This window comes from Kitasatospora sp. NPDC089797 (genome assembly GCF_040684795.1).
GTDB lineage: Bacteria > Actinomycetota > Actinomycetes > Streptomycetales > Streptomycetaceae > Kitasatospora.
On the sequence record NZ_JBFBGS010000003.1, the window covers coordinates 197,898 to 255,568 of the forward strand.

The 57,671-nt window shown below is 73.5% G+C and carries 47 protein-coding genes and 1 pseudogene (1 of these 48 only partly in view); 25 read left to right on the forward strand and 23 right to left on the reverse strand.

The annotated features are described in order from the left end of the window. Positions 1-593: 593 nt before the first annotated feature. Complete coding sequence (locus AB0O91_RS04230; RefSeq protein ID WP_363427637.1) at positions 594-1,469, forward strand: ECF subfamily RNA polymerase sigma factor, BldN family; 876 nt, start codon at positions 594-596, stop codon at positions 1,467-1,469. 267 nt (positions 1,470-1,736) lie between these two features. After that, on the forward strand, positions 1,737-3,038 hold the full coding sequence (locus tag AB0O91_RS04235) for a DUF5667 domain-containing protein (protein WP_363427639.1): 1,302 nt from the start codon (positions 1,737-1,739) through the stop codon (positions 3,036-3,038). Between the two features lie 106 nt (positions 3,039-3,144). Here AB0O91_RS04235 and AB0O91_RS04240 read toward each other — a convergent pair whose 3' ends face one another. The 7 genes from AB0O91_RS04240 to proC form a co-directional block, all read right to left on the reverse strand. Beyond that, positions 3,145-4,152 (reverse strand): lysophospholipid acyltransferase family protein, encoded by a 1,008-nt coding sequence (locus AB0O91_RS04240; RefSeq protein ID WP_363427641.1) that lies wholly within the window; start codon positions 4,150-4,152, stop codon positions 3,145-3,147. 7 nt (positions 4,153-4,159) lie between these two features. Further along, entirely contained in the window at positions 4,160-5,266 is a 1,107-nt protein-coding gene (locus tag AB0O91_RS04245; protein WP_363427771.1) for an NAD-dependent epimerase/dehydratase family protein, read from the reverse strand. A gap of 149 nt (positions 5,267-5,415) precedes the next feature. Further along, the gene (locus tag AB0O91_RS04250; protein WP_003948845.1) at positions 5,416-5,514 is read right to left on the reverse strand and encodes an AURKAIP1/COX24 domain-containing protein; all 99 of its coding nucleotides are present in this window, start codon (positions 5,512-5,514) and stop codon (positions 5,416-5,418) included. A 191-nt stretch (positions 5,515-5,705) separates the two neighbouring features. Beyond that, positions 5,706-5,915, reverse strand: coding sequence for a helix-turn-helix domain-containing protein (locus AB0O91_RS04255; protein ID WP_045699258.1), 210 nt, complete (start codon positions 5,913-5,915; stop codon positions 5,706-5,708). 225 nt (positions 5,916-6,140) lie between these two features. Then, complete coding sequence (locus tag AB0O91_RS04260; protein ID WP_363427643.1) at positions 6,141-7,337, reverse strand: acetoin utilization protein AcuC; 1,197 nt, start codon at positions 7,335-7,337, stop codon at positions 6,141-6,143. A gap of 50 nt (positions 7,338-7,387) precedes the next feature. After that, positions 7,388-8,584, reverse strand: coding sequence for an MFS transporter (locus tag AB0O91_RS04265; RefSeq protein ID WP_363427645.1), 1,197 nt, complete (start codon positions 8,582-8,584; stop codon positions 7,388-7,390). An 85-nt stretch (positions 8,585-8,669) separates the two neighbouring features. Next, complete coding sequence (gene proC / locus AB0O91_RS04270; protein WP_363427647.1) at positions 8,670-9,497, reverse strand: pyrroline-5-carboxylate reductase; 828 nt, start codon at positions 9,495-9,497, stop codon at positions 8,670-8,672. A 190-nt stretch (positions 9,498-9,687) separates the two neighbouring features. Here proC and AB0O91_RS04275 point away from each other — a divergent pair, with 190 nt between their 5' ends. Together AB0O91_RS04275 and AB0O91_RS04280 are read left to right on the forward strand one after the other, a co-directional pair. Beyond that, positions 9,688-10,137 (forward strand): hypothetical protein, encoded by a 450-nt coding sequence (locus tag AB0O91_RS04275; RefSeq protein ID WP_363427649.1) that lies wholly within the window; start codon positions 9,688-9,690, stop codon positions 10,135-10,137. Positions 10,138-10,253: 116 nt separating this feature from the next. Beyond that, the gene (locus tag AB0O91_RS04280) at positions 10,254-11,588 is read left to right on the forward strand and encodes a hypothetical protein (RefSeq protein WP_363427651.1); all 1,335 of its coding nucleotides are present in this window, start codon (positions 10,254-10,256) and stop codon (positions 11,586-11,588) included. A gap of 3 nt (positions 11,589-11,591) precedes the next feature. On the opposite strand, the gene AB0O91_RS04285 is transcribed toward AB0O91_RS04280, so the two are convergent. The 6 genes from AB0O91_RS04285 to AB0O91_RS04310 form a co-directional block, all read right to left on the reverse strand. Further along, positions 11,592-12,104 carry a hypothetical protein gene (locus tag AB0O91_RS04285; RefSeq protein WP_363427653.1) on the reverse strand — a complete coding sequence of 171 codons (513 nt, stop codon included), beginning with the start codon at positions 12,102-12,104 and terminating at the stop codon, positions 11,592-11,594. A 135-nt stretch (positions 12,105-12,239) separates the two neighbouring features. After that, positions 12,240-14,084 (reverse strand): dihydroxy-acid dehydratase, encoded by a 1,845-nt coding sequence (gene ilvD / locus AB0O91_RS04290; RefSeq protein ID WP_363427655.1) that lies wholly within the window; start codon positions 14,082-14,084, stop codon positions 12,240-12,242. A 167-nt stretch (positions 14,085-14,251) separates the two neighbouring features. Further along, positions 14,252-15,022, reverse strand: a complete 771-nt coding sequence (locus tag AB0O91_RS04295) for a methyltransferase domain-containing protein (RefSeq protein ID WP_363427657.1) — start codon at positions 15,020-15,022, stop codon at positions 14,252-14,254. Between the two features lie 46 nt (positions 15,023-15,068). Further along, positions 15,069-15,872, reverse strand: coding sequence for a sugar phosphate isomerase/epimerase (locus AB0O91_RS04300; protein ID WP_363427773.1), 804 nt, complete (start codon positions 15,870-15,872; stop codon positions 15,069-15,071). Between the two features lie 617 nt (positions 15,873-16,489). Next, complete coding sequence (locus AB0O91_RS04305) at positions 16,490-17,452, reverse strand: Ppx/GppA phosphatase family protein (RefSeq protein ID WP_363427659.1); 963 nt, start codon at positions 17,450-17,452, stop codon at positions 16,490-16,492. Positions 17,453-17,554: 102 nt separating this feature from the next. Continuing rightward, a complete protein-coding gene (locus AB0O91_RS04310; RefSeq protein WP_363427661.1) occupies positions 17,555-18,460 on the reverse strand; it encodes a glycerophosphodiester phosphodiesterase in 906 nt (301 codons plus the stop codon). A gap of 574 nt (positions 18,461-19,034) precedes the next feature. Between AB0O91_RS04310 and AB0O91_RS04315 the strand changes: the two genes are divergently transcribed. Further along, complete coding sequence (locus tag AB0O91_RS04315; RefSeq protein WP_363427775.1) at positions 19,035-19,910, forward strand: hypothetical protein; 876 nt, start codon at positions 19,035-19,037, stop codon at positions 19,908-19,910. A 61-nt stretch (positions 19,911-19,971) separates the two neighbouring features. Here the strand turns inward: AB0O91_RS04315 and AB0O91_RS04320 are convergent, their stop codons facing one another. Together AB0O91_RS04320 and AB0O91_RS04325 are read right to left on the reverse strand one after the other, a co-directional pair. Continuing rightward, positions 19,972-21,141 (reverse strand): NADH-quinone oxidoreductase subunit D, encoded by a 1,170-nt coding sequence (locus AB0O91_RS04320; RefSeq protein WP_363427663.1) that lies wholly within the window; start codon positions 21,139-21,141, stop codon positions 19,972-19,974. After that, positions 21,138-22,172, reverse strand: a complete 1,035-nt coding sequence (locus AB0O91_RS04325) for an SAM-dependent methyltransferase (protein WP_363427665.1) — start codon at positions 22,170-22,172, stop codon at positions 21,138-21,140. The genes AB0O91_RS04320 and AB0O91_RS04325 overlap by 4 nt, the downstream gene beginning before the upstream one ends. 129 nt (positions 22,173-22,301) lie before the next feature. On the opposite strand from AB0O91_RS04325, the gene AB0O91_RS04330 reads away from it, so the two are divergent. The 16 genes and pseudogenes from AB0O91_RS04330 to AB0O91_RS04405 all read left to right on the forward strand — a co-directional run bounded on the left by AB0O91_RS04330 (position 22,302) and on the right by AB0O91_RS04405 (position 41,759). Then, positions 22,302-23,525, forward strand: a complete 1,224-nt coding sequence (locus tag AB0O91_RS04330; RefSeq protein WP_363427667.1) for a sensor histidine kinase — start codon at positions 22,302-22,304, stop codon at positions 23,523-23,525. A 25-nt stretch (positions 23,526-23,550) separates the two neighbouring features. Beyond that, positions 23,551-24,240, forward strand: coding sequence for a response regulator transcription factor (locus tag AB0O91_RS04335; protein ID WP_363427669.1), 690 nt, complete (start codon positions 23,551-23,553; stop codon positions 24,238-24,240). Positions 24,241-24,354: 114 nt separating this feature from the next. Then, complete coding sequence (locus tag AB0O91_RS04340; protein ID WP_363427671.1) at positions 24,355-25,290, forward strand: DUF2520 domain-containing protein; 936 nt, start codon at positions 24,355-24,357, stop codon at positions 25,288-25,290. After that, positions 25,291-26,196, forward strand: a complete 906-nt coding sequence (gene panC, locus AB0O91_RS04345; RefSeq protein ID WP_363427673.1) for a pantoate--beta-alanine ligase — start codon at positions 25,291-25,293, stop codon at positions 26,194-26,196. Between the two features lie 91 nt (positions 26,197-26,287). Further along, entirely contained in the window at positions 26,288-26,737 is a 450-nt protein-coding gene (panD, locus tag AB0O91_RS04350; protein WP_363427675.1) for an aspartate 1-decarboxylase, read from the forward strand. 15 nt (positions 26,738-26,752) lie between these two features. Beyond that, positions 26,753-28,426 (forward strand): L-aspartate oxidase, encoded by a 1,674-nt coding sequence (locus tag AB0O91_RS04355; protein ID WP_363427677.1) that lies wholly within the window; start codon positions 26,753-26,755, stop codon positions 28,424-28,426. 4 nt (positions 28,427-28,430) lie between these two features. Beyond that, positions 28,431-29,402, forward strand: coding sequence for a carboxylating nicotinate-nucleotide diphosphorylase (gene nadC / locus AB0O91_RS04360; RefSeq protein ID WP_363427679.1), 972 nt, complete (start codon positions 28,431-28,433; stop codon positions 29,400-29,402). A gap of 47 nt (positions 29,403-29,449) precedes the next feature. Further along, positions 29,450-30,235 carry a type III pantothenate kinase gene (locus AB0O91_RS04365; RefSeq protein ID WP_363427681.1) on the forward strand — a complete coding sequence of 262 codons (786 nt, stop codon included), beginning with the start codon at positions 29,450-29,452 and terminating at the stop codon, positions 30,233-30,235. Between the two features lie 77 nt (positions 30,236-30,312). Continuing rightward, positions 30,313-31,062 (forward strand): hypothetical protein, encoded by a 750-nt coding sequence (locus AB0O91_RS04370; RefSeq protein ID WP_363427683.1) that lies wholly within the window; start codon positions 30,313-30,315, stop codon positions 31,060-31,062. 265 nt (positions 31,063-31,327) lie between these two features. Then, a pseudogene (lysX, locus tag AB0O91_RS04375) lies at positions 31,328-32,884 on the forward strand (bifunctional lysylphosphatidylglycerol synthetase/lysine--tRNA ligase LysX); the annotation flags it as partial. Positions 32,885-33,144: 260 nt separating this feature from the next. Next, complete coding sequence (locus AB0O91_RS04380) at positions 33,145-33,609, forward strand: BlaI/MecI/CopY family transcriptional regulator (RefSeq protein ID WP_363427685.1); 465 nt, start codon at positions 33,145-33,147, stop codon at positions 33,607-33,609. 9 nt (positions 33,610-33,618) lie between these two features. After that, positions 33,619-34,155 carry an amino-acid N-acetyltransferase gene (locus tag AB0O91_RS04385; RefSeq protein ID WP_363427687.1) on the forward strand — a complete coding sequence of 179 codons (537 nt, stop codon included), beginning with the start codon at positions 33,619-33,621 and terminating at the stop codon, positions 34,153-34,155. 91 nt (positions 34,156-34,246) lie between these two features. Further along, positions 34,247-34,597: an Lsr2 family protein gene (locus AB0O91_RS04390; protein WP_363427689.1), complete on the forward strand. Its 351-nt coding sequence runs from the start codon at positions 34,247-34,249 to the stop codon at positions 34,595-34,597. Positions 34,598-35,265: 668 nt separating this feature from the next. Then, positions 35,266-37,785 (forward strand): ATP-dependent Clp protease ATP-binding subunit, encoded by a 2,520-nt coding sequence (locus AB0O91_RS04395; RefSeq protein WP_363427691.1) that lies wholly within the window; start codon positions 35,266-35,268, stop codon positions 37,783-37,785. 276 nt (positions 37,786-38,061) lie between these two features. After that, entirely contained in the window at positions 38,062-40,413 is a 2,352-nt protein-coding gene (locus AB0O91_RS04400) for an immune inhibitor A domain-containing protein (protein ID WP_363427693.1), read from the forward strand. A 413-nt stretch (positions 40,414-40,826) separates the two neighbouring features. Then, the gene (locus AB0O91_RS04405) at positions 40,827-41,759 is read left to right on the forward strand and encodes a M23 family metallopeptidase (RefSeq protein ID WP_363427695.1); all 933 of its coding nucleotides are present in this window, start codon (positions 40,827-40,829) and stop codon (positions 41,757-41,759) included. 63 nt (positions 41,760-41,822) lie between these two features. Here AB0O91_RS04405 and AB0O91_RS04410 read toward each other — a convergent pair whose 3' ends face one another. Next, positions 41,823-42,455, reverse strand: coding sequence for a helix-turn-helix domain-containing protein (locus tag AB0O91_RS04410; RefSeq protein ID WP_363427697.1), 633 nt, complete (start codon positions 42,453-42,455; stop codon positions 41,823-41,825). 221 nt (positions 42,456-42,676) lie between these two features. Between AB0O91_RS04410 and AB0O91_RS04415 the strand changes: the two genes are divergently transcribed. Then, entirely contained in the window at positions 42,677-44,269 is a 1,593-nt protein-coding gene (locus AB0O91_RS04415; RefSeq protein ID WP_363427699.1) for an MDR family MFS transporter, read from the forward strand. Between the two features lie 99 nt (positions 44,270-44,368). Here AB0O91_RS04415 and AB0O91_RS04420 read toward each other — a convergent pair whose 3' ends face one another. Then, positions 44,369-45,286 (reverse strand): A/G-specific adenine glycosylase, encoded by a 918-nt coding sequence (locus AB0O91_RS04420; RefSeq protein ID WP_363427701.1) that lies wholly within the window; start codon positions 45,284-45,286, stop codon positions 44,369-44,371. A gap of 192 nt (positions 45,287-45,478) precedes the next feature. On the opposite strand from AB0O91_RS04420, the gene AB0O91_RS04425 reads away from it, so the two are divergent. Next, on the forward strand, positions 45,479-46,366 hold the full coding sequence (locus tag AB0O91_RS04425) for a hypothetical protein (RefSeq protein WP_363427703.1): 888 nt from the start codon (positions 45,479-45,481) through the stop codon (positions 46,364-46,366). Positions 46,367-46,572: 206 nt separating this feature from the next. Here the strand turns inward: AB0O91_RS04425 and disA are convergent, their stop codons facing one another. Both disA and radA read right to left on the reverse strand, forming a co-directional pair. Continuing rightward, the gene (gene disA, locus AB0O91_RS04430; protein WP_188306273.1) at positions 46,573-47,631 is read right to left on the reverse strand and encodes a DNA integrity scanning diadenylate cyclase DisA; all 1,059 of its coding nucleotides are present in this window, start codon (positions 47,629-47,631) and stop codon (positions 46,573-46,575) included. 202 nt (positions 47,632-47,833) lie between these two features. Then, positions 47,834-49,381 carry a DNA repair protein RadA gene (gene radA / locus AB0O91_RS04435; RefSeq protein ID WP_363427705.1) on the reverse strand — a complete coding sequence of 516 codons (1,548 nt, stop codon included), beginning with the start codon at positions 49,379-49,381 and terminating at the stop codon, positions 47,834-47,836. A 150-nt stretch (positions 49,382-49,531) separates the two neighbouring features. On the opposite strand from radA, the gene AB0O91_RS04440 reads away from it, so the two are divergent. After that, positions 49,532-51,466, forward strand: coding sequence for a sigma-70 family RNA polymerase sigma factor (locus AB0O91_RS04440; protein ID WP_363427707.1), 1,935 nt, complete (start codon positions 49,532-49,534; stop codon positions 51,464-51,466). A gap of 56 nt (positions 51,467-51,522) precedes the next feature. Here AB0O91_RS04440 and AB0O91_RS04445 read toward each other — a convergent pair whose 3' ends face one another. Together AB0O91_RS04445 and AB0O91_RS04450 are read right to left on the reverse strand one after the other, a co-directional pair. Beyond that, positions 51,523-52,857, reverse strand: a complete 1,335-nt coding sequence (locus tag AB0O91_RS04445; RefSeq protein WP_363427709.1) for a DUF1254 domain-containing protein — start codon at positions 52,855-52,857, stop codon at positions 51,523-51,525. Between the two features lie 79 nt (positions 52,858-52,936). Further along, positions 52,937-54,274 (reverse strand): DUF1254 domain-containing protein, encoded by a 1,338-nt coding sequence (locus AB0O91_RS04450; RefSeq protein WP_363427711.1) that lies wholly within the window; start codon positions 54,272-54,274, stop codon positions 52,937-52,939. 193 nt (positions 54,275-54,467) lie between these two features. On the opposite strand from AB0O91_RS04450, the gene AB0O91_RS04455 reads away from it, so the two are divergent. Beyond that, the gene (locus AB0O91_RS04455; protein WP_363427713.1) at positions 54,468-55,508 is read left to right on the forward strand and encodes an NAD-dependent epimerase/dehydratase family protein; all 1,041 of its coding nucleotides are present in this window, start codon (positions 54,468-54,470) and stop codon (positions 55,506-55,508) included. Positions 55,509-55,584: 76 nt separating this feature from the next. On the opposite strand, the gene AB0O91_RS04460 is transcribed toward AB0O91_RS04455, so the two are convergent. Beyond that, a complete protein-coding gene (locus tag AB0O91_RS04460; protein WP_363427715.1) occupies positions 55,585-56,634 on the reverse strand; it encodes a family 2 encapsulin nanocompartment cargo protein polyprenyl transferase in 1,050 nt (349 codons plus the stop codon). A 322-nt stretch (positions 56,635-56,956) separates the two neighbouring features. Further along, positions 56,957-57,671, reverse strand: partial view of a family 2B encapsulin nanocompartment shell protein gene (locus AB0O91_RS04465; protein WP_363427717.1) — the 3' portion only. Its footprint extends 707 nt past the window's final position; only the last 715 of its 1,422 coding nucleotides appear in the window; its start codon lies off the right edge, out of view; it ends in the stop codon at positions 56,957-56,959.

The following is a 57,671-nucleotide window of genomic DNA, read 5'->3' on the forward strand; positions in this document are numbered from 1 at the left end:
CCGGAGGGCTGCACGCCGGCCGACTTGGCCGAGGTCTGCGGAACGCCGTTGACGTACAGGGTGAGCTGCTGCGACGGCGCCGGCACGGCTGACGGACCGGCCGGTCCGCGCCGCGCCGTGTCCGAGGAACCGTTTCCGCCCCTCCCCCGCACGGGTGAGGAAGCGTCAATCAGGGCTCTGACCTGGCCCCTCGTACGAGCGAACTCCCCGCTCCGACACGGCAGTCCGGGCCGCTGATCGAACCTGTCACCCGGTGACTGGTTCTGATCGTTCGCCAGGCCGGGAAAGTCAGGGGTTGCGGAGCCCCAAGGCTGGGAAACCGCCCGCATCACCGCCGAATTGGTCACCCTGGGCGCCCGAACGGTCACGATGAGCCGGATGAACGGCGACATCTCCGGTCAGTGTCAGCCGAATATGCGCAACAAATGGATCCCAAACGACCACTTCGACCACACGGTGTAGCTGTCATTGCACAAAGCGTTATTCTCTCCTGGATGCACGTCACCCATGCATCCCGCTCGAACGGGTGTCATGGGGAGTGCTCTCCGCGCAGGCGGAGGTGATCCGTCCACAGTTCTGCCTCTGGGAGTCCCGTGTACCCACCCGTCCGGAACGACGCGCCTGCACCCTCCCGCCCGTCGTCCGCGCCCCTGCGCCCCCGCACCGGCCTGCGCGGCCGCCCGGCCGAGCGGCAGATCTCCACCGGCCTGGAACTGCTGCGCACCCTGCTCCGCAGCCAGCTCGTCGGTCCGCCCCAACTCGTGCCCGCCGGCGTGCCGTTCGGCCAGCCGCACGGCCCCGGTACGGCGCTGCGCACCACCGCCGCCGGCTCGGCCGGCACCGGTTCGCGCGGCCGCACCGGCACCACCGGCGTGGGCCGCGGCCGCAGCCGCACCGCGCCGAGTCCCGGCTACGAGACCGAGCACAACCCGATCATGGAGCTGGTCGAGCGGGCCCAGGCCGGCGAGAGCGAGGCCTTCGGTCGCCTGTACGACCACTACGCGGACACCGTGTACCGCTACATCTACTACCGGGTCGGCAGCCGGGCCACCGCCGAGGACCTCACCAGCGAGACCTTCCTGCGCGCCCTGCGCCGGATCGGCACCTTCACCTGGCAGGGCCGGGACTTCGGCGCCTGGCTGGTCACCATCGCCCGCAACCTGGTCGCCGACCACTTCAAGTCCAGCCGGTTCCGGCTGGAGGTCACCACCGGCGAGATGCTCGACTCCAACGAGTGCGAGCGCAGCCCGGAGGAGTCGGTGCTGGAGTCGCTCTCCAACGCCGCCCTGCTGGACGCGGTGCGCCGGCTCAACCCCCAGCAGCAGGAGTGCGTCACGCTGCGCTTCCTGCAGGGGCTCTCGGTGGCCGAGACGGCGCGGATCATGGGCAAGAACGAGGGGGCGATCAAGACCCTGCAGTACCGCGCGGTCCGCACCCTGGCCCGGCTCCTCCCGCCCGACGCGCGGTGAGGCGGCGGTGACCGAGGGGGCGATAGCCCGGTGGCCCGGCGCTCCGTCACCACGCCCAGCCGGACGACACGTCCGGGTGAACGGTCGGTCCGATGATCAGCCGTGCGTAACCGACCGCCCGCACCGCTCGTTGGCCAGCGTGCAAGCCTCCACCAGGCGTACGGTCAAGCCGAATTGTGACCCGTCACCCGATGGAGTGGCTTTGGCCCGCCGGGGCAACCGTCCGGCAGGCCGGGGTGTCGACAACGACGAAGGGAGGTGTGGCCCGTGACGGCAAACGTGCTGGAGCACCGACGGGCGAAGGCCTTCGCCGAGGCGCTGGAGGCCCACCAGGCGGAGCAACGCCGCGCGGCCACCGCCGATTCGGCCAACACCGCGGCCGGCGAAGCCGGTTCGGTCGCGATGGCCGAACTGGTCGGTCTGGCCGACGCACTGGGGGGCCTGCCCGGGCCGGCTCTGGACCAGGAGGTCCGGACGGTCCAACGAGCCCAGCTGATGGCCGCGTTCGAGCAGGCCTTCGCCGGCGGACCGGGCGCCGTGGTGCCCCGCCAGCGGCGGCACCGGGCGATCCGGACGGCGCCGCGCGGCCGGTGGAGCCGCCGGTTCGCGATCGGCGGACTGGTCGCCGGCCTCGCCGTGGGCAGCCTGGCCGGCGCCGCCGCCGCCAGCTCCAACGCCCTTCCCGGGGACACGCTGTACGGCATGAAGCGTGGCCTCGAAGGGCTCCGGCTGGACCTCGCGGACAGCGACTCGGAGCGCGGCGAACTGCTGCTCGGCAACGCGGCCACCCGGCTCGGCGAGGCCAACGCCCTGGTCGGGCAACCGGGTTCGGCCACCGGGCTCAGCCCGGACACGGTCGCCCGGGTCCGCCGGGCGCTGGACGACATGCACGCCGACGCCCTCAGGGGCCGCGACCTGCTGCGCTCGGTCTACCGCAGCAACGGCTCGCTGGACCCGATGCGGGCACTGGCCGGATTCGCACACGACGAGGACGGTCGCTGGAGCGAGCTGCAGGGCCGGCTCCCGGTCCAACTCACCGACCAGGCCCACCTGGTGGACCAGCTCTTCGACGACATAAGCGAGGACGTCGCGCCCCTGCGCCTGGCCCAGCCCCCCGCCAAGAGCGGTGGACCGGCCGGCACCGGAGCGGGCGACGGCTCGTCCTCATCGGCCGGCGGCTCCCCGGCCGACCCCGGGGCGAACGGCTCCGCACCCGGCTCCGCGCAGCCCCAGGGCGGCCCGGGCGACGCCGGCCGTCCCGGCAGCACCGACCGCGCCCCGGCCGACCCCGGCGCCGGCAGCACCGTCGGCGGCGGCGTCAAGGGCGGCGGTCTGCCGAGCGCCCTGCCCACCAGCGCCCCGGACGCGGTCAACGGCCTGGTCGGCAACCTCACCAACGGGCTCACCGGCGCCGGCCGCCCCTCGCCGAGCGCCGACGCCGTCCCGCCGCAGGTGCCGCAGCCGCCGTCCGGCGCGCCCAGCACGCCGAGCGGCGCCCAGCAGGGCGTGGAGGTGCCCCCGCTGATCCCGGGCCTGCTGCCCGGGCTGCGGATCCTCGGCGGCAGCTGAGCGACGCGGTGAGGAGGGCCCCGGCGGAGCGCGGCTCCGCCGGGGCCCTCCTCACGGCCTCAGCGGACCTCTGTCACGAGCTCGGAGGAAGGCCTTCCGCACGGCCTCAGAAGAACACCGACCGCCGCTGCACCAGCAGCTGGTACAGGCTGTGCTGGATGGTCTCGCGGACCTCGTCGGCCAGGTCGAACACCAGCATCGGGTCGTCCGCCGCCTCCGGCGGGTAGCCGTCGGTGGCGATCGGCTCGCCGAAGCGGATCGTCCACTTGGTCGGCAGCGGCAGCATCCCGAGCGGCCCCAGCCACGGGAAGGTCGGCGTGATCGGCACGTACGGCAGACCGAGCAGCCGGGCCAGCGTCTTGACGTTGCCGATCATCGGGTAGGTCTCCTCCGCCCCGACGATCGAGCACGGCACGATCGGCACCCCCGCCCGCAGCGCCGACGAGACGAAGCCGCCGCGGCCGAAGCGCTGGAGCTTGTAGCGCTCGGCGAAGGGCTTGCCGATGCCCTTGAAGCCCTCCGGCCAGACCCCGACCACCTCGCCCCGCTCCAGCAGCGCCTGGGCGTCCTCGTTGCAGGCCAGGGTGTGGCCGGCCTTGCGGGCCAGCTCGTTGACGCCCGGCAGCACGAAGACCAGGTCGGCGGCGAGCATCCGCAGGTGTCGGCGGGCCGGGTGGTGGTCGTGGATGACCACCTGGGTCATCAGGGCGTCCAGCGGGAGGGTGCCGGAGTGGTTGGCGACGACCAGCGCGCCGCCCTCCGCCGGGATGTGCTCGATCCCCTGGACGTCGATCCGGAAGTACTTCTCGGCCAGCGGGCGCAGCAGCGAGAGCAGCACCTCCTCGGTGAGCTCCCGGTCGAAGCCGAACTCGTCGACCTCGTAGTCGCCGGTGATCCGGCGGCGCAGGAAGGCCAGCCGCTCGGTGGCCCGGCTCTCCCAGCCCTTGCCGAACAGCCGGGTGGCCGCCGGGCCGAGCTGTCCGGACAGCGCCCCGCCGACGGCGCCGGCCAGCCGGTCGGCCAGGTCGGGCGCCTCGGGCGAGGTGTAGCTGGGCGCGGACTCGATCGGGATGACCTTGGCCTCGCCCGGCGTGTTCTCGGCGGCGGCACTCATCGCGGGTTCAGCTCCTCGGGCGGTGGGGGCGGTTCGGGACGGCGGTCCGCGCGGCGGCGGAGTCCTCCGGGCCGAGCAGGGCGGACAGCCGGTCGGTGACGGCGGCCAGCCGGTCGGGCGGCAGCAGGCCGGGGCCCAGGGCGGCGGCGAAGTCGGCGAAGGCCTCCGGGGTGGTGAACGCCGGGCGGTAGCCGAAGGTCTCCCGCAGCCGCGTGGTGTCCACCACCCGGCCGTGGGTGAGCAGCCGCAGCTGCTCCGGCGAGACGTCCACCAGCCGGGTCTGCCGGGCCAGCGCGGCCATCCAGCTGACCGCGGGCAGCAGCAGCGGCAGGGTCGGACGGCCGAGCCGGCGGGCGCACTGGGAGAGCAGCAGCACGCCCTCGCCCGCCACGTTGAGGGTGCCGGTGTTGACGGTGCCCGGCACGGGCTCCTCGGCGGCCCGGCAGAGCACCGCGACCGCGTCGTCCTCGTGCACGAACTGCAGCCGGGGGTCGTAGCCGAGCACGGTCGGCAGCACCGGCAGGGCGAAGTACTCGCTGAGCGGGGTGTCCGCGCCCGGGCCGACGATGTTGGCGAAGCGCAGCACCGTCACCGCGACGTCCGGGCGGCGCCGGGCGAAGCCGCGCACGTAGCCCTCGACCTCGGCCGCGTCCTTGGCGAAGCCGCCGCCGGGCGGGTCCTTCGGCTGGATCCGCTCGCTGAAGACCGCCGGGTCGCGGGGCGCGGAGCCGTAGACGCCTGTGGTGGACTTCACGACCAGCCGGCGCACCCCGGGCGCCTTCTGGCAGGCGCCCAGCAGCTGCATGGTGCCGATGACGTTGGACTCCTTCACCGCGGAGCGGTTGGTGGAGCCCAGCCCGGTGGCGCTGACGCTCAGGTGCACCACGGTGTCCACCCGGTGCTCGGCGATCACCCGGGAGACCGCGGGCCGGCGCAGGTCGAGCTGGTGGAAGGTGTACGGCGCGGCGGGGCCGTCCGGCTCCTCGACCGGCCGCCGCGGCGGCTGCACGTCCACGCCGACGACCCGGTCCACTCCCGGCCGGAGCCGCATCTCGGCGGCGAAGCGGGCCCCCAGATGACGGGCCACGCCGGTGACGAGCACGACCACGCCCACGGTGCTGCACCCCATTCCCTCGACCGAGCGGCCTGCGTGCACCGTACCGCGCCGCCCCACCGGGCCGTGAAACGACACCGCCCGCCCAGGCCACGGGGGCCTGGGCGGGCGGCGGAAGCGCTGGGCGCGCTGGGCGCGGCCGGGGGCGCTTACTTCTTGTTGCGACGCTGAACGCGGGTCCGCTTCAGAAGCTTGCGGTGCTTCTTCTTGGCCATACGCTTGCGACGCTTCTTGATGACAGAGCCCACGGAACAACCCTCGCTCACTGAGACTCTCGTCCGTGAGAGACGGAGTCCATACGACTGACGTGAGGGCCTAGCCTACCGTCCACGACGCGAAGGCCGTAATCGCGCTCCCCGCAACCGGGGAACACCCGGGAAATCCGGGGCGAACGGGGGCGGATCCACGGCTGCGGACCCGCCCCCGCCCGACCCTTCGGCTACGCGCTCTCGAGCCGCACGTAGGACTCCTTGAGGTACTCGTGCACCGCCTGCTGGGGCACCCGGAAGGACCGTCCGACCCGGATGGCCGGCAGCTCTCCGCTGTGCACCAACCGGTACACGGTCATCTTGGACACCCGCATGACCGCGGCAACCTCGGCCACGGTCAGGAAGACGACTTCCTGCAGGGGACGCTCGACGGAACTCATGACCATCACCCGACCCTTACCCGTGTGCAAGGCACCGGCTTCCCCTCCGGTGACTCCACCGGCACACGTGTATCCCCAGAGTAGTTATGGGTGGTACCAGTGGGAAGAGGGGAGGCGCAGTCCTCGTACGGTGAGAGATAGGACCGTTGCAGTACGTAGTCGGTCGGCGGATCGCACCGGTGGGCGTACGCACGGCCCCTGCGGGGAAAGGCCGGGGCGGTGCATTCAGGCCAGTAGGCCGTGGTGGGGGAACACCGCGCGGCGGCTGGCGAGGATGGCCTGATCGAGTCGGTCGGCCGGATCGTAACCCGAGTCGAAGTCGCGCCACGACGGGCGGGCGCCGTCGGTCATCCGCAGCGGGGCCGGGCCGCGGGTGCGGCGGTGGACCTCGGCGCGCCAGGACTCGGGGGTCTCGGTGGCCGGGTCGACGGGCCGGCCGGCGGCGGTGGCGACCAGGTGGGTCCAGGCCCGCGGGACGACGTCCACCACGGCGTAGCCGCCCCCGCCGGTGGCCACCCAGCGGCCGTCGGTGAGCCGGTGGGCCAGCCCGTGCAGTTCCTCGGCGATCAGCCGCTGGGCGTCCACGGTGACGGCGAGGTGGGCGAGCGGGTCCTCCAGGTGGGTGTCCGCGCCGTGCTGGGTCACCAGGACCTGCGGCCGGAAGGCGGCGAGCAGCTCCGGCACCAGGGCGTGGAAGGCGCGCAGCCAGCCGGCGTCGCCGGTGCCGGCCGGCAGCGGCAGGTTGGCGGCGCTCCCGGGGGCGTCCGGGCCGCCGGTCTCGGTGGACCAGCCGGTCTGCGGGAAGAGCGTGGCCGGGTGCTCGTGCAGCGAGACGGTGAGCACCCGGGGGTCGTTCCAGAAGGCCTCCTGGACGCCGTCGCCGTGGTGGACGTCCACGTCGACGTACGCGACCCGCTCGGCGCCGAGTTCGAGCAGCCGGGCGATCGCGAGGGCCGGGTCGTTGTAGACGCAGAAGCCGGAGGCCCTGTCGGGCATCGCGTGGTGCAGCCCGCCGGCGAAGTTGACGGCGTGCCGGGTCTCGCCGCGCCAGACCGCCTCGGCGGCGGCGACCGACTGACCGGCGATCAGCGCGGAGGCGGTGTGGACGGCCGGGAAGGCCCAGTTGTCGTCGGTGCCGAGCCCGTGCCGGGGGTCCGGGCGCTCCGGGCGCGCGGCGGCGCGCTTGACCGCCTCGACGTACTCCCGGGTGTGCACCAGGTGCAGGGTGGACTCCCCGGCGGGCGGCGCGGACCGGACGGTCACCCCGGGGCCGGCGGCCAGGCCGAGGGCCTCGACCAGGCGCATGGTGAGCGCCAGCCGGGTCGGGTCCATCGGGTGGCCGGGGCCGAAGTCGTAGGCGGTGACGGCCTCGTCCCAGAAGAGGTGCAGGCCGCAGGGGGTGTCACGCTCGGCTTCGGGCATGGCCTCCACCGTAGCGGGTGGGGGCGTCGGGGCTCGCCGAGCCCCCGCCGTCAGGCGGCGGCCGGCGCCGGGACGGGCGCGGGGGCGAAGCGCTCGGCCAGCGGCAGCACGGCGAGCACCAGCAGCATCGGGGCGAGCAGCGCCCAGCGGTACGAACTCGCGTCCGCGATCGCCCCGACCAGCGGCGAACCGATCAGGAACCCCACGTAGTTGAAGAGGTTGAGCCGGGCCACCGCGGCGTCCGAGTCGGCCGGGAAGAGCCGGCCGCCGGCCGCGAACACCTGCGGGATGATCGCGCAGATGCCGAAGCCGAGCACGGTGAACGAGGCGATGCCCGCCCAGGGGCCGGGCGCCACCGCGGCCAGCCCGAAGCCCAGCGCGGCCAGCGCCGCGCCGCCGCGCACCACCGGGACGGCGCCGAAGCGCTGCACCGCCCGGTCGCCCAGCGCCCGGCCGAGCAGCATCGCCACCATGTAGCCGAGGTAGGAGAGCTTGGCCAGGTCCGCACGGCTGCCGAGGCCGTCGGTGAGGTACTTGACGCTGTAGTTGGAGACCGAGGCGTCCGCGATGTACGCGAAGGCCATCGCCAGGCACAGCGGCAGCAGCGGGCGCCAGGGGATGGACCGGGCGGCGGCCGCGGCGGCCTCCCGGACGGCGTCGCCGAGTTCGGCCGGGCCGGCGAAGAAGGTGCCGGTCAGCACCGCCAGCGGGGCGATCACCGCCGCGGCCGTGCCGAACAGCACCGGCAGCCCCAGGTCGTCGTGCGAGCCGAGTCCGGCGACCGCCGCGCCGAGGATGCCGCCGAGGCTGAAGGCGGCGTGGAAGCCGATCATGATGGAACGGCCGTAGCGGTGCTGGAGGCCCACCCCCAGCATGTTCATGCTGGCGTCCAGCGCCCCCACCAGCAGCCCGAACGCGCCCAGTGCCAGGGCGAGTTGCCAGAGCGAGTCACCCAACCCGGTGCCCGCCAGGCTGAGGCAGACGGCCGGCTGGACGATCCGCAGCACCGTCCGGGCGCCGATGCGCTTCACCAACTGCTCGGAGAGGATCGAGCCCACCCCGGCCAGGATCGGCACCGCGGCCAGGAAGACCGGCAGCAGCCCGTCGCTCAGCCCGTACCGGTCCTGTATCTCGGGGATGCAGGTGACCAGCAGCGCGAAGGTGGTGCCCTGGAGCAGGAAGCTGACGGCGAGCGCGGCCCGCCCGACCCTCAGGCCGGGCGGGACGGTCGGGGACACGACGCTCATGCGGGACCTCGCTACTGGCCGGTAGAACGATGTTGGCCGAGAGCGTAGGGCGTCCGCCGCCTTTGCGGGAGGGGTCGCGCAGCGATCATTTCCCGCCGGAGGCCAGCTCCCGGGAGCGGTCCCGGGCCGCCTCCAGGGCGCCCAGCAGCGCGGCCCGCACCCCGTGGTTCTCCAGCTCGCGGATGGCCGCGATGGTGGTGCCGGCCGGGGAGGTGACCGCCTCGCGCAGCTTCACCGGGTGCTCGCCGGAGTCGCGCAGCATCACCGAGGCGCCGATCGCGGACTGCACGATCAGGTCGTGCGCCACCTGCCGGGGCAGCCCGAGCAGGATGCCCGCGTCCGTCATCGCCTCGACCAGGAAGTAGAAGTAGGCCGGGCCCGAGCCGGACAGCGCGGTGGCCGCGTCCTGCTGCGACTCCGGCAGCCGCAGCGCCTTGCCGACCGAGCTGAAGATCTCCTCGGCCCGCGCCAGGTGCTCCTCCCGGGCGTGCGAGCCGCCGGAGATGACGCTCATCCCCTCGTCCACCAGCACCGGGGTGTTGGGCATCACCCGGACCACCGGGGTGCCCGCCGCCAGCCGCTCCTCGAACCAGGCGGTCGGGACGCCGGCCGCCGCCGAGATCACCAGCCGGTCCGGGCTGATGTGCGGGGCCAGCTCCTCCAGCAGGGTGCCCATGTCCTGCGGCTTCACCGCGAGGATCAGGGTGTCGGCCAGCTTGGCGGCCTCGGCGTTGGAGACGGCCACCACACCGTAGCGGTCGGCGAGTTCGGCCGCGCGCTCCGGCCGGCGGGCGGTCACCAGGACGTCCGAGGGGTCCTTGCCGGCCCGCAGCAGACCGGAGAGCAGGGCCTCCCCGATCTTGCCGGTGCCCAGGAAGGCGATCCTCTGCCCGTGTGCTGCGCTGCTGCCCATGGTCCGCTCCTTGCCTCGGTACTGCGGCCATCCTCGCACCGCGCGGCGGCCCCCGGCGGGACCGTCCGCTCCGTGGTCCCCCGACAACCGGAGGACCCGCCCCCGGTCCGCCGTCGACGGCGGACCCTAGGGAGAAAACTCGGGGGTTTCCCCTATGGCCTCCGGGCCCGCCCGGGCGCACCGTGGAGCTATGGCACACGACGGAATGACCCGACGAGAGAACCGGCAACTCGCCGTCGCCTCGGCGACGGTGGGCCCGTGGCGGACGGCCGCGGGAGTCGGTGCGGTGGTGGGTGCGACCGCCCTGGGGGTCGAAGCGATCTCCGGGAACTGGTCACTGGGCATGCTGGCCGGACCGGCCGGCTGGGGCCTGTTCTTCTTCTTCCTGGTCGCCAGCGTCGGCGGCCAACTGCGCCGCGACACCGCCGACCGGCGGCTGCGCCGCTGGGCGGACGCGCACCCGTGGCAGTCCGCCCTCCCGGCGGCCGGCGGGCTGCTGGTGCTGAACATGCTGGCGCAGCTGTTCCTCGGCGACGCCGGACTGTTCGGGGCCTTCTTCGTCTCGCTGCTCCCGGCCGGCATCCTGCTGGCGATCGCCGGGGTGGTCGGCTCGGTGAAGCAGGCCCGCGGCAAGGGCTAGGATCCGGGGCACGTTTCCGGCCAAAGGGCGGTGAACCCGGGCGCCGCGCAAGCGCGTTCACCGTATGGTGTGCCCCCGATCAACGAATTGTCACCCCCCGTCGGCATACTGGCGCGATGCCGATAGCCGAAGATCCGGAACCGCGCCCCTCCGAGGGCCGTGAGCCGGGTGGGTCCGACCCGTCCGGAGCGGGCGGGAAGGACCCGTTCGCCGACCTCGTCCTGGACGAGGAGTTCGTCAGGGGCGCCAGCGTCAAGGAGCAGTCCGGGCGCAGCAGGATGCTGTCCGCCCGCTGGAAGCACACCCCGCCGGTCGACCCGGGCGGCCGCCGCTCGGTCAACGACGGCCCGCCGCAGGCCAGGCGCCGGTTCGGGCGCAAGCCCAGGCTCCAGGTGGTCGACCCCTGGGGCGACGTCCGGCCGGCCAAGCGCCGACGCACCCTGGAGTGGCGCACGCCGCTGTTCGTCGTGCTGACCGTCGCCGTGCTGCTGGCCGCGCTCAACATCGACGGGCTGCGCGACTGGCTGCACACCGGCGGCTCCTCGGCCGCCCACGTGCCGGTGCCGACCGTCGCCCCGGAGACGGCCAGGCCGACCACGGCCCCGCCGGCCGTTCCCGCCGACCAGCCCACCGTGGCCCACCCGTGGGCGGGCTCCCCCGCCGAGGGCTGGCCGAACGGCGCCGCGGGCATCGACGTCCCCCGGGCCCAGGCCGTGGGCGTCTTCGACGAGGACCAGGTCGCCGCCCAGCTGAAGCTGGTGAAGGACTACCTGGTGGCCGCGAACCTCGATCCCCAGGTGATCGCCGGTGGCCGGCCCGAGACCGCCCTGGCCCTGCTGGACCGCAAGGCCCAGGAGAAGCCCACCCACGCCCTCGCCGAGCCCGGCCGGGACTCCGACCCGACCTCGTGGTTCCCCCGGTTCGACCCCCGGGAGGCGATCCCGGTCGACGACACGGTGAAGGTCCAGGGCTGGATGAAGGTCGAGGACGACGGCGAACGGGGGCTGCTGGTCCGCACGGACTACACCTTCGTCTACGCGGTCCGCCCCGGCCCGGAGGCCGCGGCGCGGGCGACCGCTGCGCCGAGCCCGCGGCCGCCGGCCCCGGAGCCGCCCTCCGACGGCGCGGCGAAGCCGGTGGGCTGGACGGTCCGCCCGGTCGGCGACGTCGCGGGTGACACCTGGACCGCCCGCACGATCGTGCGCCGGGTGGTCGACTTCCGGTTCTACGACCCCGGGAAGTACCACGCCGACCCGAAGAAGATCAACATCAGCAACACCCGGAGCAACTTCGGGAACAGCTCGTGCGACACCACGGACGGCTACTTCCACCCGCAGTTCCGTCAGTTCGGGCGTCCGCACCCGGAGGCGACCGGTCCCACCATGGACCCGTACGACCACACCAAGGAGCTGGAGAGCGGCCAGGGCTGCCGCCAGACCAGCAGGAGCTGACGGTCAGCGCTTGCGCTTCCCGCCGGGCCGGCCGCTGCGGCCGGTCCGGCGCTTCTCGTACTGCTCGACGGCCCGCTGGTGGGCGGCCCGCTTGACCCCCTCGCCGGGGGCCTCGACCAGGCTGCGGGCGAAGTAGGCGGCCAGGCTGCCGGCGCCGCCGATCAGCCAGACCGCGCCGAGCGACTTGTCCTCGGTCATCCAGCCGGTCAGCTGGTCCTTGCCCTCGGTGAGCACCTTCCAGGTGCGCCGGACGGCCAGCAACGAGCAGACCGCGATGGCGGCGGTCAGCAGGCCGTTCAGGAAGCCGCCGCTGGAGGAGAGCGCGACGCCCTCGACCCCGAAGCGCAGCACCAGCACGGCGGCCGCGGTGGCGGCCAGGGCGCCGACCGAGACGCCGATTCGGCGCAGCCAGTAGCCGTTGTCGCGGTCGACCCAGGAGGTGCCGAAGAAGCGGATCGGCTCCGGCCGGGGGGCGTCGGCGGACGTGGGGGCGGGGGTGGGGGGCTGCTCGCTCACGCCGTCGATTATCCCCGACCGGCCCGCCCCTGCGGAGGAGCCGTCCCGGGCGGTCGGGGACGGCGGAGGCCCCGGAGACGGCGGAGGAGCCGTCCCGGACGACGGGACGGCTCCTCCGGTGCGCGCGGGCGGGGCTCAGCCGAGCTTGCTCACGTCCCGGACGGCGCCCTTGTCGGCCGAGGTGGCCATCGCCGCGTAGGCCCGCAGCGCCTGGCTGACCTGGCGGACGCGGTCCTTCGGCCGGTAGCCGTGCCCGGCCTCCAGCGCCCGGCGGCGCTCCGCGAGGACCTCGGCCGGCACCTCCAGCGCGATCGTCCGGGCCGGGATGTCGATGGTGATCGTGTCGCCGTCCTCGACCAGCGCGATGGTGCCGCCGGAGGCCGCCTCCGGGGAGGCGTGGCCGATGGACAGGCCCGAGGTGCCGCCGGAGAAGCGGCCGTCGGTGATCAGGGCGCAGGCCTTGCCGAGGCCGCGGCCCTTGAGGAAGGAGGTCGGGTAGAGCATCTCCTGCATGCCCGGGCCGCCCTTGGGGCCCTCGTAGCGGATGACGACGACGTCGCCCTCGGTGACCCGCTTGGCGAGGATCGCCTCGACGGCGGCCTCCTGGGACTCGCAGACCACGGCCGGGCCGCTGAAGGTCCAGATCGACTCGTCCACGCCGGCCGTCTTGACGATGCAGCCGTCCTCGGCGAGGTTGCCGTACAGCACGGCGAGGCCGCCCTCGACGGAGTAGGCGTGCTCGACGCTGCGGATGCAGCCCCCGGCGGCGTCGGTGTCCAGGGTGTCCCAGCGCTCGGACTGCGAGAAGGCCTCGGCGGAGCGCTTGCAGCCGGGCGCGGCGTGCCACAGCTCGACGGCCTCGGCGGAGGGCGAACCGCCGCGCACGTCCCAGGTCTTGAGCCACTCGGCGAGCGAGTCCGCGTGCACGGTGTGGACGTCCTCGTTGAGCAGCCCGCCCCGGTAGAGCTCGCCGAGGATGGCCGGGATGCCGCCCGCCCGGTGGACGTCCTCCATGTAGTACGAGCCGTTGGGCGCGACCTTGGACAGGCAGGGCACCTTGCGGGAGATCGCGTCGATGGCCCGCATGTCGAAGTCCAGCTCGGCCTCCTGGGCGGCGGCGAGCAGGTGCAGGATGGTGTTGGTCGAGCCGCCCATGGCGATGTCCAGGGCCATGGCGTTCTCGAAGGCGGCGCGGCCCGCGATCGCCCGCGGCAGCACCGAGGCGTCGTCCTGGCCGTAGTGGCGGTTGGTGATCTCGACGACCGTGCGCCCGGCCCGCTCGTACAGGTCCCGGCGGGCGGTGTGGGTGGCGAGCACCGAGCCGTTGCCGGGCAGCGAGAGGCCGATCGCCTCGGTGAGGCAGTTCATCGAGTTGGCGGTGAACATCCCGGAGCACGAACCGCAGGTGGGGCAGGCGTTCTCCTCGATGATCGCGATGTCCTCGTCGGAGACGTTCTCGTTGACGGCCTGGGAGATCGCGTCGATCAGGTCCAGCTTGCGCACGGTGCCGTCGACCAGGGTGGCCTTGCCGGCCTCCATCGGGCCGCCGGAGACGAAGACGGTCGGGATGTTGAGACGCAGCGCGGCCATCAGCATGCCGGGGGTGATCTTGTCGCAGTTGGAGATGCAGATCAGCGCGTCGGCGCAGTGCGCGTTGACCATGTACTCGACCGAGTCGGCGATCAGGTCGCGCGAGGGCAGCGAGTAGAGCATGCCGCCGTGGCCCATCGCGATGCCGTCGTCCACGGCGATGGTGTTGAACTCGCGCGGGATGCCGCCCGCCTCCTTGATCGCCTCGGAGACGATCCGGCCGACCGGCTGGAGGTGGGTGTGGCCGGGGACGAACTCGGTGAAGGAGTTGGCGACCGCGATGATCGGCTTGCCGAAGTCCTCGCGGGCTACGCCGGCGGCCCGGAGAAGCGCCCGGGCGCCTGCCATGTTGCGACCGTGGGTGACCGTACGGGACCTCAGCTCGGGCACTGTGCTCCACTCCTTCGGGGGCTCTCGCCGGCGCCCCGCCGGTGAGGAGGGTGCGGGGGCCGTTGTGGCTTACGAGCCTACGCCCGCCGTCCGGTCGGCGGACGGGGCGTCCGCGATGCGGGCAGCGGGTGGGCTCCCCGCCTCCCCCGCCGCCCGCGTCCGGCGGCTCAGCCCGGTTTGACGGCCACGGTGAGGTTGAGGCTGAACGGCTCGACCACCACGCCGTCCGGGAACTCCGTGAGCATGGCCTCCCGTTCGGCGGCCAGCACGGGTGCGCGCCCCTCGGGCCCGAGCGAGGCCAGGTAGGAGCGGGAGGTGAGGTCGGTGAGCACGTGCTCGACGTCGACCCGGCGCTCCCAGTGCAGCACCGCCTGGGCGACCACGAGGCCGGCCGGGGCGAAGTGGCTGGTGTGGCCGCCGATCCCGCCGTAGCCGTGGTAGCGGTCGGGCAGCGCGGCGGCCATCCGCTCGCCCCGGGCCCGGACCCACGGCACGGTCTCGTCGTACACGTTCCACCAGGTGGCGAGGGCACCGCCGGGCCGCAGCACCCGGATCGCCTCGGGGACGGACCGCTCGGGGTAGGTCCAGTGGAAGGCCTGGGCGTAGGTGATCAGGTCGGCGGAGCCGTCGTGGAAGGGCAGGTCGTCGCCGGTGCCGCGGACCAGCGGCAGGGTGGGCGAGGAGGCCAGGAACTGGGCGGCCATGCCGCCGCTCGGCTCGACCGCGACCACCTCGGCGCCGCGGCCGGCCAGCAGCCGGGTGGCGATGCCCGTCCCGGCGCCGACGTCCAGGACCCTGGCGCCCTTGAGCCCGTGCCCCCAGAGCCGCTCCAGCTCGTCGAACAGCTCGTCGGGGTAGCCCGGGCGCCCGCGGTCGTACTCGGCGGCGACCCCGCCGAAGCTCACCGCGAGCTCCCGGAAGTTCCGATCCTCCGTCATCTCTCCCCCTCGGTACGGAAGTTCGCGCCCGGCTCGGGCACGGTGCTCAGCGTACGCGCGAGGGGGTCGCGAGGTGCAAGCGGGTGAAGGCGAGGGCCTCGGCCAGATCGGCCTCGCGTTCGGCGGGGGACGCGGAGCGGCGGGTGTTGACCTCCAGCACCACGTGGCCGTCGAAGCCGGTCCGGGCCAGGTGCTCCAGGAACTCGGCGCAGGGCTGCTTGCCCCGGCCGGGGATCAGGTGCTCGTCCTTGCCGGAGCCGCTGCCGTCGGCCAGGTGGACGTGGGCGAGCCGGTCGCCCATCCGCTCGACCATGGCGAAGGCGTCGATCCGGGAGGTGGCGACGTGCGAGAGGTCGATGGTGAAGTGCCGGTACTCCTCGTCGGTGACGTCCCAGCCGGGGGCGTACGCCAGCACCTCGCGGTCGCGGTAGCGCCACGGGTACATGTTCTCGACGGCGAAGCGGACGTCGGTCTCGCCCGCCATCCGGTTGATGCCCTCGACGAACTCCCGGGCGTACTGCCGCTGCCAGCGGAACGGCGGGTGGACGACGACGGCGCTCGCGCCGAGCTTCTCGGCCGCCGTCCGGGCCCGGACCAGCTTGGTCCACGGGTCGGTGGTCCACACCCGCTGGGTGATCAGCAGGCAGGGCGCGTGCACCGCCAGGATCGGTAGCCGGTGGGCGTCGGAGAGCCGGCGCAGGGCGTCGATGTCCTGGCTGACCGGGTCGTTCCAGACCATCACCTCGACCCCGTCGTAGCCGAGCTTGGCGGCCAGCTCGAAGGCGACGGCGGTGCTCGCCGGGTACACCGAGGCGGTGGACAGCACCACCTTGGTGTCCGGGATGTGCAGGGTCGGGTGCGGGGGCAGCACCAGGCGGTCGGTGGTGCGCAGCAGCGGCGGGCGGGCGGCGTCGCGCTTGGCGGCCTTGACCGAGCGGACGGACTGGACGGCGGCCTTGGCGGCGCCGGCGGCCCGGGCGGTGCGGGTCTCCTTGGGCGGCTCGGCCGGGGTCCGTTCCGCGGGCTTCCGGCGCCCGGTCGTCCGCTCCGGGCCGGTGCCGGCCTGCGCCGTCCCGGCCCGCTCCGCGGCGGGCTTCCGCGCGGTGCTCTTCTTCCCCGCGGTGCGCTGGGCGGCGGCCTTCCCGGCCGTGGTCGCCTTCCCGGCGGTCGTCGCGGCGGCCTTCTTCGCGGTGCGCTGGGCCGTCTTGGCGGCCTTCACGGCCTTGGCGGCCCGGGCCGCGGTGGCGCCCTTCACGGCCTTGCCGAGCCCGGCCTTCCCCGGCCCCGAGGTGCCCGGTCGCTGGCGCGGGCTCTCGGGCCGCGGCTGCCCGTCCCCGGGAGCGCGGCCGTCCTGCGTTCCGTCCTCGTCCGCTGGTTGCACCACGGGAGACAGCGTAAGCGGAGCACGCGGCGAACGGGGCGGGATGCCCGGCGGAGTGACCACCGGCACGCCCGCCGGGGCGCGTGCTACGGCGTGAGCGCCGGTCGGCGGTGGTCGGCGGGGCTGTCCATGCCGTCCAGCTCGCGCAGGATGATGCCCTCGCGCAGCGCCCACGGGCAGACGTCCAGCTCCTCCAGGCCGAACAGGTCCATCGCGGCGTCGGCGACCAGCGCCCCCGCCAGCAGCTGCTTGGCCCGGCCCTCGGACACGCCGGGGATCTGCGCCCGCTCGGCGACGGTCATCGTGGACAGCCGCGGCAGCCAGGCGGACAGCCCGCTGCGGGTGAGCCGGCGGTCGGCGTACGGGCCGGCGTCGGCGGGGGCGGCGCCGGTCATCCGGGCGAGCTGCTTGAAGGTCTTGGAGGTGGCGACGGCGTGCTGCGGCGGTCCGAGCCGGGAGACCTCGCCGACCACGCGGGCGATCTCGGCCCGGATGTGCCGTCGCAGGTCGCGCAGCCCGTCCGGGTCGGCGACGTCGCCGGGCAGCCAGCGGGCGGTCAACCGCCCGGCGCCCAGCGGCAGCGAGCAGGCGACGTCCGGCTGCTCGTCCAGGCCGCAGGCGATCTCCAGCGAGCCGCCGCCGATGTCCAGGTTGAGCAGCCGGCCGGAGGACCAGCCGAACCAGCGGCGGACGGCCAGGAAGGTGAGCCGGGCCTCGTCCTGCCCGGAGAGCACCCGCAGCTCGACCCCGGTCTCGGCGGCGACCCGGCGCAGCACCTGCTCGCCGTTGGCGGCCTCGCGGACGGCGGAGGTGGCGAACGGCAGGATGTCGACGACGCCCTTGTCCTCGGCGACCCGCAGCGAGGAGGCGATGTGGCCGATCAGCCGCTCGACGCCGGTGTCGCTGATCGCCCCGGATGCGTCCAGCAGTTCGGCCAGGCGCAGCTCTGCCTTGTGGGAGTACGCGGCCAGGGGGGCGGCACCCGGATGGGCGTCCACCACGAGGAAGTGGACCGTGTTGGAACCTACGTCGAGCACACCGAGTCGCATAGCTCTCCACGCTACGCGATCCGGCCCGGGAGGTGATCGGTCTTGTCGGCAGAAGTGCTGGTCCAGACCGTTTCGGTCCGGGTGCGACCGACTTGTCGTCGCTCAGTGGCCGGGTGGTCCCGTCCGGCGCCCGGTGCGGCAGTTGGCGTCCACCCAGCGGCGGGCCGGGCCCGGGGTGTCGGTGATCAGGCCGTCGGCGTCCCGGGCGGCCATCAGCCGCCAGGCCGCCGCGTCGTCCAGCGTCCAGACGTAGACCTCGCGCCCGGCCGCGCGCTCGGCGGCGATCCGGCCGGCGGTGGCCAGACCGGCCTCCAGGGCGATCCCGGCCAACCGCAGGCCCGCCGGGTCCTCGGCGATCCCGCGGCCCTGGATCAGCACCACCGGCAGGGCGGGCGCCTCCGCGTGGGCCCGGCGCAGGTGGTCGGCGGAGAAGGAGTAGAGGACCACGTGGGCCCGGGTGGCGGCCGCGATCCGGGCGATCCGGGCGACGTCCTCGGCCCGCTGCCACTTGATCTCCATCAGCAGCGTGGCGCTGCTGCCGGAGAGCCGCCCGAGCAGCTCGGCCAGGGTCGGGACGGGCCGGGCGGGCCCGGGGCCGACGGTCACCCGCAGGGCGGCGACCTGGGCGGCGGTCAGGTCGGCGACCGCGCCCCGGCCGTCGGTGGTGCGGTCCACGGTCGGGTCGTGCATCAGCACCGGGACGCCGTCCCGGGTGGTCTGCACGTCGGTCTCCAGCCAGTCGGCGCCCTGGTCGAGGGCGGCCTCGAAGGCGGCCATGGTGTTCTCCGGCGCACTGCGCGGCGCCCCCCGGTGGCCGATCACCACCGGGGAGCCGCACCCCGACGGCCCGGCGGCCGGGCGGGACCGCGGCGCGGGACCGCCGGAGGCGCAGCCGACGGCCAGGGCGGCGAGCGCGGTGAGGACGGCGAGGGCGACGGCCCGGGCGGTACGGGTCCCGGCTCGGCCCTCCCGCCGACGGGTCCCGGCCGGCGGGTCCAGGTGGCGCACGGCCCCTCCGATCGTTCCGCCCCGCCCGCTCCAGGGGCAGAGCGGGCCGTCCCCCACTGTTCCACGACGACGGCCCGGCGGTTCTCCGGATCGCCGAGGACCGCGCCGCCCGACTCCGCCGGCCCTCGCCGGAGGGCGCCCACCGCCGGGGCGCCGGCGTCCGCTGTGCGCCCGACCCCGACGGCCGCCGCCAGGCCGGCCAACGCCCTTGGCCCGTCGAGGAGTTCACCGCACCCCGGACCGTGCCCGATGACCCGGGCGCCGCCCGGCGCGCGGCCGGGCCGCCCGAACTCCCGCCCCGTGCCGCGCGGTTCCCTCCGTCCGCGGACGGACCCGGCGGCGGCGGACGCCCCCGCGCGGCCGTCCGCCGTCCTCGGCACCCGCCCGCCCCGGCTCGCGCGGACCCGCGAGCCCCTTCGCCCCGCCCCACCGCACCGGTCGGCGCGCCCCGGGCGCGACCGAGGGCCCGTACGCCCCCGCGACGCTCTACCCTTGCCGGGTGGCACCAGCAGAAACGTCCCAGAAGAAGGCCAAGGCGAAGCCCGAGGCCTCCCCCGCCCCCGTCGACCTCGCGATGCCGACCCTGCGCCGCGAGATCCCGCGCGACGAGGTCCCGCTCGACTTCCCGCGCGCCTGGGTCGAGTTCGCCGACCCCGCCGACGAGGAGCAGGTCTTCCGCTGCGACCTCACCTGGCTGACCTCCCGCTGGTCCTGCGTCTTCGGCCAGGGCTGCCATGGCATCCGCGAGGGCCGCGGCGAGTCGGACGGCTGCTGCACCCTGGGCGCGCACTACTCGGACGAGGACGACGAGAAGCGCGTCCTGGGGCACGCGGCCCGGCTGACGCCCGAGCTGTGGGAGAACTTCGCCGCCGGCACCGACGCCAAGGGCCGGATCAGGAACGACGGCGGCGTGACCATGCTGGACGAGGACGGCGACCGCCAGACCCGCCGGGTCAACGGCGCCTGCATCTTCGTGAACAGCCCCGGCTTCGCGGGCGGCGCCGGCTGCGCCCTGCACGCGCTCGCCCTCAAGGAGGGCAAGGAGCCGCTGGAGACCAAGCCGGACGTCTGCTGGCAGCTGCCGATCCGCCGCACCTACGACTGGATCGACCGCCCCGACGACACCCGCTACCTCCAGGTGTCGATCGGCGAGTACGACCGCCGCGGCTGGGGCCCGGGCGGCCACGACCTGCACTGGTGGTGCACCGGTGCGCCGGCCGCGCACCAGGGCGCGGACCCGGTCTACGTCAGCTACCGCCCGGAGCTCACCGAGCTGATGGGCAAGGCGGCCTACCGGGTGCTGGCCTCGCTGTGCGAGGAGCGGATCGCCACCAAGGGCGACCGCAAGGTGGCCCCGCACCCCGCCGACCCCACCAGGAAGGCCCGGAAGGCCGCGCAGGCCGCGCAGGCCGAAGCCGCCAAGGCCGAGTCCGAGTCCGGACAGCGCTGACCCGCACCGACCCACCCGTCGGGCCGGCCCCTCCGGGGGTCGGCCCGCCCGTGGGAGCGGCCTACTTGTCGATGTCGCCGACCACGAAGAACATCGACCCGAGGATCGCCACCATGTCCGCGACCAGCGTCCCGGGCAGCAGTTCGGTCAGCACCTGGACGTTGTTGAAGGACGCCGAGCGCAGCTTGAGCCGCCAGGGCGTCTTGTCGCCGCGCGAGACCAGGTAGTAGCCGTTGATCCCGAGCGGGTTCTCGGTCCACGCGTAGGTGCTGCCCTCGGGCGCCTTGAGCACCTTGGGCAGCCGCTGGTTGACCGGCCCGGGCGGCAGGGTGGCGAGCTTGTCGAGGCAGGCGTCGGCGAGGTCCAGCGAGTTGAGGGTCTGCTCCAGCAGGCACTCGAAGCGGGCCAGGCAGTCCCCCTCCTCACGGGTGACCACGGTGAGCACCTGCCGCAGTTCCTCGGAGCCGTACGCCAGGTACGGCTCGTCGCGGCGCAGGTCGAGGTCGAGGCCGCTGGCCCGGGCGATCGGACCGCTGACCCCGTACGCCTGCGCCTGCGCCCGGCTGAGCACGCCGACGCCGGCGGTGCGGGCCCGGAAGATCTCGTTGCCGAGGACGAGGTCCTCGAAGACCGGCAGCTGCGAGCGGACGGTGGCGACGGCGGTGCGGACCCGGCCGAGCCAGCCGGCAGGGAGGTCCTCCTTGAGGCCGCCGACCCGGTTGAACATGTAGTGCATCCGCCCGCCGGAGGCCTCCTCCAGCACGTGCTGGAGGTCCTCGCGGCCGGTGAAGGCGTGGAAGATCGGGGTGATCCCGCCGAGTTCCAGCGGGTAGGAGCCGAGGAACATCAGGTGGTTGAGCACCCGGTTGAGCTCGGCGAGCAGGGTGCGGATCCACACCGCCCGCTCGGGGACCTCCATGCCGAGCATCCGCTCGACGCCGAGCACCACGCCGAGTTCGTTGGAGAAGGCGGAGAGCCAGTCGTGCCGGTTGGCCAGCATGATGATCTGCCGGTAGTCGCGGGCCTCGAACAGCTTCTCCGCGCCCCGGTGCATGTAGCCGATCACCGGCTCCGCGGTGATGATCCGCTCGCCGTCCAGCAGCAGCCGCAGCCGCAGCACGCCGTGGGTGGCCGGGTGCTGCGGGCCGATGTTGAGCACCATGTCGGTGGTGCCCGCCTCGCCGGTGAAGTTCTCGGCTCCCGCCCCGATGCCGACCGTGGTCTCCCTCATGACCCGAGAGTCTGCCATCCCGGCAACGGCTCCGGGTTCTCCGCCCTCGCGAAGAAGTCGAGGGGCGGCAGGCGGACGGCCTGCACCAGCCACCCGAAGGCGCCCAGCCCGCCCGGGTCGGTGAGTTCGGCCCCCTCCCCCGCCCCGCCCAGCGCCCGCAGGTAGGCCGCCGGGTCGGTGGAGGCGAGCGCCAGCGGCGGGCGTCCGCCGCTCACCCCGAGCGCGCGCAGGGCCGCGCGCTGCGTCGTCCACAGGCTGTGGAGACCGGGCACCGCCACGGCGTCCAGCGCCACGTGCGCGGTGACGTCGCAGGAGCCGTCCGGCACCGGGGTGACCTCCCGGCCGTCCCGGAACCCGGTGAAGGTCCCGAAGGCCGGCCGCCGCCCGGCCGTGTGCCCGTAGTCGACGGCGACGGCCAGCCCGCGCTCCAGCCCGGCCACGGCCCGCGCCCAGGCGGCGTCCCGGGGGCCGCCGAACTCCACCACGTCGCCGGGGCCGGTGACCGGCCACCAGCGCGCGGCCCATGCCGCGTCGGCGGCCGAGACCGGCCCGCCCAGGCGCTCCTCGCCGGTCGCGGTGTCCACCTCCCGGTAGCGCAGCACACCGTCCTCGTCCACCTCCCCGGCGTCCAGCGGCACGTTGTCCAGCCACTCGTTGGCGAACAGCAGCCCGGTGACGCCGCGCGGCGGCTCCGCCGTCCACAGGGCTGTGGACGGAAGTCCGTCCGGCCGCGCCGCGAGCTCCACACCGTACGGGCGCAGCCGCGCCAGCACCTCGGCGGGCAGTTCGGCCAGCACGCCGGTGAGCAGTTCCCCGCGCCCGGCCCCGACGTCGACCAGCGCCAACTCCTCCGGACGGCCGAGGGCCTCGTCAACCTCCAGCAGCAGCCGCGCCACCGCACGGGCGAACCGCGGCGAGGCGTGCACCGAGGTGCGGAAGTGCCCCGCCGGGCCCTCCGGCCTGCGGTAGAACCCGCCGTCCCGGTCGTACAGGGCCCGTTCCATGGCGGGCGCCCACCGCATCCACGTCATGGGGCGGGACGCTACCGGCAGCGGCGGGCACCCTCCCAACCGGCGTCGTCGCGTCTCCGACCTACGGAGTAGGACGGATCGCCCTACCGGCGGACCTGGGCACCTCTCCCGACTGCCTAGGCTGGACACGTGCATCGACTCAACGCCTGGCTCCGCCGTCACCCCATGGTGGTCGACGCCGTCTGGGCGTCGATGATCCTCCTCCTCGGGGTGGTCCCGAACGGCACCGAGGACGGCTGGCCCTTCAACTCCCAGGTCCTGATCGCGGTACTGCTGCCGCTGCTGATGGTCTTCCGCCGTCGCCACCCGGACGTCACGGTCGCCACCGCCGCCGGCATCGGCGTCGGCCAGGTCGTCGCCGACGTCGAACCGGGCGCCTCGGCCCTCGCCTACCTGGTCTTCGCCTACACCGGCGCCGCGTTCGGCCAGAAGTGGACCTCCCGGCTCGCCCTGGTGGCCGGCCTGGCCGCCGGGCCGCTGGAGTTCTGGCAGCTGAACCCGACGAAGACGGTCTCCACCGGCTCCGGGCACTACGCCTCCCGCCCCTACGGCATCGGCGAGGCGGTGCTGATCACGCTGCTGATGAGCACCCCGTTCATCCTCTGCTGGGCCTGGGGCCGGCTGACCCGGGTGCGGCGCGCCTACCTGACCGAACTGGAGGACCGCGCGGCCCGGCTGGAGCGCGAGCGGGACGCCCAGTCCAAGGTCGCGGTGGCCGCCGAGCGGGCCCGGATCGCCCGCGAGCTGCACGACGTGGTGGCGCACAACGTCTCGGTGATGATCGTCCAGGCCGACGGCGCCGCCTACGTGCTCGACAACTCCCCGCAGCAGGCGAAGGAGGCGCTCGGCACGATCGCCTCCACCGGCCGGCAGGCGCTGGTCGAGATGCGTCGCCTGCTGGGCGTGCTGCGCACCGCCGACACCGCCGAGGAGTACGTCCCCCAGCCGGGCGTCGAGGAGCTGCCGGACCTCCTGGAGCAGGTCCGGACGGCCGGGCTGCAGGTCGACTACGCGACCTCCGGGCACCCGCGCGACCTGCCGCGCGGCGTCGAGCTGACGGTCTACCGGATCGTCCAGGAGGCGCTCACCAACGTCCGCAAGCACGGCGGCCCGGACGTGCACGCCCGGGTCGCGGTCGACTTCGGCGAACGCGAGCTGGCCGTCCTGGTCGAGGACGACGGCCGCGGCAGCACCGACGAACAACTGACCACCGGCGGCACGGACGGTCTGGGCCACGGCCTGATCGGCATGCGCGAGCGGGTCGGCATGGTCAGCGGCAGCCTCGACGTGGGCCCCCGCCCCGGCGGCGGCTTCCGGATCCGCGCCGTCCTCCCGCTCAAGGCGGCGCACTAACCCCCCGCCCCCCTTAGGAGCCACCTTGACCATCCGCGTGATGCTCGTCGACGACCAGGAGCTGCTGCGCACCGGCTTCCGGATGATCCTCCAGTCGCAGGGCGACATCGAGATCGCCGCCGAGGCGGGCGACGGCGCGCAGGCCCTGGAACGGCTGCGGCACACGCCGGTGGACGTGATCCTGATGGACGTCCGGATGCCGCGCCTGGACGGAGTGCAGGCGACCCGCCGGATCTGCCTGGCCGAGGACGGCAGCCCGGTGCCGAACGCCCCGCACGTGCTCATCCTCACCACCTTCGACCTGGACGAGTACGCCTTCGCCGCGCTCAAGGCCGGCGCCAGCGGCTTCCTGCTCAAGGACGTGCCGCCGACCGAGCTGGTGGCCGCGATCCGCGCCGTGCACGGCGGCGACGCGGTGGTCGCCCCGACCACCACTCGCCGGATGATCGACCGCTTCGCCGAGGTGCTGCCCACCCCGCACAACGCGCCCGGCTCGGACGTGCTGGGCCCGCTGACCGAGCGCGAGCGGGAGGTGTTCCTGCTGGTCGCCCAGGGCCTGTCGAACGGCGAGATCGCGGCCCGGCTGGTGCTCTCGGAGGCGACCGTGAAGACCCACGTCGGCCGGATCCTGGCCAAGCTGGGGCTGCGCGACCGGGTCCAGGCGGTGGTGCTGGCCTACGAGGCGGGACTGATCCGGGCCGGGGCCACCGACTAGGCCCGGGCCCGGGGCCGGTCCGGCCCCGGGCCCGGACCGCCCGCGCCCGTACACTGGGGCGGTACGTCCGGTACCCCCAGCGGACCGGAACGGTCATTCAGGACAAGGGTGGACATGGATTCGTCCGACTTCACCGATTTCGCTCCGGTCGGCGATCCCGGTGACCCGGGCAACCGCCCGGCCCGGCTCGCCGTCGGCGTGGTCGGCACCGGCCGGGTCGGACCGGCGCTGGGCGCCGCCCTGCAGCTCGCCGGGCACACCGTGGTCGCCGCCTCCGGGGTCTCCGCCGCCTCCCGCCGCCGCGCCGAGTCGTTGCTGCCGGGCGTGCGGATCGTCACCCCGCCGCAGGTGATGGCCGCGGCCGACCTGGTGCTGCTGACCGTCCCGGACGACTCGCTGGCCGACCTGGTCACCGGTCTGGCCGCCACCGGCGCGGTCCGCCCGGGCCAGCTGCTGGTGCACACCTCCGGCGCGCACGGCGTCGGCATCCTGGAGCCCGCCACCCGGGCCGGGGCGCTCCCGCTGGCCCTGCACCCCGCGATGACCTTCACCGGCACCTCGGTGGACCTCGCCCGGCTGGCCGGCTGCCCGTTCGGGGTGACCGCTCCCGAGGAGCTGCGACCGGTCGCCGAGGCCCTGGTGGTGGAGATGGGCGGCGAGCCCGAGTGGGTGCCCGAGGAGGTCCGCCCGCTCTACCACACCGCCCTCGCGCACGGGGCGAACCACCTGGTCACCCTGGTCGCCCAGGCGATGGAGCTGCTGCGCACGGCCGGCGTCGCCGAGCCCGGCCGACTGCTCGGCCCGCTGCTCGGCGCCGCCCTCGACAACAGCCTGCGCTCCGGCGACGCGGCCCTCACCGGCCCGGTCGCCCGGGGCGACGCGGGCACCGTACGGCGCCACCTGGCGCAGCTCAGTACGGTGTCCCCGGACATCCCGGCGGCCTACCGTGCGATGGCCCGCGCCACCGCGCAGCGGGCGCTCGCCAACGGGACGATCGACGACGCGTCCGCGGCGGGGCTGCTGGACGTACTGAACGAGGAGAAGCGCTAGATGGCACGCGGCAAGCAGTCGAACAAGCCCCAGAAGACGCCGAAGGTCCACCGGGCCGTGGTCACCCGCACCGTGGACGACTTCGAGGCCGCGTTCTGGCCGGACGAGCGCCCGGTGGACAACGCCGTGGTGATGACCATGGGCGCGCTGCACGAGGGCCACGCCGCGCTGATCCGGGCCGCCCGCAAGCAGGTCGGCCAGGAGGGCCGGGTCGCGGTGACGGTCTTCGTCAACCCGCTGCAGTTCGGCCCGTCCGAGGACCTGGAGCGCTACCCGCGCACCCTGGACGCCGACGTGCGGCTGGCCGAGGAGAACGGCGCCGACGTGGTCTTCGCGCCGTCCGTCGACGAGGTCTACCCGAACGGCGAGCCGCAGGTGCGCCTGGCGGCCGGCCCGATGGGCGGGCGGTTCGAGGGCGCCACCCGGCCCGGCCACTTCGACGGCGTGCTGACCGTCGTCGCCAAGCTGCTGCACATCACCGACCCGGACTTCGCGTTCTTCGGCGAGAAGGACGCCCAGCAGCTGGCGCTGATCCAGCGGATGGTCGCCGACCTGGACTTCGACGTCGAGATCGTCGGCGTGCCGACCGTCCGCGAGGAGGACGGCCTGGCGCTGTCCTCGCGCAACCGCTACCTCTCCGCGGAGGAGCGCGACCACGCCCTCACCCTGTCCAAGGCGCTGTTCGCCGGCCGGGACGTCGCCGCCCAGGGCCCGAAGGCCGTGCGCGAGGCCGCCGCGGCCGTCCTGGACGGCGCCGAGGGCGTCACCCTCGACTACCTCGCCCTGATCGACCCGCACGACTTCTCGGAGGCGGCGGACGACTTCCAGGGCGAGGCGGTGCTGGCCGTCGCCGCGCAGGTGGGCTCGACCCGTCTGATCGACAACGTCCGCGTCATCTGCCGCTAGGCGGCCGACCACCGGGCGCAGAACCGTCCGGTGGCACCGGCAACACCGGCAGCGAATCCTTCCGGCATGCACTCACAGGAGGCGTGACCACATGCTCCGCACCATGCTCAAGTCCAAGATCCACCGGGCCACCGTGACCCAGGCCGACCTGCACTACGTCGGCTCCGTCACGGTGGACGAGGACCTGCTCGACGCCGCCGACCTGCTCCCCGGCGAGCTGGTCCACATCGTCGACATCAACAACGGCGCCCGGCTGGAGACCTACACCATCGCCGGCCCGCGCGGCACCGGCGTGATCGGCATCAACGGCGCCGCGGCCCGCCTGGTCCACCCCGGTGACCTGGTCATACTCATCGCCTACGGGCAGATGGACACGGCCGAGGCCAAGGGCTACGAGCCGAAGGTCGTCTTCGTCGACGCGCACAACCGGGTCACCGGCCTGGGCGGGGACCCGGCCGGGGCCCCGGAGGGCAGCGGACTGCTGCGCGGGGACGCGGCGTACCGTGACGAGGACGGCGCGGCCACCGCGGCCACGCGCTGAAGGAGCCACTGAGCCATGTCCGCTACGCATCGCCTGACCGCCCCGACCCCCGGGTGGACCGCCACCACCGACGTGGTCGTGGTCGGCTCCGGGGTGGCCGGTCTCACCGTCGCCCTCAACGTCCGCAAGGCCGGCCTGCGGGCCATGGTGGTCACCAAGGCGATGCTGGACGAGGGGTCGACCCGCTGGGCCCAGGGCGGCATCGCGGCCGCCCTGGGCGAGGGGGACACCCCCGAGCAGCACCTGGACGACACCCTGGTGGCCGGCGCCGGCGTCTGTGACGAGGAGGCCGTCCGCACCCTGGTCACCGAGGGCCCGGACGCCGTCCGCCGACTGATCGCCACCGGCGCCCTGTTCGACCGGGGCGAGGACGGCGAGATCCTGCTGACCCGCGAGGGCGGCCACCACCGCCGCCGGATCGCCCACGCCGGCGGCGACGCGACCGGCGCCGAGATATCCCGCGCCCTGGTCTCCGCCGTGCGCACCGACCCGGACATCGAGCTGATCGAGCACGCGCTCGTCCTCGACCTGCTGACCGACGCCGCGGGCCACGCCGCCGGGCTGACCCTGCACGTGATGGGCGAGGGCCAGCGCGACGGCGTCGGCGCCGTCCGGGCCCGCGCGGTGGTGCTGGCCACCGGCGGCATGGGCCAGGTGTTCTCCGCCACGACCAACCCGGCGGTCTCCACCGGCGACGGCGTGGCGCTGGCGCTGCGGGCCGGCGCCGCCGTCACCGACCTGGAGTTCGTCCAGTTCCACCCCACCGTGCTCTGGCTCGGCCCGGACGCCGAGGGCCAGCAGCCGCTGGTCTCCGAGGCGGTCCGCGGCGAGGGCGCCCACCTGGTGGACGCGGACGGCGTCCGCTTCATGCTGGGGCAGCACGAGCTGGCAGAGCTCGCCCCGCGGGACATCGTCGCCAAGGCGATCACCCGGCGCATGCAGGAGCAGGGCGCCGAGCACATGTTCCTGGACGGGCGGCACTTCGGCGCCGAGATGTGGGAGCACCGCTTCCCGACCATCCTGGCCTCCTGCCGCGCGCACGGCATCGACCCGGTCACCGCGCCGATCCCGGTCGCCCCGGCCGCGCACTACGCCTCCGGCGGCATCCGCACCGACGCGCGGGGCCGCACCAGCGTCCCGGGCCTGTACGCCTGCGGCGAGGTCGCCTGCACCGGGGTGCACGGCGCCAACCGGCTGGCCTCCAACTCGCTGCTGGAGGGCCTGGTCTTCGCCGAGCGGATCGCCGCCGACCTGGCCGGCCGGCACGCGGCCGGCGACCTGCCCGAGCGCACCGTCGACGTGGCGGCCGCCCGGGCCGCGCTGCCGGTGCCGCTGCCGCCCTCCGAGGCGCGGGCGGAGGTCCAGCGGCTGATGTCGCGCGGCGCGGGCGTGCTGCGCTCGGCCGCCTCGATGGCCGACGCCGCGGCCGGACTGGCCCTGCTCGCCGAGCAGGCCCGCCACCACGTCGCCGAGGAGAAGCCGGCCGACCCCCGGGTGGAGACCTGGGAGGCCGCCAACCTGCTGCTGGTCGCCACCGCCCTGGTCGCGGCCGCCGCGCAGCGCGAGGAGACCCGCGGCTGCCACTGGCGCGAGGACTTCCCCGAGCGCGACGACGCCCACTGGCGGCGCCACCTGATCACCACCCTCGCCGCCTCCGGCGACCCCGTCAGCACCCCTGAGGAGCAGTAGAACCATGACCCACGCGCACGAGGAACTCCCCCTGGCCGACCAGGGCGGCGGCTGCGGCGACGGCTGCGCCTGCGGGGACGGCGAGGGCTACGAGACCGGCCTGGACCCGCAGCTGGCCGAGCTGCTGGAGCAGTCCGGGCTGGACCCGATCGAGGTCGAGGACATCGCCACCCTGGCGCTGGCCGAGGACCTGGCCGGCGGCGAGGACGTCACCTCGGTGGCCACCGTGCCCGCCGACGCCGTGGCGACCGCCGACTTCACCGCCCGCCAGGCCGGCGTGGTCTCCGGCCTGCGGGTCGCCGAGGCCGTCGTCTCGCTGGTCTGCGAGGAGGAGTTCGAGGTCGAGCGGCACGTCGAGGACGGCGACCGGGTCGAGGCCGGCCAGGTGCTGCTGTCCGTCCGCTCGCGCACCCGCGACCTGCTGACCGCCGAGCGCAGCGCGCTCAACCTGCTCTGCCGGCTGTCCGGCATCGCCACCGCGACCCGGGCCTGGGCGGACGCCCTGGAGGGCACCGGCGCGGTCGTCCGGGACACCCGCAAGACCACCCCGGGCCTGCGCGCGCTGGAGAAGTTCGCGGTGCGCTGCGGCGGCGGCGCCAACCACCGGATGGCGCTCTCGGACGCCGCCCTGGTGAAGGACAACCACGTGGTGGCGGCCGGCGGCGTGGCCGAGGCCTTCCGGGCCGTCCGCGCGGCCTACCCGGAGCTGCCGGTCGAGGTCGAGGTGGACACCCTGGAGCAGATCCCGCCGGTCCTGGAGGCCGGGGCGGACCTGATCCTGCTGGACAACTTCACCGTCGAGCAGCTGAAGGAGGCCGTCGCGCTGGTGGCCGGCCGGGCGAAGCTGGAGGCCTCCGGCGGACTGACCCTGGCCAGCGCGCGCGAGGTCGCCCAGACTGGTGTCGACTACCTGGCGGTGGGCGCGCTGACCCACTCCTCGCCGATCCTGGACATCGGCCTGGACCTGCGCGCCTGACCGTCAGGTCGAGCGCAGCCCCGCCCCGACTCGCAGAAAGCGTCCCCGTGCTCCTCACCATCGACGTCGGCAACACCCAGACCACGCTCGGCCTGTTCGACGGCGAGGACGTGGTGGAACACTGGCGGATCTCCACCGATCCGCGCCGCACGGCCGATGAACTGGCGGTGCTGCTGCAGGGGTTGATGGGCAACCACACCGCGGCCAAGGACGCCGTGGTGGAGGGCCTGGCGATCTGCTCCTCCGTTCCCGCCGTGCTCCACGAGCTCCGCGAGGTGACCCGCCGCTACTACGGCGACGTCCCCGCGGTGATCGTGGAGCCCGGCGTGAAGACCGGGGTGCACGTCCTGATGGACAACCCCAAGGAGGTCGGCGCGGACCGGATCGTCAACGCGCTGGCCGCCAACCACCTGTACGGCGGCCCGTGCATCGTGGTCGACTTCGGCACCGCGACCACCTTCGACGCCGTCAACGCCCGCGGCGACTACGTCGGCGGCGCGATCGCCCCCGGCATCGAGATCTCGGTCGAGGCGCTCGGCGTCCGCGGCGCCCAGCTGCGCAAGATCGAGCTGGCCCGCCCGCGCAACGTGATCGGGAAGAACACCGTCGAGGGCATGCAGTCCGGCATCCTCTACGGCTTCGCCGGGCAGGTCGACGGCCTGGTCGAGCGGATGGCCCGGGAGCTGGCCAAGGACCCGGACGACGTCCAGGTGATCGCCACCGGCGGCCTCGCCCCCCTCGTCCTCGGCGAGGCCAGCACCATCGACGTGCACGAGCCCTGGCTGACCCTGATCGGCCTGCGGCTGGTGTACGAGCGCAACCGCCCGAGCTGAGCGCCCGGCCGGACGGACGTCGGGAATTCCCCGCGACGTTACCGACAAATCGGATATTCGTCACGTAGTGTCAGCCCATGCCTACGCCACACGGATCGCGCGGCGGCATGGCCTTCAGCGCCGACGAAGTCCGCGTGCTGCGCCGAGCCCTCGCCCAAGCCCTGCACCCCGCCGTCCCCGTCCACCTCCAGGGGCCCGACCGGACGGCGCTCGCCGGGCCGGGCGCCGAGCTGTGGGCGGAGGACGTCCAGGACGCCCTGCGTCTGACCGAGGCGATCGACGAGGCCGTCCAGGAGGGCGGCCGACTGCGCGCCTTCCTGCTCGCCGACCTCGGCCGCTACCGCGCCGCGCTGCCCGGCAGCGCCGCCGGCTACCTGGAGCGCCTGGAGGAGGCGGTGACCGACGGCTACCTGCCCGGCCCCGAGGACCTCACCGCGCTGCGCGGGCTGACCCGCCAGCCCTGCGGCCACGGCGAGCGGGCCCGCCGCTCCCGGCTGGCCGGGCGCTGCCACGCGCTGGCCGAGGCCGCCGTCCGCGAACGGCTGGCGCTCACCGCCGGGCACCCGCGCCACCTGGTGGCCGTACCGAACCCCGCCGCACCACCGAGCAGTCACCCCACCCCTGTAGGAGGACGGACCACGATGAGCAGCACCGACTCCCGCGACTCCCGCCCGGAGCAGCCCGCCGCCGCGCAGACCCCGCCCCGCCCGCACCGGATGCCCACCCCGGCCGAGCTCTTCGGCCGCCGCCCCAAGCCCCCGGCCCACCCCGGCGGACCGGCCGAGCCGGCCCCGGAGGAGATCGAACTCCGCACCGGCACCGGCTGAGCCCCCCGCACCCCGGAGGGGAGACCGCACCCGCGGACTCCCCTCCGTTTCCGTGTGGCGGCTCGCTGGATCCGGGCCACCCCAGCGCGGTGATGAGCTGGGACCGCAACCCCGCCAACGACCTGGTGACGGTCGCCCTGCGCGCCGGCACCGCCGCCGCCAACGGCTGACCCGGCCGCGCGTCCGGGGGGCGGCCGTCGCCACGGTCTCCCCCCGGGCGTCATCCGGGCGCGGAGCACGGTGTACGGCTGGCTACCCTTGTGGGGTGAGCGATCAGAGCCTTGTCCCCGCGACCGACGACCTTCCCGAGCAGATGCGCGTCCGGCGCGAGAAGCTGGACCGGCTCCGGGCGGCCGGCGTCGACCCGTACCCGGTCGGTTTCCCCCGCACCAGCACCATCGCGGACCTGCGTGCCAAGCACCCGGACCTCGAACCCGACACCGCGACCGGCGAGCGCGCCGGCGTCACCGGCCGGGTGATCCTGTCCCGCACCGGCGGCAAGCTGTGCTTCGCCACCCTGCGCGACGGCACCGGCGACCTCCAGGTGATGTTCTCCCTGGACAAGCTCGGCGCCGAGCGGCTGGCCGCCTGGAAGGCCGACATCGACCTCGGCGACCAGGTCGGCGTCGAGGGCGAGGTGATCACCTCCAAGCGCGGCGAGCTGTCCGTGATGGTGGACCGCTGGGAGCTCACCGCCAAGTGCCTGCGCCCGCTGCCGGACAAGCACAAGGGCCTGACCGACCCGGAGGCCCGGGTCCGCCAGCGCTACGTCGACCTGATCGTGAACCCCGAGGCGCGCGAGATCCTGCACCTGCGCAGCAAGGTGGTCCGCTCGATCCGCCGCACCTACGAGGACCGCGGCTACATCGAGGTCGAGACCCCGATGCTCCAGCCGGTGCACGGCGGCGCCAACGCCCGCCCGTTCAAGACGCACATCAACGCGTACGACATCGACCTCTACATGCGCATCGCGCCCGAGCTCTACCTCAAGCGGCTGGTGGTCGGCGGCGCCGAGAAGGTCTTCGAGATCAACCGCAACTTCCGCAACGAGGGCGCGGACTCCACCCACAACCCGGAGTTCACCTCGCTGGAGTCGTACGAGGCCTACGGCGACTACGACACCCAGGCCGAGCTGATCCGCGCGACGATCGTCAACGCCGCCCGGGACGCCCTGGGCACCACCGTGATCAAGGGCGTGGACCCGCACGGCGTCGAGCACGAGATCGACCTCGCCGAGCCGTGGGCGGAGGTCAGCGTCTACCCGGGCATCTCCGCCCACCTGGGCGTCGAGGTCACCCCGGAGACCGGTGTCGAGGAGCTGCGCGAGCTGGCCACCGCGCACGGCATCCCGTTCGAGAAGAACTGGGGCCACGGTCAGATCGTGCTGGAGATGGTCGAGCGCCTGCTGGAGGAGAACGCCGTCCGGCCGACCTTCATCAAGGACTACCCGACCGAGGTCTCCCCGCTGACCCGCCAGCACCGCTCGATCGCGGGCGTGGCCGAGAAGTGGGACCTGGTGATCTTCGGCACCGAGATCGGCACCGCCTACTCCGAGCTGGTCGACCCGGTCGAGCAGCGCGCCCGCCTCACCGCGCAGTCCCTGCTGGCGGCCGGCGGCGACGTCGAGGCGATGCAGGTCGACGAGGACTTCCTGCGCGCCCTGGAGTACGCGATGCCCCCGACCGGTGGCCTCGGCCTCGGCGTGGACCGCCTGATCATGCTGCTGACCGGCAAGAACATCCGGGAGACCGTGCTCTTCCCGCTGGTGAAGCCGGAGCCGAAGGCTTCCGCCGCGACGGCGGAGAAGACCGAGGAGGAGTGACCTGATGGACTACGTCAGCGCGATCGTGCCGCCGCTGGTCATGGCGATCGGCTTCGGGTTCCTGGTGCGGGCCATCATCCGCAGCCAGGGCGGGGCCCAGAAGGCCAAGGAAGACATCGACTGATCCGGCTGACGCCGGCCGCCGCCGTCGGCCGCCCGGAACCACCCGCGCCGCCATTCCCGATTCCCGGGGGTGGCGGCGCGCCGGTTTGGCGCACTTCACAAGATTTGCCCCATTCACTCCCTATCCTGGCGGCACTATGGTCCGGCAACTCGGCGAACTTGAGAACGCCATCATGACCCGGGTGTGGCGGTGGAACCGACCGGTGACGGTTCGCGAGGTTCTCCTGGATCTGCAGTCGGAACGCGAAATCGCGTACACCACGGTGATGACCGTCCTGGACAAGCTGCACAGAAAGGGCTGGTTGCGCCGCGAGCGGGTCGGCCGGGCCTATCGATATGAACCGGTCTCCTCGCGTGAGGCGTACACGGCGGCTCTGATGAACGACGCCTGGGCCACCGGTGACAATCCCGCGGCGGCACTGGTGCACTTCTTCGGCCTGATGTCGCCGGAGCAGCGCGAGGCACTCCGGGACGCCTTGCGGGTGGCGGCGTTGTTCCCGGCGGATCCGGCGGCGGATCCCACCGCCGCGGATTCCCCCGGGGACGGCCCGGATACCGGCGGAGCGGATACCGGGGAGACCACGCCCGGCGCGACGCGATAACGTCCCGCCATGGAGGTCACCATCCGCCGCGCGCGGACCACGGACGTACGGGCCGTACGCGGGCTCATCGACGCCTACTCGCGCGACGGCATTCTGCTCGACAAGCCCACAGTCACACTGTTCGAATCCGTCCAGGAGTTCTGGGTCGCGGAACGCGACGACAACGGCGTGGTGGTGGCCTGCGGCGCCCTGCACGTGATGTGGGAGGACCTCGCCGAGGTCCGCACCCTGGCGGTGCATCCGTCCTGCCGGGGCTTCGGGATCGGGCATCTGCTCCTGGAGAAGCTGGTGCAGACCGCGCGCTGGCTGGGCGTCCGTCGGATTTTCTGCTTGACGTTCGAGGTGCCGTTCTTCACGAAACACGGTTTCGTCGAGATCGGGGAGCTTCAGGAAACCGATGATGGTACGACAGACCCGGCGGCGATCGCTACGGATGTCTATGAGGAACTTCTCCGCTCGTACGATGAAGGTGTCGCCGAGTTCCTCGACCTGGAGCGGGTGAAGCCCAACACACTGGGCAACTCGCGCATGCTGCTGCACCTCTGAGCGGCTCCGAGCCGGTCAAGGGTTTGTGTTTTCCGGAGAAAGGCGCTTTCCTTTCCTTAGGCAATGGGTCGTTTAGCGGAAAGGGAAGCCCGTGGCACAGAGGGTGCAGGTCATTCTTGAAGACGATCTCGATGGCGGTTCGGCGGACGAGACGGTGACGTTCGCGCTGGACGGCGTTGCCTACGAGATCGACCTGAAGAGCGCCAACGCGGACAAGCTCCGCGGTCTGCTGGCGCCCTACCTGGAGAAGGGCCGCAAGCAGAGCGGCCGGCTCGCCGGCGCCCGTCGTCCGGGCCGCGGCCCCGCGACGCGTCCGGCCGGCAGCGCTCCCGACACCGCGAAGATCCGCGCGTGGGCCAAGGAGCAGGGCATGGACGTCAACGACCGCGGCCGGGTGCCGAGCACCGTCCGCGAGGCCTACGACAAGGCCAACGCGTCCTGACCCCGGCGCCACCGGCCCGCCGGAGCGGATGCGGGGCCCCGGCGGCCGCCCACGGCGCCGACGACACACGCGCGGGGCGCGGAGGGAACACCTCCGCGCCCCGCGGCGCACGCCCGGACGACCGCGGTACCCCCGGTGCCGGGCGCCGCACCGGCCCGACCGGCCGGGGCGGCGGCGGACTCGGGCGGCGGAACAATCACGAGCTGTGCAACGCTGTAAGGGCGGAGCGGTAACGCGGACACCCCGGGATGGCCTACGACCGGCCCGGTCACCGTTGAACCACCGCCACCGCGGCCCGACTTCTCGCCAGGCGAACACCGCCACCGCGGAAACTGCGCGAGAACCGCCCCGATACCGGGTATGAATGCAGGTGGACGGGTTCTTCGGCCCGTCCAGGGGCAGCATGTGCGACCGGCCGGTGAGGGTCCGGCTGCGCCCCGGCGGCTCTTGTTCGCCGATGGCGTAGCGGATTCCGGTGCATCCGGCCCACCTGTGGGAACACCGATTCCCAGCATCAGGTTGGGATTGGTGTCGGCTGGTCGCGCAGCATCTCGCTCCTCTACCGGGGAGTGAATCCGTGGGCCGCGCCGCTGAGCGGGACTAGCATGCGGAAGGACAGGGCGGGGACGGACCCCGAACTGCCCGACCGCTCTGAGGAGCGATAAACGATGTTCGAGAGGTTCACCGACCGCGCGCGGCGGGTTGTCGTCCTGGCTCAGGAAGAAGCCCGGATGCTCAACCACAACTACATCGGCACCGAGCACATCCTCCTGGGTCTGATCCACGAGGGCGAGGGCGTCGCCGCCAAGGCCCTGGAGAGCCTCGGGATTTCCCTTGAGGCCGTGCGCCAGCAGGTCGAGGAGATCATCGGCCAGGGCCAGCAGGCCCCGTCCGGTCACATTCCCTTCACCCCCCGGGCGAAGAAGGTCCTGGAGCTGTCGCTCCGGGAGGCCCTGCAGCTCGGCCACAACTACATCGGCACCGAGCACATCCTGCTCGGCCTGATCCGCGAGGGCGAGGGCGTCGCCGCCCAGGTCCTGGTGAAGCTGGGCGCCGACCTCAACCGGGTGCGCCAGCAGGTCATCCAGCTGCTCTCCGGTTACCAGACCAGCGGCGGCAAGGAGTCGGCCACGGCCGGCGGGCCCGCCGAGGGCACCCCGTCGACCTCGCTGGTCCTGGACCAGTTCGGGCGCAACCTCACCCAGGCCGCCCGCGAGGCCAAGCTCGACCCGGTCATCGGGCGCGAGAAGGAGATCGAGCGGGTCATGCAGGTGCTGTCCCGCCGCACCAAGAACAACCCGGTCCTGATCGGTGAGCCCGGCGTCGGCAAGACCGCCGTGGTCGAGGGCCTGGCGCAGGCGATCGTCAAGGGCGAGGTCCCGGAGACGCTCAAGGACAAGCAGCTCTACACGCTGGACCTGGGCGCCCTGGTGGCCGGCTCGCGCTACCGCGGTGACTTCGAGGAGCGCCTGAAGAAGGTCCTCAAGGAGATCCGCACCCGCGGCGACATCATCCTGTTCATCGACGAGCTGCACACCCTGGTCGGCGCGGGCGCCGCCGAGGGCGCCATCGACGCCGCCAGCATCCTCAAGCCGATGCTGGCCCGCGGCGAGCTGCAGACCATCGGTGCCACCACGCTGGACGAGTACCGCAAGCACCTGGAGAAGGACGCCGCGCTGGAGCGCCGCTTCCAGCCGATCCAGGTCGCCGAGCCCTCGCTGCCGCACACCATCGAGATCCTCAAGGGTCTGCGCGACCGCTACGAGGCCCACCACCGGGTCTCCATCACGGACGCCGCCCTGGTCGCCGCCGCCACCCTGGCCGACCGGTACATCTCGGACCGCTTCCTGCCGGACAAGGCGATCGACCTGATCGACGAGGCCGGCTCCCGAATGCGCATCCGCCGGATGACCGCGCCGCCGGACCTGCGCGAGTTCGACGAGAAGATCGCCGACGTCCGCCGCGAGAAGGAGAGCGCGATCGACGCGCAGGACTTCGAGAAGGCCGCGTCCCTGCGCGACGACGAGAAGCAGCTCCTGCAGGCCAAGGCCAAGCGCGAGAAGGAGTGGAAGGCCGGCGACATGGACGTCGTCGCGGAGGTCAACGAGGAGCTCATCGCCGAGGTCCTGGCCACCGCCACCGGCATCCCGGTCTTCAAGCTCACCGAGGAGGAGACCTCCCGTCTGCTCCGCATGGAGGACGAGCTGCACAAGCGCGTCATCGGCCAGAAGGACGCCATCAAGGCGCTCTCCCAGGCCATCCGACGCACCCGTGCGGGCCTCAAGGACCCGAAGCGCCCCGGCGGTTCGTTCATCTTCGCCGGCCCGTCCGGCGTCGGTAAGACCGAACTGTCCAAGACGCTCGCCGAGTTCCTCTTCGGCGACGAGGACGCGCTGATCGCGCTCGACATGTCCGAGTTCTCCGAGAAGCACACCGTCTCCCGGCTGTTCGGCTCCCCGCCCGGATACGTGGGCTACGAGGAGGGCGGCCAGCTGACCGAGAAGGTCCGCCGCAAGCCGTTCTCGGTCGTCCTCTTCGACGAGGTCGAGAAGGCCCACCCGGACATCTTCAACTCGCTGCTGCAGATCCTGGAGGACGGTCGCCTGACCGACTCCCAGGGCCGCGTGGTCGACTTCAAGAACACCGTCATCATCATGACGACCAACCTCGGCACCCGGGACATCTCCAAGGGCTTCAACCTGGGCTTCGCGGCCACGGGTGACACCCAGACCGGGTACGAGCGGATGAAGGCGAAGGTCGGCGAGGAGCTCAAGCAGCACTTCCGCCCCGAGTTCCTGAACCGCGTCGACGACATCGTGGTGTTCCACCAGCTGTCCGAGGACGACATCATCCAGATCGTCGACCTGATGATCGCCAAGGTGGACGAGCGGCTCAAGGACAAGGACATGGGCCTGGAGCTCAGCGTCGAGGCCAAGAAGCTGCTCGCCAAGCGCGGTTACGACCCGATCCTGGGTGCCCGTCCGCTGCGCCGCACCATCCAGCGCGAGATCGAGGACCACCTCTCCGAGAAGATCCTCTTCGGCGAGCTGCGGGCCGGCCACATCGTGGTCGTCGACGTGGACGGCGAGGGCAAGGACGCCAAGTTCACCTTCCGCGGCGAGGAGAAGTCGGCCGTCGCGGACACCCCGGCCGAGGTCGCTTCGTCCGGTCCGGACCTGACGAAGTAGCGGCAACTTTTACACAGACAACTTCACAGCCACCGAGCCCCCGGCGTCCGCGCCGGGGGCTCGGTGCGTTCCCGGCTCCCGCACCCGGCCCGGACCTGGGCTTTTCCGACGGGCCATCAGCTGACGTGAAATCGGCGAGCATAGCGCCGTGCCCATGTCAGGGTCAAGGTCTATCTTTTCCCGCCCCACTTCGGTCAAATGACGTCCACCTGTCTTTCATATTGGTTTACCGGGCCTTGGCCAAGAGTCGGCTCGGTCGGGGAGGGCGTCACAACGTTGAAGACCACCAGGAGAGTCGCTGCGGTCACCACCGCCGCGGCGGTCATAGTCACGCTCGGCGCGGGTCTGCTCCCGAGCAGCGCCGTCGCGGCCGGCTCGGCACCGGTCCCGAGGGACCCCGCCGACGCCGTCCAGTCCGTCACCACCGAGCACAACATCCCGGGCCCGCTGACCGCCAAGGTCGACGCCGAGAAGAAGGCTGCCACCGAGCAGCTGCTCAACGGCACCGCCCAGGTCGAGCAGCACAACGGCAGCACCAGCGTGAAGCTCGGCAAGGACAAGTACGTCGAGCTCGCCCGTGAGCGCACGGACAAGATCTTCACGATCCTGGTCGACTTCGGCGACCAGGTCGACAACACCACCAAGACCGCCGACGGCAAGATCAAGTACGGCGGCGACCCCGGCCCCAAGCACAACGAGATCGCGGCGCCGGACCGGGCCACGAACAACTCGACCGCCTGGCAGGCCGATTACAACCAGCAGCACTACCAGGACCTCTACTTCAGCAAGGACAAGCCCTCGCTGAAGACCTTCTACGAGAAGCAGTCCTCGGGCCGCTACTCGGTCGACGGCGTGGTCTCGGACTGGGTCCGGGTGCCGTGGAACGAGGCCCGGTACGGCTCCGACTACTGCGGCTCCAACGTGTGCTCCAGCGCCCAGGACCTGATCCGCGACGCCGTCGACATCTGGTACAAGGACCAGGTGGCGAAGGGTCAGTCCAAGGAGCAGATCAAGGCGACGCTGGCCTCGTACGACCAGTGGGACCGCTACGGCTCGCACCACGACGGGAACTTCAACCAGCCCGACGGGTACATCGACCACTTCCAGATCGTGCACGCCGGTGAGGACAAGTCGGCCGGTGGCGGCAAGCAGGGCAGCAAGGCCCTGTGGGCGCACCGCTCGTACGTCTACGGCAACCTGACCGGCCAGGCCGGTCCGGACAACAACAAGCTCGGCGGCGTCCAGGTCGGTGACTCCGGCTTCTGGATCGGCGACTACACGATGCAGCCGGAGAACGGCGGCCTCGGCGTCTTCGCCCACGAGTACGGCCACGACCTCGGTCTGCCGGACCTCTACGACACCGCGGGCAAGGGCATCGACAACTCGGTCGGCTTCTGGTCGCTGATGTCCTCCGGCTCCTGGCTCGGCGAGGGCAAGGACAGCATCGGCGACATGCCGAACGACCTCGACGCCTGGAGCAAGTACCAGCTCGGCTGGCTGAAGGCCGACCGCGCCAAGGCGGGTACCGAGTCGACCCACCACATCGGCCCGGTCGAGTACAACACCAACCTGCCGCAGGCGCTCATCGTCGACCTGCCGAAGAAGAGCATCACCACCGACATCAACAAGCCCTTCGGGGGCAACAGCGAGTGGTGGAGCGGCAGCGCCGACAACCTGAACGTCACGCTGACCCGGGACATCGACCTGACCGGCAGGACCAAGGCCAGCATCAACGCCAAGGCCTGGTACGAGCTGGAGCAGGACTTCGACTACGCCTTCGGTGAGGTCTCGACCGACGGCGGCAAGAACTGGACCGTGGTGGACGGCACCTGGAACGGCGCCGCCCTGCCCAAGGAGAACGGCCGCCCGGCCCTCAGCGGCCTGACCGCCGCCTGGGGCGACCTGTCGTTCAACCTGGACGCCTACGCCGGCAAGAAGATCCAGTTCCGCTACCACAACACCACCGACGGCGGCCTGCACTACCGCGGCTTCGCGGTGGACAACATCGCGGTCGTCGCCGACGGCACCACGGTGTTCAGCGACGACGTGGAGAACGGCGACAACGGCTGGACCGCCGCCGGCTTCACCCGCTTCGGCGGCTCGTACACCAAGGACTACGCGCAGTACTACATCGCGGAGAACAAGCAGTACGTGTCGTTCGACCAGACCCTGAAGACCGGCCCGTACAACTTCGGTTCCGCCGCCAAGCCGAACTGGGTCGAGCACTACTCGTACCAGCCCGGCCTGCTGATCTGGTACTGGGACGAGTCGCAGACCGACAACAACGTCAGCGCCCACCCGGGCCACGGCCTGGTGCTGCCGGTCGACTCGCACCCGACCCCGATCAAGTGGTCCGACGGCACCCTGATGCGTCCGCGCATGCAGGGCTTCGACTCGACCTTCGGTTCGCGCCGCGTCCCGGCGCTGACCCTGCACAAGGCCGACGTCGAGACCGTCATCCCGAAGTCCAAGGGCGTCGACGAGTTCAACGACCTGAAGTCCTGGTGGTCGAAGGACAACCCGTACGCCGGTGTCGACGTCCCGAAGACGGGCACCAGCATCGAGGTCGAGAACGAGTCCGCGAACTACCTGGAGACCTGGATCCGGGTCCGCCCGGTCGACAACTGATCGCACCCCGTGTGACGACAGCTTGATCCGAGCCTCCACGTCCGGCCCGTCCCCGCTCAGCGCGGGGGCGGGCCGGCCGCTTTCCGGCCGTTCCACGGGGCTTCAAACCAGGCCCGCGGGTGGCGATCGTCACAGCGGTTCACGGCGGTACGACCGGGCCTAGTAGTCGGTCGGGCGGAGCTCCGGATCGGGCCGGGCCGGGCGCGGGCGATCCGATCGCATGATCATTACTCCGTCGGCTTGAATATCCGGCGCCCCGATGACTACACGCCGTAGTACGTCACGGCTTTTGGGACTCCGCTCGGTGACCGTTACACCTGAGTGGTCCCCCGCTCAGCAAAGCGCCCGATCGGGCGCTTCGTGCTGTCCCCGTACAACCGTGAGGTACGCCGGCGATGTCCACCGTTCCGCCCGTGAGGCCGGCCCTGCGCCGGCTCGCCGTCCGTGCGACGGCCCAGGCGGCCGTCTGGCAGCCGCGGATCGGCCAGGCCGTCCGCAGCCGTGCCGTGCCGCCGCTGCGTCTGCTCACCACCCCCCGGCACGCCACCCTGCCGGGCAGCCGGCAGCGCACCGAGCGCGACCACGCGATGGCCTCGGCCGGGGCGGCCGCGGTACTGCTGGCGGGCGTGCTGCTGGTGGCCTCGCCGGGCAGCGCCTCCGCGCAGACCGTGCTGCCGACCACCCCGGGCAGTTCGGCCTTCACCGCCCCGCAGGCCGAGGTGCCCAACCCGGGCCTGGTGCAGGTCGCCGGCCCCAGCCCGTACAAGCTCCCGGACGACGCCGCCTCGGCGCAGGTGTTCGTGGCGGTCGCCCCCAACCTGCTGCCGCTCGCCCCGCCGGCGCCCGAGCCCGGGACCGCCGACCCGGGGGCCCCGGACGCCCCGGCGGCGGCCCCGCAGCCGGAGGCCGCCCCGGCACCGGCCCCGGCGCCCGAGCCGGACTGGTCGGCGCCGGTGCCGGACGCGCCGACCAGCAATCCGTTCGGGGTGCCCAACCGCTCGTACGCCGCCGGGTACCACACCGGGGTGGACTTCGCGGTGTCCCCGGGCACGCCGGTGCTGGCGGTCGGCGACGGGACGGTGGTGTCGGCCGGCTGGGACGGCGCCTACGGCAAGGAGGTCGTCCTGCGGCTCGCGGACGGGCACTTCGCCCAGTACGCCCACCTGTCCGGGCTGTCCGTCTCGGCGGGCCAGCAGGTGTCGGCGGGCCAGCGGATCGGGCTGTCCGGGAACACCGGCAACTCCACCGGGCCGCACCTGCACTTCGAGATCCGCACCAGCAACCGCTACGGCGCGGTGGTCAACCCGATCGCGTACCTGTCCGCGCACGGCGTCTCGGCGTTCTAGGGCGTCTCCACCGGTCCGCCCCGGCTCGGCGCGGACCGGTGGAGACGCCCCGGCGGCCGTGGTTCAGCCGGCGTCGTGGGCCGGCCGGCCGATCCGGCCGCTGATCTCCAGCGCGATCTCCCGGGCCGCGTCGAGCGCCTCGTCCAGCTCGGCGTGCGACACCTTCTCGCCCCACACGTTCACGGGCTCGCCGTGCTCCGCGGCGTCCTGCTTGAGCAGGAAGAACGCCGAGTGGGCGGTGAACAGCGCCATGGTGGCCCGCAGCCGGTCGCGGAACCCCGCGTCCGGCCCGTGCACCAGCTGCATCATGGTGATCACGCGCTCCCGGAAGGCCAGCCCGGCCGGGGACTCGCGCAGCGCGGGCTGGTTCTCGTGGAAGAAGCGCAGCAGCGGGGCCCGCTCGGGCATCCCGTCCGCGTAACGGCGGATCAGCTCGTCGCGCATCTCCGGGCTCCAGGTCTGCTCCCGGCCCCACGCGATGATCTCGTCGATCGGCGCGGCCATCCGCTCGACGATGCCCAGGACGATGTCGTCCTTGGTCTTGAAGTGGTAGTAGAGCGCGGCCTTGGTGACGCCGAGGCGGTCGGCGATCTCGCGCAGCGAGGTCTGCTCGTAGCCCTGCTCCGAGAAGAGCTCCAACGACACCTCGATGATGCGAGCCCGGGTGTCGCTGCGGGGACTGTGCGGAGTGCCCATGCCTGCCTCATGACTGCGTCGGTGACTACCGCGGACCCCCGGGTGGCGTCCGCCTCGGGCCCATTCTCCCTGCCCAGAGGGCCGGTCGGAAAACTGGCTTGACGACCGGCTAGGAAACAACTTACCGTGCCGACGATCGATAAACTAGCCGGGCGTCAAGTAAGTGAGCCGTCGCACGGCACGATGCCTGTCCGAAACACCCCTCCGGGAGACCCCACCCCATGTCACAGTCCAAGACCGCCGGCCCGGTACCGGAGGACAAGACGGCCGAGGAGGAACAGCCGCGGTCACCCCGCGAGATCCGCCTCGTGATGGTCGGCTTGGTCGTCACCATGCTGCTGGCCATGCTCGACAACCTGATCGTCGGCACCGCGATGCCGACCATCGTCGGCGACCTCGGCGGCGCCGAGCACCGGTCCTGGGTGGTCACCGCCTACACCCTGACCACCGCCGCCTCCACCCCGATCTGGGGCAAGCTCGGCGACATGTACGGCCGCAAGGGCAGCTTCCTCACCTCGATCGTGATCTTCCTGGTGGGCTCGGCGCTGTCCGGCCTCTCGCAGAACATGACCGAGCTGATCGGTTTCCGTGCCGTCCAGGGCCTCGGCGCCGGCGGTCTGATGGTCGGCGTCATGTCGATCATGGGCGCCCTCGTCGCGCCGCGTGACCGCGGCAAGTACCAGGGCATGTTCGCCGCCGTGATGGCCCTCGCCACCGTCGGTGGCCCGCTGGTCGGCGGCTTCATCACCGACCACCTGAGCTGGCACTGGACCTTCTACATCAACCTGCCGCTCGGTGTGATCGCGCTCGCGGTCGTCATCGTCACCCTGAAGCTGCCGAAGGTCCGCAGCACCGCCCGGGTCGACTACCTGGGCGCGCTCCTGCTCACCACTGGCATCACCTCGCTCGTCCTGCTGACCACCTGGGGCGGCCAGCAGTACGCCTGGGGCTCCAAGCAGATCCTCGGCCTGGCCGCGCTCTCCGTCGCCTCGCTGATCGCGTTCTGCTACGTCGAGCAGCGCGCCCAGGAGCCGATGCTGCCGCTGAGCCTGTTCAAGAACCTGAACTTCACCCTGGTCTCGATCATCGGCTTCATCGTCGGCTTCGTGATGTTCGGCTCGACCTTCTTCCTGCCGTTCTACCAGCAGATCGTCCAGGGAGCCTCGGCGACCAACTCCGGCCTGCTGCTGATGCCGCTGATGTTCGGCATGCTGGTCGTCTCGCTGGTGGTCGGCCAGGCCGTCACCAGGACCGGCAAGTACCGGATATACCCGATCATCGGCACCGTCGTGATGACCGGCGGCCTGGTCCTGCTCTCCACGATGGGCATCGGGACCAGCAGCTTCACCTCGGGCTGCTGGATGGTCGTGCTGGGCGCGGGCATGGGCTTCCTGATGCAGATCACCATGCTGGTGGCCCAGAACAGCGTGGAGCTCAAGGACATGGGCGTGGCCAGCTCCACCGCCACCCTGTTCCGCACCATCGGCGGTTCCTTCGGTGTCGCGCTGTTCGGCGCCCTGTTCAACAACCGGGTGACGGACACCATGACCTCCCGGCTGGGCGCCCAGGCCACGGCCGGCGGGGCGAAGGACCCGGGCGAGATGAGCCCGGCCGAGCTGCGCAAGCTGCCCGAGGGCATCCAGGACGCCTTCCACCACGCGGTGTCCAACGGCATCCACACCGTCTTCCTGTGGGGCGCCGGGGTGGCCGTGATCGCCATCGCCGCCGCGGTGTTCCTGCGCGAGGTGCCGCTGCGCGGCACCGGCAAGGGCGAGAAGCCGGCCGAGGCCTCGCTGGAGGCGGCGGCCGTCTGACGACCGCCCGCCGACACACGGCGCCCCCGGGAGGCTTCGAGCCTTCCGGGGGCGCCGTCGTCGTGCGGGGTGCTTCGGGGTGCCGCGGCGGGCTGCGGGCTACTGCGGCAGGCGGTAGACGCCCTGCTCGACCGGTTCGACCAGGCCGTCGGCGACCAGGCCGTCCAGTGCCCGGGCCCGCTGCACCGCGTCCGGCCAGACCGCGTCCAGCCGGGCCTGCGGCACCGTGCCGTGCGCCTCGCGCAGCACCGCGAGCAGCTTGCCGCGCACCTGGCGGTCCGTGCCCTCGTAGGTCTGGCCGCGCCGGGCCGGGCCCTCGTACGGCGGGCGGCCGGCCCGCTGCCAGGCGCAGACCGTGAACAGCGGGCAGTCACCGCACTCCGGGCCGCGCGCGGTGCAGACCAGCGCACCCAGCTCCATCACACCGACCGCCCAGGTGGCGGCCGTCGCGGCGTCGTCGGGCAGCAGCGCGGTCGCGGTGCGGCGCTCGGCGGCGGTGGTCGCCGTGGCCGGGTACTCGACGCCGGTCACCGCGCGGGCGAACACCCGGCGGACGTTGGTGTCCAGCACCACGTGCCGCTGGCGGAAGGCGAAGGAGGCGACCGCGGCGGCGGTGTACTCCCCCACCCCGGGCAGCGAGAGCAGCGTGGCGTGGTCGTCCGGGACCTCGCCGCCGTGCTCCTCGGTGATCGCGACGGCCGCCGCGTGCAAGCGGAGCGCACGGCGCGGGTAGCCCAGTCGGCCCCACATCCGGACCGCCTCGCCGGACGCCTCGGCGGCGAGGGCGGCGGGGGTGGGCCAGCGGGTCATCCAGGCCTGCCAGGCGGGCAGCACCCGCTTCACCGGGGTCTGCTGGAGCATGAACTCGCTCACCATGACCGCCCACGGCGTCGCGTCGGGGGTCCGCCAGGGCAGGTCGCGCTTGCTCGCCTCGTACCAGTCGATGACGGTCGAGTGCAGCAGCGGCAGGGGCAGGGGCGGCGCGGGGGCGGCTTCGGCAGCGGTGATGGCAGTCATGGCCCTTCGATCCTCCCACGGTCGCGGATCCGACCGAAGTGGAGGCGGGCGATCCGGATCGACCGGATTTCACCCGAAAACCGGGGTACGCGGGCTCCCCCGAACGGATCAAATGGCGGATCATGTGAAAGAAGGGGCGACTGTGCGGTGTTGGTGAGTCAATCGCCACACGCCGTCCCATAGAGTTTGGTCGTGCCCTCTCTGCGTCAACCCGTGGGACCGCTGCCGGCCTCGATCTACTGGCGTCGGCGCATCGTCGTGCTCGCCGCCGTCGCGGCGGTCGTCGCGCTGATCGCCTGGCTGATGACCGATCAGGGCGGAGGCGGTGACGACGGCTCACAGAGCAAGGCCGCCCAGGCCGTCCCGTCCCAGAGCCAGACGCCCGCCCAGACGATCACGCCGGGCGCCTCGCCGAGCGGCCCCGCCGCGCACCCGGCCACCGGTGGCACCACCGGCGGCGGACCGGTGGCCAGCGGCGGCGGCAGCGAGGTCGGCCTCAGCGGTGGCGGCAGCGGCGGCGCGGGTGGCACGGGCGGCTCCGGCGGCGGCTCGACCGGTGGTTCGGGCGGTGCGGGCGGATCCGGTGGCTCGACCGGCGGGGCCGGCGGCACCGGCGGTTCCGGTGGCGGCGCCCCGGCGGTGAACACCGCCGAGGTGATGGCGCTTCCGGTCTGCTCCTCCTCCCAGGTCGCCCTGGAGCTGGCCGGCACCCAGAACTCGTACCAGCCCAAGGACAAGCCCAAGCTGTCCCTGACGGTCAAGAACTCCTCCGGCGCCAACTGCCGGGTGGACCTGGGCCGCACCGCCTCCGTGATCACGGTCAGCAGCGGCGGCAACAACGACCGGGTCTGGTCCTCCGGTGACTGCCCGCCCGACAAGGGCAACATCTGGGTGCAGATCCCGGCGAACGGCAGCCAGACCGAGACCTTCACCTGGGACCGCAGCCGCAGCAAGCCGCAGTGCGCGACCACCGCCGACCAGACGGCGCCGGCCAACGGGACGTACGTGGTGCTCGCCGAGCTCACCGGGCTCTCCGGGGACAAGGTGTCGGCCCGGACCTCGATCCGCCTGGACAACTGAGCCGCTGTCAGCTCCCTCGGAGCCCCCGACCGCCGGGCGGTCGGGGGCTCCGGCGTTCCCGGGGCGGCGCTGCGGGCGGGGTGCGGCGTGGTCGGGCGGGGTGCGGGCGGGGTGCGGTGCGGGCAGGCGGCTGCGGTGCGCGCGGACGTGGAACGGCCCCCGGGGAAGCGTTTCTCCGGGGGCCGTCGGGTCCGTCGCGCGTCCGGTCAGACGTAGCGCTCCAGGATGGACGATTCGGCGAGCCGGGACAGGCCCTCGCGGACCGAGCGGGCCCGGGTCTCGCCGACGCCCTCGACCGTCTGGAGGTCGTCGATGCTGGCGGCGAGCAGCTTCTGGAGGCCGCCGAAGTGCTCGACCAGGCGCTCTATCACCGTGTTGGGCAGCCGCGGGATCTTCGCCAGCAGGCGGTAGCCGCGCGGGGAGACGGCGGAGTCCAGCGACTCCGGCGAGCCGGAGTAGCCGAGCGCCTTGGCGACCGTCTGGAGGTCCAGCAGTTCGGCGTGGGTGAGCGCCTCCAGGTCGGCCAGCACCTCGGTGACCGTCCGGCCCTTCTTGGCGGCGCGCTCCGGGAAGTAGTCCCGGGCGACCAGTTCGCGCTCCGGCTCCACGCCCGCGATCAGCTCGTCCAGCTGGAGCGAGAGCAGGCGGCCGTCGATGCCGAGCTCCAGCACGTAGCCGGCGATCTCGGTGGCGATCAGCCGGACCATCTCCAGGCGCTGGGCCACGGCGGTGACGTCCCGGACCGTCACCAGGTCCTCGATCTCCAGGGCGGAGAGCGTGCCGGCCACCTCGTCCAGGCGCAGCTTGTAGCGTTCCAGGGTGGCCAGCGCCTGGTTGGCGCGGGAGAGGACGGTGGTGGAGTCCTCCAGCACCCGGCGGGTGCCGTTGACGTACATGGCGATCAGCCGCATCGAGTGCGAGACCGCGACCACCGGGTACCCCGTCTGCCGGTTGACCCGCTCCGCGGTGCGGTGCCGGGTGCCGGTCTCGTCGGTGGGGATGGTGGAGTCCGGCATCAGGTGGACGCCGGCCCGGACGATCTTGGTGATGTCCTTGTCCAGCACCACGGCGCCGTCGAGCTTGCACAGCTCGCGCAGGCGGGTCGCGCTGAACTCGACGTCCAGCACGAAGCCGCCGGTGCACAGGGACTCGACGGTCTTGTCGAAGCCCAGCACGATCAGGCCGCCGGTGTTGGCCCGCAGGACCCGTTCCAGGCCGTCACGAAGCGCGGTACCGGGCGCGATGGCGGTGAGGGAGGCCCGCAGCAGGGCCTCCTCACGGGAGGCCTTGTCCGCCCCCCGGTCGCTGGCTGCCACGTGACTCCTCCGGTCGACCCCGTGCCGCGCGCCTCGCGCCGTGCGCCGGTCCGCGGTCTGTTGCTCTGTCGCTCAGTACCGCTTCGGTACTGCCTTCTGGCCAATGAGACTGGGGAAAGTCTAACTGCGTGCGGCTTCGGCAGGGCTTGGGTCAGTGCAGTTCGTCGGAGTCGAGCGGCTCCCAGCCGTCCATCAGCTCGTCCGGGTACGCCGGGACCCTGGCCGCGCGGGGCGCCGGCGGGGCCGACGGAGCCTCAGCACGCCCGCCCGTACGGGCCTCGGCACGCCCCTCGGTGCGGCCCTCGGCGCGCGGCTTGGCGGCCGCCCGGCGGCGGCCCGGGATGGCCCGCAGCGCCTCGCCGATGTCGGCCACCTCGACCACCTTCATGCCCGGCGGCACCTTGCCCGGGTCCGGCGGGACCAGGGCGTGGGTGAAGCCCAGCCGGTGCGCCTCAGCGAGCCGGCGCTGCACACCCGTCACCCGCCGCACCTCGCCCGCCAGGCCGACCTCGCCGATCGCCACCAGGTTGCTGGGCAGCGGGGTGTCGGTGGAGGAGCTGGCCACCGCGAGCGCGACCGCGAGGTCCGCGGAGGGCTCCGTCAGCTTCACCCCGCCGACCGTCGCGGTGTAGATGTCCTGCTTGCCGAGCTTCACCCCGCCGTGCCGCTCGACCACGGCCAGGATCATCGCGATCCGCGGCGACTCCAGGCCCGAGGTGGTGCGCCGCGGGGAGGGGATCTGCGAATCCACCATCAGCGCCTGCACCTCGGCCACCAGCGGGCGCTTGCCCTCCAGGGTGACGGTCAGGCAGGTGCCCGGGACGGGCTTGTCACGCCTGGTCAGGAAGAGGCCGGACGGATCGGCCAGGCCGACGATGCCCTCGTCGTGCAGCTCGAAGCAGCCCACCTCGTCGGTGGCGCCGTAACGGTTCTTGACCCCGCGGATGAGCCGGAGCCGGGCGTGCCGGTCGCCCTCGAAGCTCAGCACCACGTCCACCAGGTGCTCCAGCAGGCGCGGACCGGCGATCTGGCCGTCCTTGGTGACGTGGCCGACCAGCAGGGTCGCCATGCCGCGCTCCTTGGACGCCCGGATCAGCGCGCCGGCCACCTCGCGGACCTGGGCCGGGCCGCCGGGGGCGCCGTCCAGCTCGGCGGAGGCGATGGTCTGCACCGAGTCCAGGATCAGCAGGCCGGGGTTGACCGCCTCGATGTGCCCGAGGACCGCGCCGAGGTCCTGCTCGGCGGCGAGGTAGAGGTGGTCGGAGAGGGCGTTGATCCGGTCGGCGCGCAGCCGGACCTGGCCGGCCGACTCCTCGCCGGTGACGTAGAGCGTGCGGTGCCGGTCGGTGGCCGCCTTGGCGGCGACGTCCAGCAGCAGGGTGGACTTGCCGACGCCGGGCTCGCCGGCCAGCAGCACCACCGCGCCGGGGACCAGGCCGCCGCCGAGCACCCGGTCCAGCTCCGGCACGCCCGTCGAGCGGGCCGTCGCGACCTGGCCGTCCACCTGGCCGATCGGGCGGGCGGGCGCGCTGACCGGGCCGGCCGCCGTGGTGCGGATCGGCACCGCGCCGTACTCCTCGACCGTGCCCCAGGCGTTGCACTCCGGGCAGCGGCCGACCCACTTGGGCAGCTGGTTGCCGCACTCGGTGCAGCGGTAGGCCGGGCGCGGCTTGGCGGTGGTCTTGGAACGCGGAGGCATGCGGCCCACGGTAGCGGGTGGGTGTGACACCCGGGCCCGGCTCCGGGGTGCGGCGCGCGCCCACACAGATGGGCGATGTTGTTACCCGAAAGAAGTACATACGCGGTGAATGGCGGGGACGGGCGGCCGGGTGCTCCTACCGTCGGACGGGTGACAACGCGAACTGTTGGGCCCGTCGGGGCGCCGGCCGCCGTGCTCGCGGCGTACGACCGGCAGGTGGACGGCCTGTTCACCTACTGCCTCTCGGTGCTCTGCGAGCACGACGCGGCCGCCGACGCCCTGCGCGAGGTCGGCGAGCTGGCCCGGCGGCACGGTGCCCGGCTGGCCGAGCCCGGACTGGTGCGGGCCTGGCTGTTCGCGGTGGCCCGGTACTGCTGCCTGCGGCGGCTGGCGGACGGGGGCGGCGCGGGGGCGGGGGCCGGGGACCCGGCGGGCGCTGCGGTCGGGACCGGGGCCGGGGCGGACGAGGGCGAGGGCGAGGCCGTGCGGCGGCGGCGCGAGCTGGCCTCGCTCGCCTGGCCGGAGGCGGCCGGCACCGACCCGGAGCAGCGCGAGGCGCTGGAGCTGTCCGTCCGGCACCGGCTGACCCCGCTGGAGGTGGCGGCCGTCCTGGGACTGCCGTTCGAACGGACCCGTGGACTGCTCGCCGCCGCCGAGGCCGAGGTGACCCGGACCAGGGCGGCGCTGCTGGTGCTCGGGGTGGGCAGTTGCCCCGAACTGGACCGGCTCGGCGGGGCCGGGGCGGAGTCCTGGCGGGACTGGGTGCTCGGTCCGGCGCTGCGGCGGGAGCTGGTGCAGCACGTGGTGGAGTGCCCGACCTGCCGGGGGACGGCGGAGCGGGTGGCCGCCCGGGAGGCGGCGGAGGGCTCGGCGGGGCTGTCCGGGCTGCCGCTGCTGACGGCGCCCGCGGCCGGGGGCGGGCCGGGGCGCCCGGGCCACGACCCGGCGCAGGGCATGGCCCGTCCGGCCCGTCCGGTTCCGGTCGGGCCGGTGGGGCCGGTGGGGCGGCGGGGCACGGCGGCGGCCGAGCCGGGGCTGCGGTTCGACCACGACGGCTTCCCCCGGCACCGGGCGCCGGACGCGGGCCGGGGACTGGCGGTGCGGCGGCGGGTGGTGACCACCGGGGTGCTCGCGGCCGTCCTGGCGGCACCGGTGGTCGCGCTCTGGGCCGGGCACCGGGGCGGCGGCGGCCCGGGGACGGCGGCGGCGGTCTCCGCGGTGCGGGTGGACGGGGCCGGGCAGCGGCCGTCGTGGCCGGCGGGGGCGGCGGCTGCGGCCGGGGCGGCGGCGGCCGTGGGCTCGGGGGTGCCGGGGCTGGAGCTGGCGGGTGCCGGTGGCGGGGGTACCGGTCAGGGCGGCGGTGCGGGCGGTGCAGAAACGTTGCTGCACGGATTTCCGCGGCTCACCCTCCAGGGGCCGCTGGTCCCGGTACCCGCCCGCGGCGCGACCCCGCTCGGCAGCCCCGCCCTGGTCGCCGCTCCGGCGCCCGCCGCCGAACCGGCCTCCGCCGCCGGCCCGGGCGACCCGGCCCCGGCCGGCCTGCTCACCGTCGAGGCCGGGGAGTACGGCAGCCGGACGGTGCTCACCCTCACCAACTCCGGTGCCACGGAGATCCGTTGGCACGCCGTGACGGACGCCGGCTGGCTCCGGCTCAGCCGCGACGCGGGGACGCTCTCGCCCGGACAGCGGATCACCGTGATCGTCACCGTGGACGAGGACCTCGCGCCCGCCGACCACTGGACCGCCCGGATCGCGCTGCCGCCCTCGGAAGCGGTGGTCACCCTGGAGGGCGGGCCGCGGAACCGGGGCGGGTCCGCGTCCTCCTCGGCGGGGCCTTCCTCGGGACCGTCCCCGGTGCCGTCGTCGGGTCCGTCGGCGGAGCCTTCCTCGGGGCCCTCGTCGGGGCCTTCGTCGACGTCGGGCGGGGGGCCGTCGGCGACGGCTGCGCCCACCGCGCCCGGCACGCCGACACCGGGCCGGACGGGCTCGCCGTCACCCTCCGGACCGCCGGGCGGTGCGACTCCCACGGCCGCTCCGACGGGCGGAGCCTCGCCGCACCCGACGGGGGCGGCGTCGGGGCGTTAGACCCTCTCTTTGCCTGCCGGGCCCGGGGGCGGCGCGGGGCGGGGCGGGCGCCGGGGTCAGCTGCGGTGGATCGGGGGGATCCGGTAGGTGCCGTCCAGGACCGACGGTTCCGGCCGGTAGAGCCGGATGATCGGGCGGAACTCGCCGAGCGGGGTGGGGAGCCAGTTGGCGGCGGCGGTCGGGTCCTCGGGCTGCTCGTGCTGGAGGGTCACGGTCAGGGAGCCGTCCGGATCGTGCACCAGGCCGGGGGTGCGGTCGCCGATCGAGTAGCGGTCGATCGGGTTCTCCACCAGGTAGTAGTCCGGCACCGAGTACATCGTGACGGACCAGAAGGCACGGGCCGGCGGCGGCTGCTCGAAGCGCAGGGTGTAGCTGTTGGCGCCACTGAGCGGGCGGCCGTCGGCGTCGTCGTAGGTCGTCGCGTACGAGGCCTCGTAGGCGTGGTTGCCCCAGAGGCCGGCCCGGGCGGCGGCGGCGCGGCTGAGGTAGGCGGCGCGGCGGTCGGGGATCCGCCACTCGGGGTCGTCCAGGGTGCCCGGGCCCAGGTGGTCGATGTTGTAGTCGAAGAGGTGCAGCGCCGAGCGCCATTCGCCGAGCGGGTGCTCCTCGGGCGGGCGGGTGGCGTCCTCGACCCGCTCGCGGCCGGAGGCCAGGCCCTTGGCGAGCGAGAGGGTCCACTCCGCGGCGGCCGCGCGGTACGGGGAGGCGCCGTCGTCCAGCAGGCCGAGCGGGGCGAAGCGGCGCTGGTACTCGATGTCGGGGGTGGCCGGCGGGAAGGCCTGCATCCACACCCGCAGGCGTTCGAAGAAGGCCAGCCGCTCGGGGACCTCCGGGTCGGGCTCGGGCAGTCCGGCGACCAGGCCGCCCGGCTCCAGCGGCTCCAGCCGGAGGCCCGCCTGCAGCGCCTTGACCCGGGGCAGGTCCTCCGGGCCGTCGCAGGCGAAGCGGCCGACGATCGTGCCGACGGTGGTGGGCAGTTCGATCACGCGGTCCGGGTCCGGCGCGGTGCCGTGCCAGTCGGGCGGGACGACCAGCCAGGTCTGGGCGTGGGTGCCGGTGGCGCGGCTGCCGAGGTAGGCGACGTTGTCCGTCCAGGCGCCCAGGAACTGCAGCACGTAGTAGGCGCCCGCGGTGTCCGGGACGTGCAGCACCTGGGGGCCCTCGGAGAGGTCGAGCTGGGCGATCGAGTAGACCGTGTCGTTGTTGACCGAGACGAAGTGGTCACCCGGGCCGGCCAGCCGGGTGGCGTGGCTGAAGTGGTTGAACGGCGCCGCCGGGAGGGTGCCCAGGCCGCCCTTGGCGAAGCGCTCGACCATGGTGAGGCCGGCGACGAGCGGGTAGCCGTAGACGTAGGCGTCGGCGGCCAGGGCCTCCAGCTCGGGCAGGTTCATCGGTGGTCCTTCGTCGGGGGGGGCGGGGCCGGGCGGGCGGTCGGGGCAGTCGGGGCGGCCGGTGCGGGGCGGGGCCGGGTCAGCGCGGGGTGAGCGGCGGGGGCTGCCAGCGGCCGTCCAGGACGGCCGCCTCGGGGCCGTGGATCCGGAGCACCACGGCGAACGGGCCGTCCGGGGCGGGCAGCCAGTTGGCGGACTGTCCGGCGTCGGCGGGTCGCTCGTGCTGGACGTAGAGGGTGAGGCCGCCGTCCCGGTCGTGGACCAGGCCCGGGGTCTGTCCGCCGACCGAGTAGCGGTCCAGGGCGTTGTCGACCAGCCGGTGGCCGGGGAGCGCGTACGCGGTCGCGGACCAGAAGAAGCGGGCCGGCGGCAGGGCGTCCGGGGCGAACCGGATCAGGTGGTCGCGGTCACCGGCGTCCGGCGGCCGGCGACCCTCGCTGTCCGCGGCCCACCGGCCGTACCAGACCTCCTCGGTGGGCAATCCGTACGGGCCCAGCTCGGCGGCCACGGCCTGCCGGAGGTAGTCCCCGCCCAGTTCCTCGCGGGTGCCGAAGAGGCCTGCGGAGTCCCGGAGTTCGGCGACCGCACGGGTCAGCCGGGCGCGGCCGTCGGCGATGCCGCGGTCGAGCTCGGCGCGGACCTCCAGCGGGAGGACGGCGGGCTCGAACTCGCCGCGGCCGTCGATCCCGAGGTCGGCCAGCCGACCGCGCAACTCGGCTTCGGCGGCCGGGAGTTCACCGGCCTGCGGGAGGAAGCCGAGCAGGAAGTCGAGGAAGGTGAGGAACTCGACGCCGTCCAGGACCTCGTCCCGCCAGACCGGCCAGACCGGCTCGGCAGCGGGGGCGGGCGCCGGGGTGCCGGCGTACTCGTGCAACGGGCGCAGCCGGTACTGCTCCTGGACGGCCTTCAGTGCGGCGATGTCGTCGGGGGCCGTCCCGGTCAGGCGGGTGTGGGCGAGGACGCCGACCAGCCGGGTGGCGGTGCGGATCACGCCGGTGATGCCGGGCGGGGTCTCGCCCTGCCAGTCGGGGCCGGCCACCAGGTAGTCACCGGCCCGTCCGCCGGTGGTCCGGGAACCGATCAAGCCGGCCCGGAGGGTGTCGAGTTCGTGCACGGCGAGGACGTGGTACCGGTCCTCGGCGGGGACCGAGAGCACCCAGGGTTCGGCGCGCAGGTCGAGCCAGGCGCGGGAGGGGAGGGTGTCGTTGTCGGGGGTGACGGCGTCGGCGTCGCCGGGGGCGGCCGGGCGCGTGGTGTGGCGGAAGACGCCGAAGCCGCCGAGGTAGCCGGGGTCCGCGTCGTCCAGGGCCTGGGCGTAGAGGGTGCGGTAGTTCCGCAGGACGGGGTGGGCGCGGATCCAGGCCTCGGCCGCGGTGGTGCGGATGGTGGTCGGATCGACGAGTGCCGGGTTGACCATGCTGTCGCCCTCCCAGGCCGAATCAGGTCAGATCGGTACATCTGGGATGCTAAGTGGGGCAGGGTGGGGAGGCATGTCGGGAGCGCGAGCGGGGGCAGGACGGAGTCCGTCGGGGTGGGGCCGGTCGGGGCGGGCGCTCTGCCCAGCGCGAATCCCGGTGTACCGGCCGGGGCCCCCGGACAAGCTGGGCGGCATGAGGATTCTCCTGCTCGGGGGCTCGTCCTTCCTGGGACGGGCCTACGCCGCCGAGGCGCTCGCCCGCGGCCACCAGGTCACCACCTTCAACCGCGGCCGCAGCGCCCCCGACCTGCCCGGGGTCGAGGCCGTCCGGGGTGACCGCGACCGCGCCGAGAACCTCACCCGCCTCGTCGAGGCCCGCCGCTGGGACGCCGTCGTCGACACCTCCGCCCGGCAGCCCGCCCAGGCCGCGCTCTCCGCCCGGCTGCTGCGCGAACGGGCCGACCACTACACCGTCGTCTCCTCGGTGCACGCCTATGCCGACTGGGCCACCCAGGTGATCACCGAGGACTCCCCGCTCCTCCCCTGCCCCGCCGACACTCCGCCCGACCAGCCCTTCGACCGCGCGCTGAAGGCGGGCTGCGAGCGCGCGGTGCAGCAGGGCTTCGGCGCCGGTCGCACCCTGGTGCTCAGCAGCGGGCTACTCGTCGGACCGTACGAGATCGGCGGTCGGCTGCCCTGGTGGCTGGAGCGGATGGCCCGCGGCGGGCGGGTGCTCGCGCCCGGCGACCCCGGACGGACCATCCAGGTGATCGACGTCCGGGACTTCGCCGCGTTCGGGCTCGACCTGCTGACGGCCGGGACGGCGGGGCGCTTCCTCACCACCGCTCCGCCCGGGCGGCTCACCTTCGGGCAGTGGCTGGAGACCTGCCGGGAGGTCGCGGGAGCGGCTGGGACCGAGTTGGTCCGGGTGGACGACGGCCCGCTCCTGGCCGAGGGGCCGGACCGGGTCGAGCCCTGGCTCGAACTGCCCTTCTGGGCCCCGGACCTGCCGGAGTGGGCGTACATCTGGCAGGTCGACAGCAGCCGCGCCGAGGCGGCCGGACTGCGCTGCCGCCCGTTCGAGGAGACCGCCCGGGACACCTGGGCGTGGCTGCGCGCCCGGGGCCCGGCCGGCGACACCGACGCCGACGGGCGGAAGCCGGTGCCGGGGTCGCCGTTCGTCCAGGGCATCGAACCGGCCAAGGAGCAGCGGCTGTTGGCCGCGCACGGTTGAGGCGTCCCCGGGGCGGGGGGACGGGTCGGATCGGTCCGCCCGCCCCCGGAGTGCGCGTTCGGCGTCCGAGTCGCGCTCAGTGGGTGCGGCGGGTCACCAGCTCGGCGAGCGCCAGCAGTTCGTCGGCGGCGGCCGGCTCCGGTACGGCCACGGCCAGTTGGGCCATCGCCGCGGCCATCCGCTCGCAGGACTCGCCCTGCGCCCAGCCGCGCCCGCCGGCCGCGTCCACGGCCGCCGCGCACTGCGCCAACTCCGCCGCGCTGAGCGGCCGTTCGAGACTGTAGAGCTCGGCGAGCCGGGCCCCCTCGGGCGTGCCCGAGCCGAGCGCCTTGACCACCGGCAGCGACTTCTTCCGGGCGACGAGGTCCGCGCCGACCGGCTTGCCGGTGACCGTAGGGTCCCCCCAGATGCCGATCAGGTCGTCGATCAGCTGGAAGGCCAGGCCGATCTCCCGGCCGAAGCCGTCCATCGCCTGCGCCGCCTCCTCGGAGCCGCCGCCGTACAGCGCACCCATCGCACAGGCGGCGCCGAGCAGGGCGCCGGTCTTGGCCTCGGCCATCGCCAGGCACTCGGTGAGCGAGACGTCGTTGCGCTGCTCGAAGGCGCAGTCGATCTGCTGGCCCTCGCAGAGTTCGACCACGCAGTCGGCGAGCCGGCGGATCGAGCCCCTGGCGGCCGGGTGGGCGTCCTCGGCGACCAGGCGCAGCGCGAGGGAGTGCATCGCGTCGCCGGCCAGGATGGCCTCGGTGGTGCCGAACACCCGCCAGGCGGTGGGACGGTGGCGGCGGGTGTCGTCGCGGTCGATGACGTCGTCGTGGAGCAGGGTGAAGTTGTGGACCAGCTCCACCGCGGCGGCCGCGGCGGCGGCCTTGGCGGGCGTGCCGCCGAGGGCCTGGGTGGCGGCGAGGACCAGGGCCGGGCGGATCGCCTTGCCGGAGGAGGACTCGGAGGGTGTGCCGTCCGCCTCCCACCAGCCGAAGTGATAGCCGGCGACCTTGCGCATCGTGCCGGGCAGCGAGTCGACGGCGGCCCGCAGGACCGGGTCGACCAGCCCACGGGCGCGGGCGAGGATGTCCGCCGCCTCGTGGCCCTCCTTGTGGTCCCGTTCCAGCGTGGAGCTCGTCATCGGTGTTCTCCCCCTGTAGGGCGCTGTCGTGGGCCGGCCGGCCCGGGCGGGCGGTCGGGTGATGCGGGCCGTTCGGGTGGTGCGGGGCGGTCGGGTGGTGCGGGGCGGTCGGGTCAGGCGGGGCCGCAGAGCGGGCCGACGGCCGGGACCGCGGGCGAAGGCTTCATCGAAGACCTCATCGAAGACCTCATCGAAGGCCTCATCGAAGGCTTCATGACGGGTCGACAGTCGGGGCGGCGGCGGTGCGCGCCGCAGCGCGCCGCCCGGCCGGGGAGGAATTCCTCGGCCGGGCGGCGCGGGGTGTGACAGGCCGGCGCGGCGGTCAGCGCTGGGCGATGTCGACGTTCTCCAGCACGCCGACGGCGTCCGGAACGAGGATCGCGGCCGAGTAGTAGGCGCTCACCAGGTAGGAAATGATGGCCTTCTCGTCGATTCCCATGAACCGCACCGAAAGGCCGGGCTGGTATTCATCCGGAATTCCGGTCTGGTGCAGACCGACGACACCCTGCTTGTCCTCGCCGACGCGCATCGCGATGATCGAGCTGGTGTGCCCGCCGATGATCGGGATCTTGTTGCACGGGAAGATCGGCACCCCGCGCCAGGAGCCGATGTGCTTGCCCTCGACCTCGACGGTGCCCGGGTAGAGGCCGCGCTTGCTGCACTCCCGGCCGAAGGCGGCGATGGCCTTGGGGTGTGCCAGGAACATCTTGGTGCTGCGGCGGCGGCTGAGCAGCTCGTCCATGTCGTCCGGGGTGGGCGGACCGGAGTGGGTCTGGATCCGCTGGTCGTACTCCGCGCTCTCCAGCAGGCCGAACTCGGGGTTGTTGATGAGCTCGTGCTCCTGGCGCTCGCGCAGCGCCTCGATGGTCAGCCGGAGCTGGTGCTCGGTCTGGTTCATCGGCTGGTTGTAGAGGTCGGCGACGCGGCTGTGCACCTTGAGGATGGTCTGCGCGACGCTCAGCTCGTACTCGCGCGGCTTGAGCTCGTAGTCCACGAAGGCGCCGGGCAGGTCGTACTCGCCCTGGTGGCCGGCGGAG

Excerpts from the sequence above, each read along its gene's own strand:
- AB0O91_RS04240 (WP_363427641.1), bottom strand. The coding sequence starts at position 4,152 with ATGAGTGCCGCCGCCGAGAACACGCCGGGCGAGGCCAAGGTCATCCCG.
- AB0O91_RS04255 (WP_045699258.1), bottom strand. The coding sequence starts at position 5,915 with ATGAGTTCCGTCGAGCGTCCCCTGCAGGAAGTCGTCTTCCTGACCGTG.
- AB0O91_RS04260 (WP_363427643.1), bottom strand. The coding sequence starts at position 7,337 with ATGCCCGAAGCCGAGCGTGACACCCCCTGCGGCCTGCACCTCTTCTGG.
- AB0O91_RS04265 (WP_363427645.1), bottom strand. The coding sequence starts at position 8,584 with ATGAGCGTCGTGTCCCCGACCGTCCCGCCCGGCCTGAGGGTCGGGCGG.
- proC (WP_363427647.1), bottom strand. The coding sequence starts at position 9,497 with ATGGGCAGCAGCGCAGCACACGGGCAGAGGATCGCCTTCCTGGGCACC.
- AB0O91_RS04275 (WP_363427649.1), top strand. The coding sequence starts at position 9,688 with ATGGCACACGACGGAATGACCCGACGAGAGAACCGGCAACTCGCCGTC.
- AB0O91_RS04280 (WP_363427651.1), top strand. The coding sequence starts at position 10,254 with ATGCCGATAGCCGAAGATCCGGAACCGCGCCCCTCCGAGGGCCGTGAG.
- AB0O91_RS04295 (WP_363427657.1), bottom strand. The coding sequence starts at position 15,022 with ATGACGGAGGATCGGAACTTCCGGGAGCTCGCGGTGAGCTTCGGCGGG.
- AB0O91_RS04305 (WP_363427659.1), bottom strand. The coding sequence starts at position 17,452 with ATGCGACTCGGTGTGCTCGACGTAGGTTCCAACACGGTCCACTTCCTC.
- AB0O91_RS04315 (WP_363427775.1), top strand. The coding sequence starts at position 19,035 with ATGCCGACCCTGCGCCGCGAGATCCCGCGCGACGAGGTCCCGCTCGAC.
- AB0O91_RS04320 (WP_363427663.1), bottom strand. The coding sequence starts at position 21,141 with ATGAGGGAGACCACGGTCGGCATCGGGGCGGGAGCCGAGAACTTCACC.
- AB0O91_RS04325 (WP_363427665.1), bottom strand. The coding sequence starts at position 22,172 with ATGACGTGGATGCGGTGGGCGCCCGCCATGGAACGGGCCCTGTACGAC.
- AB0O91_RS04340 (WP_363427671.1), top strand. The coding sequence starts at position 24,355 with ATGGATTCGTCCGACTTCACCGATTTCGCTCCGGTCGGCGATCCCGGT.
- panC (WP_363427673.1), top strand. The coding sequence starts at position 25,291 with ATGGCACGCGGCAAGCAGTCGAACAAGCCCCAGAAGACGCCGAAGGTC.
- panD (WP_363427675.1), top strand. The coding sequence starts at position 26,288 with ATGCTCCGCACCATGCTCAAGTCCAAGATCCACCGGGCCACCGTGACC.
- AB0O91_RS04355 (WP_363427677.1), top strand. The coding sequence starts at position 26,753 with ATGTCCGCTACGCATCGCCTGACCGCCCCGACCCCCGGGTGGACCGCC.
- nadC (WP_363427679.1), top strand. The coding sequence starts at position 28,431 with ATGACCCACGCGCACGAGGAACTCCCCCTGGCCGACCAGGGCGGCGGC.
- AB0O91_RS04370 (WP_363427683.1), top strand. The coding sequence starts at position 30,313 with ATGCCTACGCCACACGGATCGCGCGGCGGCATGGCCTTCAGCGCCGAC.
- AB0O91_RS04380 (WP_363427685.1), top strand. The coding sequence starts at position 33,145 with ATGGTCCGGCAACTCGGCGAACTTGAGAACGCCATCATGACCCGGGTG.
- AB0O91_RS04385 (WP_363427687.1), top strand. The coding sequence starts at position 33,619 with ATGGAGGTCACCATCCGCCGCGCGCGGACCACGGACGTACGGGCCGTA.
- AB0O91_RS04395 (WP_363427691.1), top strand. The coding sequence starts at position 35,266 with ATGTTCGAGAGGTTCACCGACCGCGCGCGGCGGGTTGTCGTCCTGGCT.
- AB0O91_RS04410 (WP_363427697.1), bottom strand. The coding sequence starts at position 42,455 with ATGGGCACTCCGCACAGTCCCCGCAGCGACACCCGGGCTCGCATCATC.
- AB0O91_RS04415 (WP_363427699.1), top strand. The coding sequence starts at position 42,677 with ATGTCACAGTCCAAGACCGCCGGCCCGGTACCGGAGGACAAGACGGCC.
- AB0O91_RS04420 (WP_363427701.1), bottom strand. The coding sequence starts at position 45,286 with ATGACTGCCATCACCGCTGCCGAAGCCGCCCCCGCGCCGCCCCTGCCC.
- radA (WP_363427705.1), bottom strand. The coding sequence starts at position 49,381 with ATGCCTCCGCGTTCCAAGACCACCGCCAAGCCGCGCCCGGCCTACCGC.
- AB0O91_RS04445 (WP_363427709.1), bottom strand. The coding sequence starts at position 52,857 with ATGAACCTGCCCGAGCTGGAGGCCCTGGCCGCCGACGCCTACGTCTAC.
- AB0O91_RS04450 (WP_363427711.1), bottom strand. The coding sequence starts at position 54,274 with ATGGTCAACCCGGCACTCGTCGATCCGACCACCATCCGCACCACCGCG.
- AB0O91_RS04455 (WP_363427713.1), top strand. The coding sequence starts at position 54,468 with ATGAGGATTCTCCTGCTCGGGGGCTCGTCCTTCCTGGGACGGGCCTAC.
- AB0O91_RS04460 (WP_363427715.1), bottom strand. The coding sequence starts at position 56,634 with ATGACGAGCTCCACGCTGGAACGGGACCACAAGGAGGGCCACGAGGCG.